Origin of the sequence: Cryptosporangium minutisporangium (assembly GCF_039536245.1) — a bacterium.
Classification (GTDB): Bacteria; Actinomycetota; Actinomycetes; order Mycobacteriales; family Cryptosporangiaceae; genus Cryptosporangium; species Cryptosporangium minutisporangium.
In genome coordinates this window covers 1-57,671 of the sequence record NZ_BAAAYN010000064.1, presented here as the reverse complement: position 1 = coordinate 57,671, position 57,671 = coordinate 1, and the positions used below count along the sequence as shown (strand labels likewise).

Genomic DNA, 57,671 nt, shown 5'->3' with positions numbered 1-57,671 from the left:
TGGTGATCACCGGCGGCGTCAACGTCTACCCGCGGGAGGTCGAGCGGGTGCTCGACCGGTGCCCGGGCGTGGAGGAGATCGCCGTCTTCGGTGTGGAAGACGAGCACTGGGGCCAGCGGTTGTGCGCGGCGGTGGTGGGCAGCGCGAGCGCGGATGAGCTCCAGGCTTTCGCCGCGGCCGAGTTGCCCCCGGCGCGGCGTCCCAAGGAGTACCACTCCGTACCCGAGATGCCCCGAACCGGAACCGGCAAGATCCGCCGCCTGGATCTCCCCACCGCCCTGGGCCTCCGCTGAGGTGTGTGCGTTCCGGCAGCCTCTGACCGGCCGGAACGCACACAACCTCAGGATCAGGCGTCGGCGGGCTTCGGGTCGGCGCTCTGGATTACCTCGAACTCGAGCAGCGAGGAACCCGACGCGACGGGGCGGGCGCGCTCGCCGGAGTGTGCCTCCATCGCCGGGCCCTTGACCCACGCCTGGAAGTGCTCCTCGCTCTCCCACCGGGTGTAGACGAAGTAGCGGGTCTCCCCCGCCACCGGGCGCAGCAGCTCGAACCCGAGGAATCCCGGCGAGCCCTCGACGGCACCGTGCCGGGCGGCGAACCGCTTCTCCAGCTCGGGGCCTGCACCCTCGGGAACCTCGATCGCGTTGATCTTCACGACAGCCATGAAGGCGAGCCTAACTGCACCGCCTCGTTCGCTACCTCGCTGACGTGCGCGCTGACCACACGCCAGCCGACCGGGAGCCGAACCCAGGTCTGCGACTGACGCCCGGTCGCCGCCCCGGACGGGTAGGTGAACAGCGTGGTCACGACCGCGTAGTCGGCGCCGAACGTGGTGATGCGTGTGTCGGCGAGCGTCCGCCCGGCCGGTACCGGCGGCTGCTCCGCTCGCCACGCGCGCACCTCGTCGGCACCGTTCTGCCGATCAGCGATGCCGAACCGCACCGTCTCCGCGGCGTCCCAGAACCAGCCGAGGATCGCGTCCCGATCGTCGCGCCGCAGCGCCTCCTCATAGGAGGCGAACGCCGCGCGGACCTCGGCGACGATCTCCGGTCGGTCGATCTGCATTCTTCCTCCTGAACGCGACGGCTCCGCCGCCCAGCGGGGCGGCGGAGCCGGTGGACCTCACTTCTCGGCGGTCGTGACCTTCTCGTCGGCGAGCTTCTCGTCGGCGGGCACCGTCCGGGGCGCGGGCATCACATCAGCGGCGGGGACGAGCGTTCCAGCCGGCTCCTCGCCCGGCTGGACGGCCGCCCCGCCACCGTGCAGGCGGTCGAGCGCGATCTCCTCGGCGTCCGGTACCCGGGGCGCCGGCCGGCTCGCCGCGAACGCCGCGCAGACCACCGCGACGAACAGGTAGCCGAGCGCCACCTGCCCGTTCATGTTCCAGCCGACCTCCGGCGCGTGGATCAGCCCGACGAACGAGAGCACCGCGCCGACCACGGCCACCACCGTGGCCCTGATGAACTTCTTGTCGATCAGGAAGACGACCAGCGCTCCGAGCACCATGCCGGCCAGCACCGCACCCTGCCCGAGCGTGGTCAGACCGCCGTAGACGACCCCGGCGTTCGCCAGCGCGTCCTCCCCGACGGCCGCCGCGGTCGTACCAGCTGCGGCGAGCGCGTTGTCCATCTGCCCCGTGGCCCAGGACGCGATGTTCGGGATCAGCGCCGCGACCACCGCCGCCGCATGCGCGCGTGGCGTCGCTTGGAAGGCTTGAGCACCGATCAGCAGACCGATGTAGAGCAGGATCGGAACGATCGCCGCGGTCGGCAGCACGGCGCCGAGCAGCGAGAACATACCCAGGAAACAGAGGATCGCGATGACGACGCCGGCCGCCAACGAGTAGCCGGCCCGGCCACCGGCCGCTTTCCACCCCGGGTGCCCGACGTAGACCGCCGGCGGGAACGGGGAGCCGAGCGCGGCGCCGATCACCGCACCGGCACCATCGGCCAGCAGGATGCTGCGCAGGTTGTAGTTGTCGCCGGCGGTGGCCGCGCTCTCGACGTTCGTCATGCCCTCGGTGAAGTTGTAGACGCCGAGCGGGATCGCCGTAGCCAGAAGTGGCCCGACCTCTCTCAGCCCGTCGAACAGCTCACCGAAGTGGAAGTTCGGGACCGCGAACGCGATGTCCTCGGCTGCGGCGCTCACGTCCGGGACGGACATCGCGCCGCCGATCCAGCCGATCGCGGTACCGAGCACCAGCGCCGCCAGCCCGATCGGGATGTTCCCCGGCAGCTTGAGGTCGGTGAACAGCCCGACGAGCAGCAGCGCGAACACGGGCAGCGCGATCCAGGCCTGGGCCCACATCTGCCCGGCCGGCCGCATCGAGATGAACGTGATCGAGATACCCGCGAGCGTGCCGAGCATCGCGGCCCGGGGCGTCCACCGCCGGATGTACGGACCGACGAACGCTCCGATCAGCACGATGACGCCGATGATGAAGGCCCAGGCCAGACCGGCTTGCCAGGCCTGGAGCGGGTCTTTCGTCTCCAGGTAGATCGGCAGCATGATCAGGAACACCACGATGAACATGTGCGGGACGCTCGGCCCGTACGGCATCGCGGTGACGTCGCTGCGGTTCTCCCGCGCCGCCAGCTTCCGCGCGAGGTAGGTGTAGTAGGCGTTGCCGACGACGAGCGCGATGCCCAGCGCCGGCAGGATCGAGCCGAAGACGTCGTCCTTCGGGATGTGCACGACGAACAGACACAGACCGGACAGCGTCAACACGTTGACCAGGACGTTGATGCCCAGGCCGAAGAACGCGTTGGTGTCGCCACGGACCCAGAGCGGAAGTGTGCTCGTTCCGGATCTGCCGGGCAGGCTCAGCTTGACCATCGGACTCCCCTTACGACGCGCTCTGGCTGAGGACTGAGGTGGTGGGTGACCCCTCGCCGGCCGACGCGGCCAGCGCGTCGAGCACTGTCGATGAGGGTGTGACCCAGCCGAAGATGCCGCCCTGGGCGGCGATCATCTCCAGCGCGATCCGGTGGAACTCCGGGAAGTACGAGCCGACGCAGTCGGAGAGCACCAGGCACTCGTACCCGCGGTCGTTGGCCTCGCGGACCGTGGTGTGCACGCACACCTCGGTGGTCACCCCGGCCACGACCAGGCTGGTGATCCCGGCGCGCTGCAACAGGTCACCGAACTCGGTGGCGTAGAACGCTCCCTTGCCGGGTTTGTCGACGACCGCCTCGCCCGGCAGCGGCCGGAGTTCGTCGACGATGTCCTGGCCCTCTTCGCCGACGACGAGGATGCGCCCCCTGGGCCCCTCGTCGCCGATCCGGAGCGTGGGGTTGCCGCGGTTCCGCTTGGCGTCCGGCAGGTCGGAGAGGTCGGGCCGGTGGCCTTCGCGAGTATGGACGATCGTCATCCCGGCGGCGCGGAACGCCGTCAGGGTCGCGGCGGTCGGCTCGATCGTCGACCGGAGCAGGCTGACGTCGTTGCCGAGCGTCTCCCCGAAGCCGCCGGGCTCCATGAAGTCGCGCTGCATGTCGATGACGACGAGCGCGGTCGTCGCCGGGTCGAACGTGAACGGGTACGGGCGGGCATCGACGGACAGGACTGTCATCGGCGTATCGCCTTCCGACGGGGTTGGCGTCCGGTCAGTGAGGTGCGGGAACGGGCTCGGGAGCTGCGGCGGCGACCGGGATCGAGGTGGCCGCGATGACGTCGCCGGACGTGCTGACGCAGCCGAAGACGCCGCCCTGCATCGTCACCATGTGCAGCGCCGCGGCGTGGTTGCCGGGATCGGTGGCGCCGGTGCAGTCGGAGAGGATCACGCACTCGTAGCCACGGTCGTTGGCCTCGCGCATCGTGGTGTGCACGCAGACGTCGGTGGTGATGCCGGTGAGGACGAGGTGCGTGATGCCGTGCGTCCGCAACACCAGATCGAGGTTCGTGGCGTAGAACGCACCCTTGCCCGGTTTGTCGATCACTACTTCACCCGCGACCGGCGCGACCTCCGGGACGATCTCCCAGCCCGGCTCGCCCTTGACGAGGATCCGCCCGCAGGGGCCCGGCGCGCCGATCTCCGCGCCTATCCGCGCCGACCGCCAGCGCTTGTTCGGCGGGAGGTCGGAGAGTTCCGCGTCGTGCCCCTCTCTGGTGTGGATGACCAGCATCCCTAGCGCCCGGGCGTGGGCGAGCAGCCGCGCGGTGGCGGGTAGGCCGGCCCGGGTCAGGGTGATGTCGTAGCCCATGGTCTCGACGTAGCCGCCGGGGCCGCAGAAGTCGGTCTGCCAGTCGATACAGATCAGCGCGGCGCGGTCGACCGGTACCGCGCCGTCGTACGGCCACGAGTAGGGCTCTGCGCGAACGGGCCCGATGCGGGCCGGCCCGGGTGTTCCCATGACTCTTCCTCTCCAGCGCGCGGTCCACCGCGGCGGTCGGGGCGATCGGCCTGCCCGGCAAGCGACCGAACGGCGGGCGCCCAGCGAGACCCACGGTCGGTTGTCGGCTCCGGCCGCCACGCGGGACCGTGGCGCAGCATCTGGGGCCGCTGCTCGTCGGATTGCATACAGTCGATTGTCGAGCGAACTTTTACCGACGACGCTCAGCTGTGTTACGTCTCGATGACAGAGATCCCTACCGGCCGCGCCACCTCGACCGCGTGGCGCCGCGCTCATTTACGCCAAATCCGTCTCCACGAGCGCCCTGAAGGCCAATTCGACGTAAATGAGCGCGAAGGCGCCGGAGCGCAGCCGGGCGCCAGCTAGCTGATGTACTGGCGGGCGCCGTGCGCGGCCAGCTCCGACAGCACGGTCTCCGGGTCGCGGCCGGCGACCGCGTCGTACAGACGTTGGTGCCGCAGGACGTTGTGGGTGCCGTGTCCGGTATCGGCCTCGCGCCGCAGGTTGATCGCCATGTAGAGCTGCGTCTTCACCAGCACCGACTCGTGCACCCACGCCAGCTGGCGATTGCTCGCCAGCGCCACCAGCGCGACGTGGAACCGCCGGTGCGCCTCCGCCATCGCGAACCGGTCACCGACTTCGTCGGCGGCTCGCATCGCGTCCAACTCGGCGTGCAGCGCGACGAGCCGCCGCGGATCGTCGATCGGGAACGCCTGCTCGACGGCGTACCGCTCCAGCAGATCCCGCACCCCGTAGAGCTGCTGCAGGTCGGCGTCGGTCAGCGTCGCCACCCGAGCCCCCCGGCGCGGGAAGTGGTCGACCAGGCCTTGCTGCGCGAGCAGCCGGAGCGCCTCCCGCAGGGGCGCGCGGCTGATCCCGAAGCGCCGAGTGAGTTGCTCCTCGACGAGCCTTTCGCCCGGTTCCGTACCGCCGCTCAGGATGTCCGCACGCAGCCTCGCGACCGCCAGGTCGACCAGGCTCGGGGTTTCCAGCGCGCCCGTGTCGGAGGGCGCGGCGACGTTCTCCACCCCGTTGAGTCTGCCAGCAGTGTCCCTGCACGCCGTGGAGCGGCCCGACGCGCGCGCCGGTGACGCCCTCCGGGTGACCCACCGAACGGCGGACTCCGCCCCGACCGGACAGACAAATCCGCGCCCCGCCCGGTCAACCTTCGGCCGACCGTCGAAACGACGGCACTGTTGGCGAGCGAACGTTCCGGACGTCGCCGCCACGATCGCCGGTTCGGGGCCGTGCCAGCAATCTGAAGCGAACTAGCCGACGACATTCGCGGAGGACCGGGCCATGAACATCTCTCTGGACACCAGCACCGACCGGCGCTGCCCCTGCGACCGGTTCGACGCGTCGGCGCGGCCCGCGCCGGGTGGGTGCGTCGGTCGTCCAGGGCCCGGCCAGGTAGACCTACCGGCGCCGGCCGCGCGCACCGCGCTCTGACCTCACCCTCGCAATGCGACAGTGCAGCTCAGCCGGTCCACGGGGACAGTGTCGGGGTTCTGACTCCACCCCCTGGACCGGCCACTTGTCCGGTTACGCCGACCTGGACCGCGTGATAACTTTCTCCGGATTCATGGTCCAGTCACAGGCGCCGGCTACCGCCGAACATCGACGCTCATCGTCACACCTCCGAGTGGAGGAACTCCTCATGCGTCTGCCTCGTCTCCGGCTGACCGCAGCGGTTCTTGCTGTTTGCGTCTCGGCCCTCACGCTCGGTATCGCCACCCCGGCCCAGGCCCACAAGCACCCGACGCCGGTCGAGCTGATCTCTCCGGCCGTGGTTCGGATCATGACCTACGGCAAGGTCAGCATCTCGCTGATCGAGCACAACTTCCAAGGGCCGTCCGGTAACGACATCTCGCTCGTGCAGCGCTCCTACCAGCCGATGCTGGGTACCGGCAGCGGCTTCGTGGTCAACCCGAGCGGCACGATCGTCACGTCACCCGCCGTGACCGGCGTCGACCTCAACCGGGCCGCGATCTTCGCGGTGAACAAGATCTTCAACGAGCGCTACGGCGACGGCGCCCCGATGCCGGCCGATCCGTACAGCAAGGCCAAGCCCTCGGCGAACACCGGCGACGTCGTCAGCAAGCGGCTGCAGCGCTGCTACCAGGGCAACACCACCGACGAGAGCGGCGGCTGCGTGATCTTCACGCAGGCCGTGGTCACCGTGCAGCCGTACGTCGCCGACCAGAAGCAGTTCGGCGACCTGCCTGCCCAGGTCGTGTACCCGACCGGCGGCCAGAAGTCCGACGTGGCGGTGCTGAAGATCGGCGCGAGCAGCATGCCGTCGGTGGTGCTCGGCACCTCGTCGGACAACGTGGAAGCGGTCAGCACCCTCGGCTTCATGAACACGCCGACGGACGAGAAGTCGCTCAAGCCGATCCAGGTGCACTTCACCAAGAAGGGCAGTGGCGTCGTCCGGCCCAACGACGACTACCTGGCCGAGCTCAAGCGCGGGCTGCCCGCCGGCCTGCTCGGCGGTCCGGTCGTCTCCGAGAAGGGGCAGGTCGTCGGCTTCCTCAGTCCGTCTGGCAACGACATCAAGCTGGTCGGGCCGGAGCAGGTCACCGAGGCGCTGGCCGCCGTGGACGTGAAGGCCGAGCGCGGCCCCACCGACCTCACGTACGAGAACGCCCTGCACAACTACAACAACGGCCTCTACAGCGCGGCGGTGCCGAACCTGACGCAGGTGCTCAAGCTCTACCCGGGCCACCTGCTGGCCACGGAGAAGCTCGCGATCGCCAAGCAGCGTCAGGGAACGTCGGCCGACAAGGGCACCGACGGCGCCACCGACACCTCCGGCTTCGGCAGCGACGAGCAGAGCTCCGGCGAGTCCGACGGCCCCGGCAACATCCTGCTCTGGGGCGGTCTCGGCGCGATCCTCGTGCTGGTACTGCTACTCGGTGCCGTGCTGCTGCGGGGACGCGGCGGCAAGGGTGGCTCCGGGGCCGGCGCACCGCCGATCGACCCCAACCTGATGCCCGGCTACGGCCAGCCAGGCGTCCAGGTGCCGCTGGGCGCGCCGTATCCCGGGGCCGTCGGGTCGCCGGCCAGCGCGCCGCCCGCCGGCTGGCCGACGTCGGCACCGCCCGGCTGGGTCGACCCGCGTGTCTCCGGTGGCGCCTACCCGGCTCAGAACCCCTACCCGGGGGTGCCGAGCTACAGCGAGACTCCGTACGGTGCGCCGTCGTCGGGCGTCCCCTACGCCGATCCGAACTCCGAGGCGCAGACCGTCCTCCGGCTGTCGCCGTCGACGCCCCCGCCCCTACCGGGGCAGCAGAGCGACCCGTCGGGCGCCACGGTCGTGGCCGGTGACTCGTCGAGCGGCGCACCCGGTGCCGAGGGCGCACCGGCCAGCGTGCTCGCCCGCCAGGGCGAGGGCACCGGCTCCACCGGTGACGCCGCCGGCAGCTGTGACCAATGTGGGCAGCCGCTCCAGCCGGGGCAGCAGTTCTGCGGTTACTGCGGGAACCGGGTGCACTGAGACGTGTCGAACCGAACCGGTGGTCAGCGATGAACGATCCAGTCGAGTCCGCGCGCCTGGACGGGCTTCGCGCTGCGGGCTACGAACTGCAGTCGCTGATCGGGCGCGGTGGGATGGCGTACGTCTACCGCGCGGAGGACACCCGGCTGGGCCGCATCGTCGCGGTGAAGGTGCTGGCGCCGGAACTCGCCCAGAACGACGAGTTCCGGCAGCGGTTCCTCCGCGAGTCGCGTCTGGCGGCCTCCCTCGATCACCCGAACATCATCCCGATCTACGAGGCCGGCGAGGCCGACGGTCACCTCTACCTCGCCATGCGTTACGTGGAGGGCGCCGACCTCAAGGTCGTGCTCAAGCGACGCGGGACGCTCACCGTCGACGAGACGATGGCACTCTTCGGTCAGGTGGGCGCTGCGCTGGACGCCGCCCACCAGGCCGGTCTCGTGCACCGCGACGTAAAGCCGGCCAACATCCTGGTCTCGGCCGCGACCACGCCGGTCGGGCGCGACCACGTGTACCTGAGCGACTTCGGCCTGACCAAGCGGGCGTCGTCGCTGACCGGCGTCACCGCCACCGGCATCGTCGTCGGGACGATGGACTACGTCGCGCCGGAGCAGATCGGCGGCAAGCCGGTCGACGCCCGCACCGACGTGTACGCGCTGGGCTGCGTCGTGTACCAGGCGCTGACCGGCAAGGTCCCGTTCATCCGGGACGACGACGCCGCGCTGCTCTGGGCGCACCTGATGGAGATGCCGACGCCGGTCAGCTCCGTGCGTCCGGAGATCCCGACCGCCGTCGACCAGGTGATCGCGACCGCGATGGCCAAGGGTCCGGAGGGCCGCTTCTCGTCCTGCGGCGAGTTCATCACCGCGCTGGGCGCGGCGTTCGGCGGCCAGCAGGTCACGCTGCCGGCCAGCGCGGCCGACGGCACCGGCGTCAGCCCCAGCAGCGCGCCGCCGTCCGGCCGTCCCACGGACACCCCGCCGACGCCGCACTCCCCGACGTCGGCGCCGCCTGGTCCGCAGCCGCCGGTCACCCAGGGAACGCAGGGGCCGGTCACCCAGGGTCCGCCGGTGCCGGGCTGGTCGGCGCCGCCGTCCACCGGTGCCACCGAGCAACCGCACGGCACACCGCTGCCGGCGGCCCAACACCAGCAGGCCGCCCAACATCAGCAGGGCGTCCAGCACCAGGGCGTCCAGCACCAGGGCGTCCAGCAGCCGGGTGTCCCGTACCCGGGCTCCCAGTACCCAGGTGCCCAGTACCCGGGGTCGGAGTACTCGCCGGCCAGCGCCCCACCGCACGGCACGTATCCGAACCAGTACTCGCCGACGCAGTTCCCGCCCAGCGGCTACCCCCAGTCGGCACCGCCGCAGCCACAGTCGGCACCGCCGAACCAGCAGATGCCGCACCCGTACTCGGCACCGCCGCACCCCGGGTCGGCCCCGCCGTTCCCGTACTCGTCACCACCCCACTCGGGCTCGGCTCCGCCGTACCCGTACTCCGCACCGCCCAGCCAGGCGACGCCGCCCACACCCGGTTCCGGGCGCGGGCGGAAACTGCTGATCGGAGGGCTCGCCGGAGCGCTGGTGGTGGTGATCGCGCTCGTGCTGCTCCTCGTCGTCAAGCCGTTCGAGGAGGGAACGAAACACTTCGACGCGACGACGACGCTGCCGGTGTCCTTCGACTACCCGGAGAGCTGGGACCGCGTCGGCACCGGCACGAACCTCACGTTCTCGCCGCACGCCGACGAGGCCTCCGCGCTGTTCACCTCGCCCGGCACGAGCGCGGGCTGGACCCAGCTCCGCAGTGCGCTGAGCGACGACCCGGACTCGGTGGTCGGCGTGTATTCGCTGCTGAGCACCACTCCGTTCGCGGACACCCCGGAGGAGCGCAAGAACTCGCTGATCAACCAGCTACCGACCGCGCCCACGCTGAGCGGACAGGAAGACACGGTCGTCGACGGCCGGGACGCGACCCGGCACGACGGCTGGCTACGCGCGGACGACGGCGACGGCGAACTTCGCATCCGCTGCTTCGTCGTGAACGATCCGGCAGGCGCCGAGAACGTGGTGCTCGTTTTCTTCGCATCCGAGGGCGCGTGGAGCAAGAACGAGGCCAAGTTCAAAGCTCTGCTCGACTCGGTGAAGTTCGGATCTTAAGGGGAGTCGCGGTCGATGGAGTGGTCCACGCTGTCCATGATCAGCGACAAAGAGCGGCGTGAGCTGCTGGCCGTCGCCCGACGCCGGAAGTTCCGCCGCAACGAGGTGCTCTTCCACGAGGGCGACCCGGCGAACTCGCTACACCTGATCGAGTCCGGCCACGTCAGCGTCCGGGTGACGACCGGGGCCGGGGACAGCGTGACGCTGGCCGTCCTCGGGCCCGGCGAGACCGTCGGCGAGCTGGCCCTGCTCGAGGCCGATCCGCACAAGGCGGTGCGGTCGGCGACGGTGACCGCGTTGGAGGGGTGCGAGACGCTGTCACTGCAGCGCGACCGCTTCGACGCGCTGCGTCAGCAGTACCCGCGAGTCGATCGGGTACTGGCCGAGCTGCTGGCGAACGAGGTCCGACGGCTCAACGGCCGGCTGCTGGAGTTCCTGTACCTACCGGCGGACAAACGTGTGCTCCGGCGCCTCGCGACGCTGGCCCGCGCGTACGACGACGGGCGCACCCGGCCGGTCGCGGTACCGCTGACCCAGGAGGTCATCGCCAGCCTCGCCGGTACCTCGCGCCCCACGACGAACCAGGCGTTACGCGCCGTGGAGGAGGCCGGCATCATCGCGATCGGACGTTCGAAGATCGAGATCCTCAACCCGGCGGCACTCGTCCGTAAGGCCCGGTGAGCGGCCCCTCGGGCCCGCAGGCCGACCACCAACCGACCGTTCGCTTCTCCGCGCGTGACACACCGGCCGCCGAGCCGGACACGAGAACCACTCAGGCCACGCGGTTCACGTCGCTGGGAGCCGATGCGCTCCACGGTGCCGACACCGCCCGTCGGCTGCGGTTCGGCCCACACCCAGCGCCCCGGTCCCTCGTCACCACGGACACGGCTCGTGAGCTTCCCCACGGAGTCAGGTCCCCGTCAGTCCGGGTAGGCCAGGAGGCGACGGACGCCTACGCTACCTCCGTGCCGACCGTGCTCAGGTGCTCGAACTGCGGCGAGGAGAACAACCCGCCGCAGGCTCGGTTCTGCTTTTCCTGCGGAAACGCGCTCACCTCCGACGACACCCGGGAACTACGCAAGACGATCACGGTTGTCTTCACCGACGTCGTCGGCTCCAGCGGGCTGGGCGAGCGCCTCGACCCCGAGGTGCTGCGCCGGATGATGACCCGTTACTACGAGCACGCGACAGCGATCCACGTGAAGCACGGCGGACGCGTCCAGAAGTTCATCGGCGACGCGGTGATGGCGGTGTTCGGGCTGCCGAACGCCCGCGAGGACGACGCGCTGCGTGCCGTCCGCGCCGCCGCGGAGCTGCACGCGTCGCTGGAGGACCTCAACCGGACGCTGGAGCGGGACTGGCAGGTCACGCTGAACCTGCGCACCGGCGTCAACACCGGTGAGGTGGTCATCGGCGCGGCGTTCCTCGGCCAAGACATCACGCTGGGCGACGTCGTCAACGTGGCGGCCCGGCTGGAGACCGCGGCCGACCCCGGCACCGTGCTGATCGGGGACGCGACCTACAAGCTGTCACGGGACGCCGTCAAGGCCGAGATGCTGCCGCCGATGACGGTCCGCGGCCGGGGCGTCCCGGTGGACGCCTGGCGGCTGCTCGCGGTCAAGCCGGGCGCCTCCGGCCACGCCCGCCGGCTGGACGCCCCGATCGTCGGGCGGACCCAGGAGCTGGCCCTCCTGGAGCAGCTGTTCGAGCGCACCGTGGCGGAACGCACCGTCCGGACCGTCACCGTGCTGGGCTCGGGCGGAGCCGGGAAGTCCCGGCTGCTGTACGAGCTGCTCAGCAAGGTCGGCGACCGGGCGACCGTGCTGCGTGGCCAGTGCCTGAGCTACGGCGACGGGTTGACCTACTGGCCGCTCGCCGAGGTGGTTCGCCAAGCGGCAGGCGTGGGTCCGGAGGAGGACATCGCCGCGGTACGCCGCAAACTCTCGACGCTGCTCCCGGGCGACGACCGGACGGTCACCGCGCTCGCCGGGCTGCTCGGCGAGCCGACCACCCCGGCAGATCCGGCGGCGCAGACCGTCCCGACCGGCAGCGTCGAGGAATTGCCGGAGGCGATGTACCGCTTCGCCTCCGCGCTCGCGGCCCGGCGTCCGCTGGTGCTGGTGCTGGACGACCTGCACTGGGCCGAGCCGGCGCTCCTCGACCTGATCCTCCGGCTCGCCGAGTGGCTACGGGACAGCCCGGTGCTGATCTGCTGCCTGTCCCGGCCGGAGTTGCTGGAGGCGCGTCCGGAGTGGAGCGGCGGCACCAACACGTGGACGCTGATGCTCGAACCGCTCGCCGCGGCCGAGTCGGCGGCGCTGCTGGACAACCTGCTCGACGGTGCCGTGGGCGCCGAGGAGGTCCGCGCCCGGATCGTCGAGGCGGCCGAGGGCAACCCGCTCTACATCGAAGAGCTGGTCGGCATGTTGCTCGACGACGGTCTGCTCGACCGGGTCGACGGGCGCTGGACGCTGACCGCCGAGATCAACCGGCTGGCGGTGCCGCCGAGCGTCGCCGCGCTGCTCGCCGCCCGCCTGGACGGCCTGTCGAAGGACGAGCGGAGCGTGCTGGAGCGCGCCAGCGTCGTCGGCGACGTCTTCTACCGCAACGGCGTCGCCGCACTCACCCCGCCGGAGCAGCGACGTGACGTCACCGGCGCGCTGCTGTCGCTGGTACGCAAGGAGTTGCTCCGCCCGGAAGGCTCCGTGCTGCACGGCGAGAGCGCACTGCGCTTCCGCCACCAGCTGATGCGGGACGCCGCCTACAACTCGCTGTCGAAGCGGGAACGCGCGCACCTGCACGAGGCCGCCGGACGGTGGATGGAGGAGACACTCGCCGGTCGGCTGCCCGAGTTGGAGGAGATCGTCGGCTACCACCTGGAGCAGGCCGCCCGGTACCGCACCGGTATCGGCCCGGCCGACCCCGAGACGCAGGAACTCTCCCGCCGCGCCGCCGAGCACCTCGGGCGGGCCGGGCGCCGGGCGTTCGCGCGGCGGGACATGCCGGCCGCGATCACGCTGCTCCGGCGGGCGACCGCACTGCTGCCCGCCGAGCACCCTGGCCGGGTCGGTCTGCTGCCCCAGTTCGCTGCCGCGCTGGTTGAGCGCGGCGAGTTCACCCGCGCGGCCGATCTGCTGACCGAGGCCGCGACGGCGGCCGACCGGACCGGCGACACGGAGCTCCGCGCGGAGGCCGAGAAGGTCCGGTCGGTGCTGCGGCTGCTCTCCGGGCCCTCGGCCGACGACCAGGCCGCCGCACCGGCGCGCACCGATGACCGCCAGCCGCTGCCCGACCTGACGACCACCGTCGAGCTGGGTGGCGCCGGTGGTGGATCGGTCGCGGCCAGCTGGACGCTGCTCCGCGACGTCCGGTGGCTGCCGCGTTCGGTGAACAACGCCGACCGCGCGCGGACCGACGCGGACGCCAGCGGCGCCGGGTCCGGTGCCGACGGACGGCGGCAGGCGATCGCGAAGGCGTTCGCGCTCGCCGCCGTGCTCGGGGACGCACCGGTGGAGCCGACGATCGCCCAGTACCGGGCCGAGCTGACCAAGGTCTCGACCAACCGCACCGCCGAGGTGCGGTTGCGCGGGGCGCTGGCCGGGTTGTCCGCGATGGCCGGTCGCTTCGACGACGCCCGCGAGCACCTGGTCGCCGCCCAGGCGATCACCGACCGGCTGGGCCTGCGGGTCCGTGCGGTCTCGCTCGCCTACCTCGGCGGCTACGTCGAGATGCTGGCCGGTGACCCGGCGGCCGCAGCCGCGAAGCTGCACGCCGGCGCCGAGGAGTGCGCGGAGATGGGCGAGCGGTACGTGCTGTCGAACCTGCTCGCGCTGCTCGCGCAGGCCCGGTACTCCCAGGGCGTGCTCGCCGAGTCGGCACAGCTGGCCAGTGACGCCGAGCGCGCCGCCCCGAGCGACGAGGTCGTCGCGCAGGCCACCGCGCGGGCCGCCCGCGGAAAGGCGCTGGCCCGGCTGGGCCGGGTGGAGCAGGCGGTGACCGCGGCCAGGTCGGCGGTGAACGCGGTCCGGGGCACCGGGCTGTCCACGGTGGAGGCGGACGCCCTGCTCGACCTGGCGGAGGTGCTGGAGCTCTTGGGAGATCCGATCGGTGCGCGGATGACGGCGTCCGAGGCGCTGGACCGGTACGAACGCAAGGGCAACGTGATCGCCGGAGCGCGGGCGCGCTCGGTCGTGCTGCGGCTGGGTGGGTGAGCGGATGGCGCAGCTCGTCGAGGTCCGCGAGAGCGGACTCGCGGCACGAACGGCGGTCATCGACGGTGTCGTGGAGGTGGGCCGGGACGCGTCCGGCATCCTGCTCTCCGACCCGGAGACGTCCCGTCGGCACGCCGCGCTCACCAGCGTCGAAGACTTCCTGACCGTCCGCGACCTCGGAAGTACGAACGGGACCACGGTCAACGGCGTCGCGATCCAGGCGGAGACGCTGCTGGAGCCGGGCGACGTCGTCGGGCTCGGCGACGTCCGGATCGCGGTGATCGGACCGCTGGACGAGGCGCCGACGGACACGGGTTTGCCCGGCGCGCCCGCCGAGGCGCCTCCCGGAGGTGGCGGCGCACCGGCGCTCGGAAGCGCACGGGTGGCCGGTCCGCAACCCGGCGCGGGAGCCGCCGGAGCGGCGAGCGCGCCGCGGGACGAGCCGGCGGACCGTGGAGCAGCCGCGCCCGCGGCCGGGCGTGCGCAGGTGCCCGCGCCGGTCCAGCCTGCGGTCGGTTCCGCCGCGGTCGGCTCGTTCTCCCCGAAGCCTCCGGCGCTGGGTTCGGCGCAGGTGCCGGTGGCCGGGCGTGCGGTGGTCACTCCTCCCCCGGACAGCTCCCCGCGCTACGACGGGGCGGCTGCCGAGGGGTCCGCGTTCCAGACCGGTCAGCCGCTGCTGCCGGTCCGGCCCGCGCTCGAGGAGATGGTCGCCAAGGAGACCGACGCCGCGGTCCTGCGGTACCGGCCGGGCAGTGCGGGTGAGGCGGCCGCGAACGGCTACGCCGCCGCGGTCAAGCGCGCCCGCAAGCGACTGGCCGGCCTCGGCTCCGAGCCCTGGGGCGTGAAGCCGCAGATCTGCCTGGTCGACCCGTTCCCGGACCCGGACGACCCGGGCATGATCCTGACGTCCGGCACGGTCGTCGACGCCGCCCGCGGTGAGATCTTCGTGGTCGTCACCGCTGAATCGCCGCCGGAGCCGCCGGAGCGCCCGCTCGCGCTGTTCTTCGGCGCCGCGCTGCCTGCCGCCCGCGACGTCGAGCTGCTGATCGAGGGCTACGGCCTGCATCTGTGCGGCGTGCCGTCGGCCGACGCCTACCTCGCCGACATCGATGAGGAGCACGGCCTGCCGCCGCTGGTCCGGGCCGAGGGCGAGCTGCGGACGCTGATGGCGCTGTCGTTCGTCCGGTTCCTGCTGGAGCGGGGCAGCGAGGCCGACCTCCTGAAGGTCTTCACCACGTCCCGCCCCGGCCAGACCGACCTGACCGTGCAGGAGGTCTACGGCACCGGGCTCGCCGGTCTGGAGGAGCAGTGGCTCCGCACGCTGGAGGGCGAGGAGGAGAAGGTCCGGATCACCGCGTTCCTGCGGCTGGCCGGGCGCTACATCCGGCCGTACCTCCGGCGCGAGATCGAGATCGGCTTCTACCTGCTGCTCGAGCTCGGCTTCGTCGCGGTGTTCCCGTTCGCGTTCTCCCGGCTGGTCAACGAGCTCACCCAGGGCACCGCCGACTTCGACACCGTCATCCGCATCGTCGGTCTGCTCGCCGCCACGTTCGCGGTGGGCCTGCTGGCCGAGTTGCGGCGCAACTACGTCTCGGCGTTCGTCAGCTCGTCGATCGTCCGCGAATTACGCACCCAGATGTTCAGCGGGCTGCAGTCGCTGTCGGCCCGCTGGTACTCGGCACGGAAACAGGGCGACATCCTGTCCCGGCTGCTGTCCGACGTCGGCCAACTGGAGCAGGGGCTGTCGAACACCGTCCGGGACGGCCTGTTCCAGACGCTGACGCTGATCGTGTCCGCCGGGGTCCTGCTCACCCTGAACTGGATCCTCGGGCTGATCGTGCTCACCGGCGCGCCGATCGTCGCGTTCATCTACCGGCGCTTGGACGGGCCGGCGCTCAAACGCAGCAAAGCGGTGCAGGAGAACGTCGGCGGGCTGGTCTCGGTAGCGGCCGAGAGCTACCAGGCGCACGCGGTGGTCCAGGCCTTCGGTCTGGAGAACGAGGAGCGGCGCCGGTTCAAGCGGCAGTCCGACCGGTTGTTCACCCGCCAACTGTCGCTCCAGCTCTTCAGCGGCCTGTTCGACCTCTCGGTGGACGCCGTGGTCACGACGTTGCGGCTGGTCACGCTCCTGGTCGGCAGCTACCTCGTGATCGAGGGAAACCTGTCCGTCGGTGCGTTCGTCGCGGCGATCACCCAGATCTCGACAGTGGTCGGCCCGGTGACCGCGCTGACCGGGATCGGGCAGCAGATCCAGACGTCGACCGGTGCGCTGCAGCGGGTCAACGAGATCCTCGGCGCGAAGCCGGACATCGACGACCACCCGCAGGCCACTCCGCTGCCGCCGCTGCGGCGGGAGATCCGCCTGGCGGACCTCTCGTTCTCCTACGACGGCGACCGGCCCACGCTGCGCGGCATCGACGTCACGATTCCGGCGGGCACGAAGGTCGCGTTCGTCGGCCCCACCGGCGCCGGGAAGTCTTCGACGCTGCAGCTGATGATGCGCTTCTACGACCCGGACCGAGGCGCGGTGCTCTTCGACGGCCGCGACATCCGGGGGGCCACGCTCGCCTCGCTGCGCGGTCAGCTCGGCGTCGTGTTCCAGGAGACGTTCCTGTTCGACGGGACGCTGCGCGACAACATCGGCCTGGGGCGGCTTGGCGCCTCACCGGAGGAGATCGAGAAGGCGGCGCGCGCCGCTCAGCTGCACGAATACATCACGACGCTGCCTCGGGGCTACGACACCCCCGTCGGCGAGCGCGGCGTGCGGCTGTCCGGCGGGCAGCGGCAGCGGCTCGCGCTGGCCAGGGCGCTGCTGCGCGATCCGGCGGTGCTCCTGCTCGACGAGGCGACGTCCGCGCTCGACCCCCGCACCGAGCGGCTGGTCGCCGAGACGCTGGAGTCGGTGAGCAGCGGCCGGACGTTGATCGCGGTGACGCACCGGTTGACGTCGATCGTCGACTACGACCAGATCTACGTGCTCGAGAGCGGTCAGGTCGTCGAGCAGGGCCGGCACGACGAGTTGGTCGCGCTGGGCGGCGTCTACGCCGACCTGTGGGCCGAGCAGAACGGTCTGCCGCGGCCGTCGGAGACCTCCGGCGACATCGCGGATCCGGCGGGCGCGCTGGCTCAGGTCCCGTTCTTCGCGGGTCTGGACGCCGCCGGGCTGCGCGTCGCGGCCGAGACGCTCCGGGAGATTCGGCTGGAGCGCGGGGACGCGCTGCCTGCGCGGAGCGGACAGCTCGCGGTCGTGGTGCGGGGGCAGGGCCGGGTGTTCGCCCCGGACCCGGCCGGCCGCTCGGTGCAGGTCGCCGAGCTCGGGCCGGGCCAGGTGTTCGGCTTGGGTGCGCTGCTCGGTGACGACACCGCTGCGGAGCTGCACGCCGATCGGCGGATGGAGCTGGGGATCCTCACCGAGCAGGCGCTCTACCACCTGGCGACGCAGCTCCCGCCGGTGGCGGCGGCCCTGAACGCGCGCCGAGCCCCGTCCGCGCCCCTGGGCGGCGAGCGCCTCTCCCAGGTGAGGATGCTGCCCCCAGAACTCCGCCGCCTACCCCCCGCGTCCTAAGGCTTTGCATGTACTACGGCGCTGGAGCCCGCTCAGGGCGGCGCTGGCAGTCGAGCGCGCCGACGCCGTGGCCTCAGGGTTTTCCGCCATAAGGAGGCGCGCTCGCCTGTCAGCGCCGTTCTGGGCGGGCCGTGCACTATCCGGGGACGGTGGCTAGGTAGTAGACGGCTGCCGCACGGATCCAGTGGCGGCCGGGCGAGCCGTAGGGGTCGAGGGTGTGTCGGGCCGGATCGGGCAGCGCCCGGTGACCGATGATCCACGCGTCGTGGCCGGTGGAGAGCCGCGCCCTGAGCGTGTTCATCATGTAGTCCTCGGGGTCCTGCCGCGTCAGCGGACCGACCTCCGCGAGATTCGCTTCCAGGGTCTTCTCGCACATCTTCTCGTCGAGCACGAAGAAGAGGTCGTTGATCGCCAAGCGCACCCGCATGAAACGTAAGAATACGGCATATAACCCCTTTTAGCCCCCGCCCAGTCCCGCTGACCTCGGCGCTGCCCCCAGGTGCCACTGGCCGCACGGCACTGGAATGATGCAGCGGGACCCGAGGAGAACGATGGCGCCGGAAAACCCTCCAGCTACCGGCCCGACGCCGGACGATCTGACCACCGAACCGACCGTTGCCGCCGCGCTGGCTCGTGCCGCCGCGGCCGCGAAGCGTGCCGACGGTGGCCAGCCGCCCAGCCGCCAGCGCGGTAAGAACCGCCACCGCGGTCGCACGTCCACGACGCCGACCGTGCCGCTGCTCGGAGGTTCCCCGGTGCCCCCGCCGTTCTCGCAGAATCCGGTGTCGGGCTCGTTACCCGTCCCCGACCCGGGCGCGCCGACGTCACCGCCGCTCCCACCACCCCCGGCGGTCTGGCCGCCGACGGCGGTGGCCTACCCCGCCACGGCAGCGCTGCCGCAGGCTCCCGCGCCGCCGCGCCGCGCCGGAATCCCCGACCCGCCGTCGGTGCCCCCGGCACCCACCCCGTCCTCGGCCGACGCCCCGACCGTCGCTGCTGTCCCGCCGCCCTTCACTGCAGCCCCGCCGCCCGGTGACGCCACGTCGCCCGCCGCCCCGTCGCCCGCTGCACCGTCGCCTGCTACCCCGTCGCCCGCTGCACCGTCGCCCGCTGCACCATCGCCTGCTGCACCGTCGCCCGCTGCACCGTCGCCCGGTGAAGCCCAGTCGCTCGCTGCGCCGGCGGCAGCCGCCGCGGCTCCGACCGCCGCGTTCGCCCGGCCGGACGTTTCCTCTCCCCGTCCAGGCGACGCTGCGGAGCCGGCCCCGGAGGCATCACCGGGGCCGGCTCCGGCCGAGACGATGGACTTCCCGGTCTTCGAGGGTGCCCCGCAGGTGGCCGGCCCGCAGAGCAAGTGGGCGCTGGCCGCCGGAGGTCGCACCAGCGGTCGCCACGCCGCCGCCCTCGACGACCGGACCGCGAAGCGCAACGCCCGCTCGAAGCTGGTTCTGCTCGGCGGCGCGCTGATGGCGGTGCTGATCCTCGGCTTCGTCCTGGCGCTGCCCGCCCTGACCGGTGGCTCCACGGACGAGGGCAGTGTGCAGCCGTCCCCAGCCGCCGCCACGCCGAGCGCCGCCCCCACGTCCGCGAGCCCTTCGCCGGTCCGGCCGAGCGCGTCCGCGGCCGCCGGCGAGTACCAGGAGCCGTACTACCCTCCGGCACCCGAGCCGACCGAGACCGCCGACCCGGACGAGGACGGCTGGGACGACGGCGACGACGACTGGCCGGAGGACACCGAAGGCTGGGACGAGGAGGACTGGTGGGAGTGGTGGGAGGAGAACCGCTAAGACTGCGGGGCCAGTGACTCGTCCCGCGCGGTGTGCTGCATTCGGTCCGGCGTCGCCAGCAGCTGGGTGAGCTGCCGCGCCGGCATCGGCTTCGCGAACAGGAATCCCTGCGCGTGGCCGCACCGCAGGTCACGCAGTCGGTCGGCCTGCGAGACGCCCTCGACCCCTTCGGCGACCGGACGGAGCCCGAGCGTCTCGGCCAGACCGAGGATGGCCCTGGTCACAGCCTCGTCGGTCGCGTTCCCGTCCAGGTCACGGACGAACGACCGGTCGATCTTGATCGCGTGGATCGGCAGCGTCCGCAGGTAGGTCAGCGACGAGTAACCGGTGCCGAAGTCGTCCAGCGCGATCCGCACACCGAGGTCGGACAGCTCGCGCAGGGTCCGCGCGGCCAACGCCAGGTCGGCGACGAGAGAGGTCTCGGTGACCTCCAGCATCAGCGCGCCGGCCGGTACGTCGGCCTCGGCGAGTGCGGCCGCCACCTCGTCGGCGAGGCCCGCGTCCACCAGATGCGCGGCGCAGACGTTGACGCTGACGACGAAGTCCTGCCGCATCTCGCGCCAGATCTTGACCTGGTGGCAGGCGGATCGCAGCACGAACCCGTCGAGCGCGGACAGCAGCCCGGCGGACTCGGCGGCCTCCAGGAACGCGCCCGGGCCGAGCAAGCCCCGGGTGGGGTGCCGCCACCGCACGAGCGCCTCGACCGCCGTGACCCGCTCGGACGCCAGCTCGACGATCGGTTGGTAATGCACTTCGAACTGGCCGGCGTCGAGCGCGGTGCGGAGCTCCTCCTCCAGTTGCAGCCGACCGAGCGAGGAGCTGGACAACTCCTGGTCGGCGACGCGGTACCGGTTCTTACCGGTCTCCTTCGCCTCGTACAGCGCCAGGTCGGCGTCGCGGAGGAGCAGTTCGGCGGTCGACCGGTCGTCGGCCAGCGCGATGCCGACGCTCGCCCGTACCGCGACCGGGTTGCCGTCGCCGACCGAGACCGGCTGGCTGACCCGCTCCAGGATCACGGTGGCCACCGCCACGGCGTCCGCTTCGCCGGCCGCGCCGGGTAGCAGCACCGCGAACTCGTCGCCGCCTAGGCGGGCAACCGTGTCCGTGGCGCGCACCGCACCCCGCAACCGTCCGGCGACCGCGACCAGCAGCTGATCACCGGCGGCGTGACCACGCGTGTCGTTGACCGCCTTGAAGCCGTCGAGGTCCACCAGCAGCAGCGCCGGCCGCGGCCGGTCGGACGCGAGCGCCTCGGCCAGCCGGTCGCTGAACAGCGTCCGGTTCGCCAGTCCGGTGAGCGGGTCGTGGTACGCCTGGTGGGCGAGCCGAGCGCGCTGCGCCCCCAACTCGTTGCTGAGCGACGTCGTCATCCGCAGTGACAGGAACTGGCGCGCGAGGATCGCGATCACGACTCCCATGCCGTGCCAGACCACCACGGTGTCCATCCGGCCGTACTGGAGCTGTTCCCGCATCGCGAACGAGGCCATGACGACGAGCGGCAGGTACGGCAGTGCCTGCGCCGCGAACGTGGTCGGCCCGCGGTCGCGGCCGCCGCCCATGGGCATCGGCAGCCCGGCGGACATCGCGACGGTGAGCGCACCGAGCTGGGCCACGACGTGACCCCACGTCCATTCGTCGCCGCGGAGCGCGGTCGCCGTCTCGAACACCAGCGACGTCGCGACCAGACCGCCGCCGACGGTGAGCCCGGTGAGCGCGGAACGGCCGGTCAGCTCGCCGTTGACGAGCAGCAGGACCGCGATCGAGACGACCATCACGAGGACCAGGCAGAGCACCGTCACGCTCACCGCGCCGTAGCCCACCTGCCGAGCGGTGGCGTACCACTCCTGCCCCATGAGCAGCCAGATCACGCCGGAGAGCGAGATCGCGATGATCGCCCCGTCGCAGAATAGACGCACCTTGCCGAGCAGGGTCGGTGGAGCCATCGGGAGGACCAGCAGGGCCGCGACCGCGCAGATCGACGGCGGGACCGAACACGCCGCGAGCACGCCGATCTGCAGCTCCGAGGAGGCGCCGAGCCTGGCGACGGCGGTGTGCACCACCAGCCCGACCAGCCAGAGACCCATCGCGGTTGCCCCGAGCAGGCGGCCGGTTCGGCGACGGCCCACCGCACGGCGCCCGGCTCGGAGGTAGCGGACCAACCCCAGGAGGATCAGACCGTCCAGAATGAGATCGTCGATCAGGCCGAACGAGGACCCGAGGGCTCGGGCGACAATCGCGTAAGCGACGACGGCGATCGCTGCCGCTACCCACCCACGCCGCATGCGTCCCCCCGGATGCGAACCTCTCCGCTCCCATCGGCCGCCACCGCCGCCGACTGAGCAGAAGGAGCGACGGCTCGGCCGAGAAGAGGTCAGGCCACCGAGTCGGCGCGATGGGGGCCGGGGAGGAGGAGCGCGAACTCGTCCGCGGATACCGCAGCGCCGAACGTCGCCAGGCCCGCACCGCACTCCCGAAGGCGCGCGCGGGAGCCGACGCCGGTCACCACCGGGCGCATCCCGAGCGCCTCCACCAGGGCGAAGACCGCGCGGATCAGCACCGGGTCGCCAGCGAGCGAACGGTGCAGTAGCGCCGTCCGCAGCGGCAGTGTCCGCAGGGAGTGGAGCTCGGTGGGCCCTGCGCCGATGTCGGCTACCGCGAGGTTGACGCCCAGCCCGGCCAGCGCCCGCAACGGTGGCTCGACCCCTGCGGCGTCGGCCACCAGCGCCGCCGAGGGAACCGCGAGTTCCAGGACGTCCGGCCGGATGCCACCGGCGACCAGGCACCGGGTCACCGCGCCGAGCAGCGCGGCGTCGGCGACGCTGGCGGCGCAGATCGGCACCGTGACGGTCAGGTCCGGCGCACTGTCCGCCCACGCGGCGGCGTCCGCGCACGCGGACTCGAGCACTCGGCGGTCGAGCGCGGTGAGCAGTCCGACGGCGATCGCGGCGTCCTCGAACTCCGCCCGGTCGAGCAGCCCACGCTCGCGGTGGTGCCACCGCAGAACGGCCTCGGCTCCGACGATCCGCTCCGACGCCGACTCGACGACCGGCCGGTAGAGCACCTCGAACTCGTCCTGGCGCACACCGGAGCGCAACTCCTCCTCCAGGCGGTACCGGTCGAGCGACCGCTGCGCGAGTTCGCTGTCGGCGACTCGGTAGCGGTTCTTTCCCTCCTGTTTCGCGCGGTAGAGGGCGAGGTCGGCGTCGCGGAGCACGGCGTCCGCGGACGAGCCGGGCTGTGCGGTGGCCACTCCGACGCTGACGCGCAGCCCGACCGTGGCCTCGCCGAGCGTCACCGGCCGCGCGACCCGGCCGAGGATCGTCTCGGCGACCTCCCGCGGATCCGTCGACGTGTCGGTGCCGGGGACCAGGACCGCGAACTCGTCGCCGCCCATCCTGGCGACGGTGTCCGCGCTGCCGACCGACGCCCGCAGCCGCCGCGCCACCGTGACCAGCAACTGGTCACCGGCGGCGTGCCCGCGCGAGTCGTTCACCGCCTTGAACCCGTCCAGGTCGACCAGCAGCACCGACGGTGCCCGCCCCGCCGCCAGCGCCGCGTCGAGACGCTCGGCGAACAGCGTTCGATTCGCCAGCCCGGTCAGGGGGTCGTGGAACGCCTGGTAGGCCAGTTGCGCCCGCTGGCGGGTCAGCTCCGCGGCCAGCCGGGCGTTCCGCTGCAGCGAGAGGAACTGCCGGGTCAGCACCGCGACCGCGAGCGTGAACAGCATTCCGGTCAGCACCGGGTTGATCTCGCGCACCAGCGCCTGGTGCACCGCGGCGATCAGGGCCAGCGCCAGCAGCACCAGGTACGGCAGCGCCTGTGCCAGCGTCGTCGGGTAGTCCCAGGACGCGCGGCGGACGAACGTCGGCATCGGCAACAGCGCCGCCCGGCCGATCAGCGCGGTCCCCAGGAACAGGGCTCCACCGGCGACGGCCTCCGGCGCCGGGTCACCGGCGAGCGCCGCAAAACCCGCGGCCAGCGCACCGCACGCCATCACCGCGATGCCACCGGCGAACGAGCCCAGCGACGTCGGCCCGTTGTGGCTGCGGCCGAGCATGATCGGCAGTGCCGCCGACAGCAGCACGAGCAACGACCCGGAGAGCGTGATCAGCGCCAGCGCACCGGGTGCGTCCAGGTCGACCGCGGGGTCCACTCCGAACAGTGCGGCCCAGGCGAGGCTGGCCAGCGACAGGCCGACCGCCGCCCCGTCGATGAGCATCCTCGCCGTCGACGAGCGGGTCAGTCGGAGCCCCGGAACCATCAGGAGCGTGACCACCGCACACGCCAGCGCCAGCTGAGCGAAGAACGCGAGCGTGCCCATCCGGACACCCAGCGACGCCCCGACCGCCAGGCCGACTTCGTTACCGGTGAGCGCCAACGCCCAGAAGACCAAGGCGACGACGCTCAGCATCCGCCAACGCCGCTGGGCGCCGGTCAGCTCACGGGCCCGTCGCGCGAAATGTCGGGTGGCCCATGCTGTCACCAGGAGTAACCCGATGCTCTCGACGTGCACCGCGCCGGTGGGCAGCAACACGAGCGCGACCTGAAAGGCCACGCTGAGGACGACCACCCCGGTGAGCCAGCCGCGACGCATCGCTCTCCCCGTCCTCCGTGCCGACCGGGTGGCAGTCCGGTCGAGAACGTCTGACGACAGTTGAATCGCGACTCTATGGCCGATGAGCCTCGGGAAACACCCCGTTCACGTTCGTATGCCCCAGCCACCCCGCGCGGCCTCGGGTTTGTTCGATCACTGTGACGTATCTCGCAGCTACGCTCCGAGGTTGGTGAGCGCCGAGTCGGCGCGGGGGCGGCTAGGCCGCGTTTCAAAGGTTCAGGCCGCCGTGGGCGCGGTCCAGGCGGCGGTCCGGCAAGGCGGAGGTTCGTCCGGATGCCGTTTTTGTCTCCGGACGGGCCGACAACGCCGCCAGTCGTCGTCTGGGCCTCGGCCACGGCGGGTTGCTGGCCTTTGAAACACGGCCTAGCTCCGCTACGAGGTCGGCGGTTCGTCCTTGCCGGCCTCTTCCAGCGCGTCGGCTTCTTCCTTCGTCTTGTGCACGGCACCCTCGGCGTGCTCCGGCGGCCCGTAGACCGTGTAGAGCACCAGCGGGTTCGGCCCGGTGTTGACGAAGTTGTGCTTGCGGCCGGCGGGAACGACGACGAGGTCACCCTGGGCGACCTTCCGGGTCTGGCCGGAGACGCACGCCTCTCCCACGCCGCTCACGAACGTGAGGATCTGATCGGTGTCCGGGTGGACCTCCTCGCCGATCTCCCCGCCCGGCGGAATGGTCATGATGACGAGTTGGCTGTGTTCGCCGGTCCACAGCACCCGGCGGAAGTCGGGGCTCTTTTCGGCGACGGTGGCGATCGTGAAGTGCTCCATGCGCCAACTGCTTCCCACGGAACGCGGGTACTACACGAAGAGCGGTCCACCCGGTGGAACGGCAGGCGTGACTCCTGCCCCACCTGGGCGTACTTCTGACGAAGAGTGCGTCCGAATACCGGAAACACCTCTGGACACCTTTCCCGCGTGTCCGGTGGCATGCGCCTACGACTCACCGCTCGACCGTCGAAGGAGATGGACACCATGGGTCTGCTGGACAGTGCGGTCTGGGAAGGCAAGATCTACCTCGACGGGTGGATGGCCGGTGACGCGGACCCGGCGCCCTCCGTGGAGCCGGCGACCGGCAAGGAGCTCGCCCTGGTCGGCCGTGCGTCGCCTGCCGACGTCCGGCGGGCTGCCGCTTCGGCCGTCGAGGCCCAGAAGACCTGGGCCGCGCTGCCGTACGTCGAGCGGGCCGCCGTCCTGCGACGGGCCGGTGACCTCTTCACTGCGCACGCCGAGGAGATCCACGGCTGGCTGATCCGCGAGGGGGGTGCGATCCCCGGACGGGCCGCGTTCGAGACCGACACCGCCGCGCAGGAGTGTTACGAGGCGGCTGCGCTGGCCTCGGCACCGTACGGCGAGATCCTCCGCTCGGCGCTGCCCCGGTTCAGCATGGCCCGACAGCTGCCGGTGGGCGTCGTCGGTGTGATCGCGCCGTTCAACGTCCCGATCATCCTGGCGATCCGGGCGATCGCTCCGGCGCTGGCACTCGGCAACGCGGTCGTGTTCAAGCCGGACCCGCGAACGGCGGTCTGTGGCGGCGTCACGATCGTGCGGGTGCTCGAGGAGGCCGGGCTGCCGTCCGGGTTGCTGTCCTACCTGCCGGGCGGTGTGGACGTCGGCGAGGCGGTGATCACCGACCCGGCGACGCGAGTGATCGCGTTCACCGGGTCGACGAAGGCCGGGCGCCGGATCGGCGAGCTCGCCGGGAAGCATCTCAAGCGCGCCCACCTGGAGCTGGGCGGCAACTCGGCGATGATCGTGCTGGACGACGTCGACCCGGCCGAGGTGGTCTCCGCAGCGGCGTGGGGATCGTTCTTCAACCAGGGCCAGATCTGCATGACGACCGGGCGGCACCTGGTCGCGGCCGGCGTCGCCGACGACTACATCGCCGCGCTCGCCGAACGGGCGAACAACCTGCCGGTCGGCGACCCGGCCACCGCGCAGGTCGCACTCGGCCCGGTGATCGACGCCCAGCAGCGCGACAACATCCACGCGCGAGTGACCGCGAGCGTCGAGCAAGGGGCGCGGCTCGCGGCCGGGGGCACGTACGAGGGGCTGTTCTACCGGCCGACCGTGCTCGCCGACGTCCCGACGACGGCGCCGGCCTGGGCCGAAGAGGTGTTCGGGCCGGTGGCACCGGTGCACCGGTTCTCGACCGTCGAGGAGGCGTTGGCGCTGGCCGCGGACACGCCGTACGGGCTGTCGCTGGGAATCATGACGAAGGACGTCGCCCGGGCGCTGGAGATCGCGGAGCAGCTGCCGAGCGGATTGGTGCACATCAACGACCAGACGGTGAACGACGAGGCGGTCATCCCGTTCGGCGGTGTCGGCGAGTCCGGCACGGGCTCCCGCCACGGCGGCGCCCGCGCCAACCTGGAGGCGTTCACCGAAACCCAGTGGATCACCCTCCGCTCGACCCCGGCCCAGTACCCCTTCTGACCGAGGCGGTGTGCGCTTGGGCGAGCCATAGGTGGCCTAAGTGCACACCGCTTCGGCGGATCGCCCCCTACTGGACAGTAGGGATGTGGCAGGGTGGCCCGGTGACTACTGAGCGGCGACTACTGGCCGGTTGGGGCTCCACCGCCCCGACCGCAGCGGACGTGATGTCTCCCGCGTCTCTCGACGAGGTGGTCAAGGCAGTCGGCGACGCCCCGGCCAGGGGCGTCCTCCCCCGAGGCCTGGGCCGCAGCTACGGCGACGCGGCTCAGAATGCCGGCGGCCTCGTCGTCGACCTCACCGGCTGTACCCGGGTGCGCCGGTTCGACGTCGAGGCCGGTGTCATCGACGTCGAGGCCGGACTGAGCCTGCACACGCTGATGCGTCAGGTGCTGCCGTTCGGGTGGTTCGTCCCGGTCACCCCCGGCACCCGGTACGTGACCGTCGGCGGCGCGATCGGCGCCGACATCCACGGGAAGAACCACCACGTGGAGGGCACGTTCGCCCAGCACGTACGGAGTATCGACCTGCTGCTCGCCTCGGGCGAGGTCCGCACCGTGACGCCCGACGACGACCCGGACGTGTTCTGGGCGACCGCGGGCGGCATGGGCCTGACCGGGATCGTGCTCGCCGCCACGATCCAGCTGCTGCCGGTCGAGACCAGCTTGATGTCGGTGGACACCGAGCGAGCCGCCAATCTCGACGCGTTGCTCGACCGCCTCGCGACCACCGACGACCGGTACCGCTACTCGGTCGCCTGGATCGACCTGCTGGCCCGTGGCGCCCGGATGGGTCGCTCGGTGATCACCCGCGGGGACCACGCGCGGCTCGACCAGCTCCCACGCCGGAAGCGCGTGGAGCCGTTCGCGTTCAGCCCGCACCCGCTGGCGTCGATGCCGGCCGGCATCGTCCCGCCAGGGCTGCTGAACAAAGCGACGGTCGCCGCGTTCAACGAGCTCTGGTACCGCAAAGCCCCGGCCGACAAGCGCGGCCAGCTGCAGAGCATCGCCGCGTTCTTCCACCCGCTCGACCTGGTCGACCGCTGGAACCGGATCTACGGCCGCCCCGGCCTGGTGCAGTACCAGTTCACGGTCCCGTACGGCGCGGAGGACGTCGTCCGGACCGCCGTCGACCGGCTGAGCGCCGCCGGCTCCCCCGCGTTCCTCGCCGTGCTCAAGCGGTTCGGAGCCGGGAACCCGGGCCCGCTCTCGTTCCCCAGTCCCGGCTGGACGCTCGCGCTCGACCTGCCGACGAACATGTCCGGCTTGGCGCGGCTGCTGGACGACCTGGACGAGCTGGTCGTCGGTGCCGGGGGCCGGATCTACCTGGCGAAGGACTCACGGCTGCGGCCGGAACTGCTACCCGCGATGTACCCCCGGCTGGACGAGTGGCGAGACGTCCGCTCCCGGCTCGACCCGGCGGGTACTTTCGCGTCCGATCTGTCGAGGAGGCTGGACCTGTGATCAACGCCCTGGGCTCGCCGCAGTCCCTGCTGCTGCTCGGTGGTACCTCGGAGATCGGGTTGGCGCTCGCGCACAAGCTGATCGCCGACCGCTGCCGCCGAGTCGTGCTGGCCGGCCGCCCGTCGCACCGGCTGGACGAGGCCGCCGACGAACTGCGGGCCGCCGGTGCGCAGGTCGACGTCGTCCCGTTCGATGCCGAGGACGCCGACTCCCACCCGACCGTGGTGGAGAAGGCGTTCGTCGAGGACATCGACCTCGCCGTCGTCGCGTTCGGCGTCCTGGGAGACCAGTCCGAGGCGGAGCGCAGTGGAACCCACGCGGTCAAGATCGCGGCGACGAACTACGTCGGCGCGCTGTCGGTGACCGTGCCGGTCTCGCAGGCCATGCAGCGGCAGGGGCACGGCGCGATCGTCGTGCTCTCCAGCGTCGCCGGCGAGCGCCCCCGGAAGGCGAACTTCGTTTACGGCTCCTCCAAAGCGGGGCTGGATGCGTTCGCGACCGGGTTGGGCGACGCCTTGCAGGGCACCGGCGTCCACGTGCTGGTCGTCCGCCCGGGCTTCGTCCGGACGAAGATGACCGCGCACCTGGAGCCAGCTCCACTCTCGACCACTCCGGAGCAGGTCGCGGACGCGATCGTCCAGGGCCTGCGCCGTCGCAAGGAGACGATCTGGGTGCCCGGAGCGATGCGGTTCGTGATGAGCGCACTGCGTCACGTCCCGCGTCCGCTCTTCCGGAAGCTCCCGGTCTGACGCCCGGCTCCGGCGCGTGCGCCGAACACGACGGGTAATGGCGACGGAGCCCTGAGAAATCAGGCAGAACAACCAAGGCGCACCACGCAATTCGCTTACCATCACGGAACGGCAACGTGGCCCACACGCTGCCCGTACTTCCGGTGTATCCGCTGGGTTCCGGATTCCGACCGCGGTCGGCGGCGAAGGAGTACGAGTGAGGGAGACGGCCACGGCCGCGGGTGCCGAGGGCGGCACGCCGGCCGATCCGGAAGTCACCAGATCGAGCGACGCCGCTGCCGTGACGGAAACGTCCCGTCCCCCCGGCGCCGTCGCACTGGCGCCCGCCGACGCGGACGCTGCGGCCGACGCGGTGGAAGTGACGGAGACCGACGCACCCGGCCCGCCGACGAGCGGGCTACGGCTCGGACGCCGGAGTTGGGCGTTCGCGCAGTCGCTCCGCCCGCGACAGTGGATCAAGAACGTCCTGGTGTTCGCCGCGCCGCTCGCGGCCGGACGGCTCTGGGACCTGTCGGTTCTCGTCGACACGATGGTCGCGCTCGCGGCGTTCGTGGCCGCGTCCGCCGGCGGTTACCTGATCAACGACGCGCGCGACATCGAGCGCGACCGCGCCCACCCGAGCAAGCGCCGTCGGCCGATCGCCCGGGGTGACGTGCCGCTCTCGCTCGCGTACGTGGCCGGCGTCGTGTTGCTGCTGAGCGCGGTCAGCGTCCCGGCGCTCCTGGGCTACGGCGAGCTGGCGATCTGCGTCGGCGTCTACGTGGTCTGCACGACGCTCTACAGCAACTGGCTGAAGCACGAGCCGGTCGTCGACCTGGCGCTGGTCGCCGCGGGGTTCCTGCTGCGATCGATGGCCGGGGGTCTGGCCGCGGACATCCCGCTGTCGCGGTGGTTCCTGATCGTGGCCGCGTTCGGAAGCCTGTTCATGGTGGCCGGCAAGCGGTACTCGGAGATCGTGACGCTCGGCGACGACCAGGGCACGCGTCCGTCGCTGCGTGAGTACTCGGCCAGTTACCTGCGGTTCGTCTGGAGCACCTCGGCGGGCGTGGTGATCGCCGCGTACTGCCTGTGGGCGTTCGAGGTCGCGGACGACCGGGCCGGCGAGACGACGGCGCCGTGGACGTCGCTGTCGATCGCCCCCCTGGTGTTGGGGTTGTTGAAGTACGCCCGGGACATCGACCGCGGGCACACCGGTGAGCCGGAGGAGATCGTGTTACGGGACAAGGTGCTGCTGGCACTCGGTGGAGCGTGGTTGGTGCTGTTCGGGCTGGGTGTGCTGCATGTCTGAGCCGAACTCCGACGTCCCGGGCCAGCGCCGGCCGAGCGACGACTGGGCCGGTCCACGCGAGGAACCGAGCTGGGCGGCGTCCGAGCGCGCCCGCTACGCGCAGGGCCCGCCGATCAGCGAGCCGGCGCCGGAGCCGTGGTGGGAGACGCCGGTCGCGGCCGATGACGTCTCGGCCGGGTCGGCGCCCGAACCGGTCGGTGCGGGCTCCGCCGAGGCGCCCACGCCGCGCCCGTCGTCACGCCCCGCGGCCTCCAGCCCTGCGAAACCCAGCGCTGCAGCGCCCAGCCCCGCGGTATCCGGTCCTTCGGTCACCGGGCCCTCGTCACCCGGCCCCTCGTCACCCGGCCCCTCGTCACCCGGCCCCTCGTCACCCGGCCCCTCGTCACCCGGCCCCTCGTCACCCGGCCCCTCGTCACCCGGCCCCTCGTCACCCGGCCCCTCGTCACCCGGCCCCTCGTCACCCGGCCCTTCGTCGCCCGACCGGGAGTTCCTCCCGCCCGAGGTGCCCCGGCCGCGCGACGCCGGCCCGCGGCCCCCGCGGCCGGAGCCCGCTCCGCGATCCGAGCCCACGCCGCCCCCGACGCCGCCACGAGCGACCTCCGGTGCGCCGGCGACGTCGTCGGCCGCCGAGCCGCCCGCACACGCGGGCGAGGTCAACGGGCTCTCTCCGCTGTCGGTCCGTCCGCCGGGCCCGGCGAAGCCACCCGCGTCCACTGCAGCCCCCACCCGGCAACCGGCCGCGCGGTCCGCGCCTCCCAATGCCTCGCAGCCAACCCCGCCTCCGGCGGCGCGGACCACTCCGGCCCGGGACACGGCTCCCGACACCCGGGCGGCGGCTGCGGCCGACGCCTCGGCGGCACGGACGACCGCGAAGCCGGCCGCTGGCGCCACCCCGTCGGCCACGTCAGCGAGGGCTACCACGATGACCGCGACGGCACCGGCGCCCGCCACCCGAGAGGACGCCGGAACTCCCGCGGACACCCCCGGTCCGTCGGGGAGATTCGTCGACGTCGCCGCGATCACGCTCATCGTCACCGAGCTGCTGATCCGCGCCTGGGCTGCCTGGGGCGGTTACTTCAGCCTCGACGACTTCACGTTCGCCCGGCTGGCCGCCGAGAAGGGCCTCGGCGCCGACCTCCTGATGACGCCGTACAACTCGCACTTCATGCCCGGCGCCTACCTGATGGTCTGGGCCGAGACGACGATCTCCCCGCTGGACTACCGGCTCGCGGCCAGCGTCGACCTGGCGTTGATGGCGGTCAGCTTCATCCTGACGTGGATGCTGATCCGGCGCCTGGCCGGTCCCCGTCTGGTCGCGCTGATCCCGCTGGCGATCGTGCTGATCTCCCCGATCACGCTGCCCGCGACGCTCTGGTGGGCGGTCTCGATCAACCAGCTCGCGATGCTGATCGCGATCCCCGGCGCACTGCTCGCCCAGCTCGCGTACCTCCGCACGGGCAAGGCCCGCTACGCCGCGATCGCGGTGCTCACCGCCGCGCTGGCGCTGCCGTTCTACGAGAAGGCCGCGCTCGTCGTCCCCCTGGTGTTCGTCTTCACGATCATCCTGCAGCCGCACTCGGACCTGCCGGACCGCTTCAAGGCGGCGCTGTTCCGCTACAAGCGGCAGTGGCTGGCGTTCGTTGTCCTCGGCGTGATCTACGCCGGGGTGTACCTGACCCGGCCGCTCGACCGCCGCGGCGACTCGGCGGTCGACCTCGGTGGGCTGCTCGGCAACGCCGCGACGAACTCGGTGCCCGCCGGTCTGCTCGGCGGCCCCTGGTCGTGGAAGGCGATCGGCGCGGTGGACGCCAGCGCGAACCCGCCGATCGCCCTGCGGATCATCTCGGTCGTGATCATCCTCGCGGTGGTCGCGGTGACCGTGTACCGGCGCCCGCTGGCCTGGCAGGCGTGGGTGTTCTTCGGCGGCACGCTGCTGTTCGACGTCCTGGTTCTCGCGGTCGGGCGGCTCCAGCTCGGCTCCGGCGCCGCGATGGAGTACCGCTACTTCACCGATCTGGTGCCGATCGCCGCGGTCGCGCTGACGCTCGCGCTGCTCGGCCCACCAGCATGGGCAGCCAGCTGGCCACAACGGTCGGGTATCGAGTGGCCGCCCGTGGTGGGCGGCACCAAGCTGGCCTTCCCGAACGCGAATGCGCTGGTCCTGCCGCTGGTGGTTGCACTGTTCGTGAGCAGCCTGGTCTCGATCGTGAAGTACAGCAACCGCTGGCACGCCAACCCGGCCAAGGACTACGTGGCGAACGCCGAGCAGTCCATCCGGGCGATGGGGCGCCCGATCGACCTCTACAACGGCGCGGTGCCGGAGAAGGTCGCGTGGGGCGTGCTCAACCCCACCAACTTCCCGTCCCGGCTGATGGCGCCGCTCAACCTCCCGATCAACCCCGACCCCGACGTCAGCGACGATCTGTACGTCCTCGATCCGAGCGGCCAGCTCTCGCGCGCCCGGGTCACGTCGGCGCGCGCCCCCGCGGGCACCACGAAGAACTGCGGCTACCGGGTGAGCGGGAAGCGGTTCCCGATCTTCCTGGACAAGGAATTGTTCAACTGGTGGTGGTACGCGGAGCTGCAGTACACCGCGAAGCAGACCACCACCGCGGTGTTCAATTCGGCGAACACCCGCGGCAAGAAGATCACGTTCGAACAGGGGACGCACACGCTCTGGGTCAAGGTGCAAGGCCCCGCCGCGTGGGTCACGTTCGACAACGTGCCGAAGAGCGCGGGCCTGTGCCTCAGCTCCGTGACCGTGGGCGTCGCGGATCCGGGCGAGCCCGCCACTCCCTGAGCCTCCGGGCGAGCGGACCGCGGATCAGGCCCGTCCTGATCCGCGGTTCGTCCAGCGGGGCGATCAGGCGGTGGCTTGGGCGTCCGCCGGCTGCCGCGCGGCGAGCTCCGACCGGTAGTAGTCGACCTTGCTGCGGATGTGCGCCTGCTGGGCCCGGAGGCGAGCGATCTGCTCCTCGACCGCGCGGTCGTGCTCTTCCAGCACGGCGATCCGCTCGGCGAGCGTCTCGTCGCCGTCGCGGGCGAGCCGGGCGTAGCGTTGCATCTGGGCGATCGGCATGCCGGTATCGCGCAGGCACCGCAAGATGCCCAGCCAGGCGACGTCGTCCTCGGTGAAGATCCGCTGACCGCCCGGCGTCCGGGCGAGCTCGTCGAGCAGGCCGATCTTGTCGTAATAGCGCAGGGTGTCGAGGCTGAACCCGGTCATCTCGGCGACCTGGCTCGGGGAGTAGCGCTGCATTCCTCCAGCCTGCCCCGCGCGGCCCGGGCGCGCTCGTCAATTCGCGCCTTGACCTGGAGTGCACTCCAGCGGGAACGGTAGGAGCCACGGACGGGGCCGCACGATCCCCGCCGGAAAGGAACGACGATGAGCGCGCAGACCGCGCACGACAACACGCCCCAGCTGGTGCTCGGTGCGATGAACTTCGGCACCAAGCAGGACGAGGCCACGTCGTTCGATCTTCTCGACCGCTTCGTCGACGCAGGTGGCGAGTGGATCGATACCGCGAACTGTTACGCGTTCTGGCTGGACCCGAGCCAGGTCGGCGGCCAGTCCGAGGAGCTGCTCGGTCGCTGGTTCGCCCGCCGGCCCGGCGTCCGGGACCGAATCAAGCTCAGCACGAAGATGCGACAGCAACCGACCGTGCCCGGCCGATGGCCGGAGTCGGCCGAGGGCCTGTCTGCACCGGCCATCCGCTCGGCGATCGAGCACAGCCTGCGCCGGCTCCGGACCGATCGCGTCGACCTCTACTGGGCGCACGCGGACGACCGGACCGTGCCGCAGGAGGAGAGCGTCGAGGCGTTCGGGGAGCTCGTGAAGAACGGCCTGGTCGCGCGGCTCGGCGCGTCCAACCACGCGGCCTGGCGGGTCGAGCGGGCGCGGCAGATCGCGGCGAACCGTGGCCTGGCGGGCTACACCGCGCTGCAGCTCCGGTACACCTATCTCCAGGCCCGGCCGAACGCCGTGGTGCCGGACGCCGGGCACCAGCTGGCCAACGACGGCGACCTGGACTACGTCCGCACCGACCCGGAGCTGACGCTCTGGGCGTACACCTCGCAGCTCAGCGGCGCGTACGCGCGGAACGACCGGCCGGTTCCGGAGATCTACCGGCACCCCGGCACGGACCGTCGGCTGGCGGCGCTCGCCGAGGCGGCAGCCGAGACCGGGGCGACGCCGAACCAGCTGGTTCTCGCGTGGCTGCTGGCCGGCGGTGTCTCGCCGATCATCGGGGTCAGCACCCCGGCGCAGCTCGACGAGGCGATGGGCGCGCGGTCGGTCGGGCTCACGTCCGAGCAGTGGAGCCGGATGGACGCGGTGAACTGACGGCCCTACCCGCTCGTGCCCGAGGCCAGCGCACCGTTCGCCGCCGGGTTCGCGTCCGCGGCCGTCCCGACGGGGGTCGTCGTGCCCTCCAGCGGCAGCTGCACCTGGAAGCTCGCGCCCTGACCGGGAGCGGTCTCGACCCGCACCCTGCCGCCGTGCGCCGCCACCAGCGCCGCGACGATCGAGAGCCCGAGCCCGGACCCTCCGTGCGCACGGCCGCGCGCCGGATCCGTCCGGTAGAACCGTTCGAACACCCGCTCGGCCTGGTCCGGGGCGAGGCCGGGGCCGGAGTCGACCACGGCCACGACGGCGTGGGTGCCCTCGACTCCGAGCCGGACCTCCACCGGCGTGCCGGGCGGAGTGTGGATGGTGGCGTTGGACAGCAGGTTGTCCAGCACCTGGCGGAGCCGCGGACCGTCCCCGACCACGGTCAGCGGCACGTCGCTGTCGACCCGCAGCGAGATGGGATGCGTGGACGTGACGATCCGCGCCCCCTCCACCGCGTCGACGGCGAGCGGCAGCAGGTCGACCGGCCGGAGCTCGATCGGACGCTGCTGGTCCAGGCGTGCCAGCAGCATCAGGTCGTCGACGAGCAGCCCCATCCGGAGCGCCTCGGCTTCGATCTTCTCCATCACCCGATCGACGGCGACCCGGTCGTCGGGGACCGCGCCCTGCCGGTACAGCTCGGCGAACCCGCGGATCGAGGTCAGCGGCGTGCGGAGTTCGTGACTCGCGTCCGCGACGAAGCGGCGCATGCGCTCCTCGGACGCCCGGGCACTCGCCTCGGACGCCTCCCGCGCGGCGAACGCCGTCTCGATCTGTTCGAGCATCGAGTTCAGCGCCTTCGCCAGGCGTCCGACCTCGGTGCGTTCAGCCCCTGGTCGGACGCGCTGGCCCATGTCGCCGTCGGCGATGGCGGCGGCGATCGTCTCCACCTCGCGGAGCCGGCGGAGACTCGACCGCACCATCGCCCAGCCGAGGCCGGCCAGGGCGAACAGCGTCACCGCTCCGGTACCGGCGTCGATCATGATCAGCCGCGTGACGGTGTCGTCGATCTCGTCGAAGCTGATCGCGAGGACGAGCGTGCCCCCGTCCTCCCCGTCGTCGTCGGACAGGTGGCGGACCAGGACGCGCCAGTGGTGGCCGGCGCCGGTGGGCTCGGCGGTGAAGATGTTCTCGTCGAGCCGCTCGACGGTCGCGGCGTCCAAGGTGGGCAGCTCGGGCGGGGTCTGGTTGCTCCCGCTGGGCCGGCTCAGCCGGACGACCGGCTCGTCGTCGGGCGGCTGGTAGCGGAGGAAGATGCTGGTCTCGTCCTCGTCCCTGTCGTTGTTCACGCCCCCGCTCGACGGGTCCGGCGGGTTGTGGCTGTACCGGCCGGCGATGCCCCGGATCTGGTGGTCGAGGCGGTCGATGAGGTACCCGCGCAGCGCGACCGTTCCCGTGATGCCGGTGACGACCAGCGCGATCGAGAGCAGGGTGACCAGCGCCGCGACCAACTTGACGCCGAGCGGCAGCAGGTCGGGTGCCGCCTTCGCAGCGGCCAGCACGCCCTGGACCCTGCCCCGGCCCCGGCTGGTAGCACCCGAGGGCCGTGGCTCACGCCCGGGAGTGCCGGACTCGACGTCGTCGTCGGCGTCCATGGTCAACTCCGTGGCACTCGCAGCGCGTATCCGACACCGCGGATCGTATGGATCAACCGCGGCTGGGTGGTGTCGACTTTCTTGCGTAGGTACGAAACGTACGACTCGACGATGTTCGAGTCGCGCCCGAAGTCGTAATGCCAGACGTGATCGAGGATCGTCGCCTTCGACAGGGCCTTGCCGGGGTTGTCGAGGAAGTACTGGAGGAGACGGAACTCGGTCGGCGACAGCGTCACCTGCTTGCCGGCCTTCCAGACCTCATGGGTCTCCCGGTCGACCTCGATGTCCGCGAACGTCGACCGCGCCGACGTGTCACCGCTCGCCCGCTCGAGGACGGCCACCGGCGCCTCCGCCGTCCGCCGGAGCACCGCGCGGACCCGCGCCAGGACCTCGCCGAGGCTGAACGGCTTGGTGACGTAGTCGTCGGCGCCGAGCGTCAGGCCGCTGATCTTGTCGTCCGTGCCGTCGCGGGCGGTCAGGAACAGAACAGGGATCTTCGCGCCCGTGCCGCGGAGGAGGCGCAGGACCTCGAACCCGTCCATGTCCGGCAGCATCACGTCCAGAACGATCAGATCCGGCGTGAACTCGCTGGTAGCCGCCACGGCCTCCCGTCCGGTGGTCGCGGTCACGACCTCGAAGCCGGCGTAGCTGAGGCTGGTGTCGAGCAACTCGACGATGTTCGGTTCGTCGTCGACGACCAGCAACCGGGCTTCGGGTGCCGCAGCCTGGCGTTCGGCCATGGCGCTCCTCGGGCGGGCGGACGAACTGGCGGGCGCTGGCGGTACGACCGTTCGGGTGGCCAGCCAGTTCATCATTCCACCCTGCCCGGGGTGCGGCTACGAAGCGTGCCTGCCGGGCGCGCTGCGGTCAGCTCAGTTCTCCCGGGTGACGATGCTGATCATCGCGAACAGGCTCCCGGCGAACGCCGTCACCAGAAACACGAAGAGCGACATCCGGACGTCCTGGGCGAACTGGTAGAACGAGCCCGAGAGGACGAGCGCTACCAGCAGAATGCCGGCACCACGAATGGCGGTGGAATATTTGGTCACGCCGTTAACGGTGGCACCTGTTTTGCCTGTTCGTACCACTGGTGAGCGATCCGGAGCGAATCGGGAGGAGCCTCCTAGGCAGCGGTAACAAAACGACCGCCGATCCGGATCGAACTCTGAGGAAAAGCCGTAACACAATTATCGTTCACTCAGCTTTTCAGCTGATCCCAATCTTTCTCCGAACGTTTTCCCCGGTGCGTCTCGAGCCGCCGTGCCGACCGGGGGCCGACGCCGGACGCCGCACCCGAAGGCGACCGAAACCGGCGTGTGAGGATGGGCTCATGAAGTTGCGCGTATTCACTGAACCTCAGCAAGGCGCCGACTACGACACGCTGCTCGCGGTCGCCAAAGCGGCCGAAGACCTCGGGTACGAGGCGTTCTTCCGCTCCGACCACTACGTCGCGATGGGCGACAGCGACGGTCTGCCGGGCCCCACCGACACCTGGATCACCCTCGGCGCGCTCGCCCGCGAGACGTCCCGCATCCGGTTGGGCACGCTCGTGACGTCCGCGACGTTCCGGTACCCGGGGCCGCTGGCGGTCGCGGTGGCGCAGGTCGACCGGATGAGTGGTGGTCGGGTCGAGTTCGGCCTCGGTTCCGGCTGGTTCGAGCAGGAGCACACCGCGTACGGGATCCCGTTCCCGGCGCTGGGCGAGCGGTTCGACCGGTTCACCGAGCAGCTGGAGATCATCACCGGGCTGTGGGAGACGCCGGTCGGCGAGACGTTCTCCTACAGCGGTAAGCACTACCAGCTCGTCGACTCGCCGGCGCTGCCCAAGCCGGCGCAGAGCCCGCGGCCCCCGATCGTCATCGGTGGTCAGGGCAAGAAGCGGACGCCGAATCTGACCGCCCGGTTCGCGGACGAGTTCAACGTGCCGTTCTCGTCGGTCGAGGCCACCGGCGCACAGTTCGACGTCGTCCGGGCGGCCTGCCAGGACGTCGGGCGGGACCCGAAGGACCTGGTGTTCTCGGCGGCGCAGGTCATCTGCTGCGGACGCGACGAGGCGGAGATCGCCCGCCGCGCCGCGGCGATCGGCCGGGACGTCGACGAGCTGCGGGAGAACGGCGCGTGCGGCACCCCGGACCAGGTCGCGGCCAAGCTCCGGCAGTACGCCGACCTCGGCGCCGGGCGGGCGTACCTGCAGTTCCTCGACCTGTCCGACCTCGACCACCTCGCGCTGGTCGCGAACGAGGTCGCGCCGCAGCTCGCCTGACGCGCGGGGCGGGGGCGGGGGGCGGGAAAGTTGGCCGGTTATCGACCTATCCACACCTGCGGATAGGTCGATAACCGGCCACAATTCTGGGTCGGCGGGCTCAGGCGAGCTTTTCCCAGAGACCGAGCCTCTCCCAGAGGAAGGCGAACGACAGTGCCCGCATGAACGCGCGCTGCTCGTTGTTGCTCGCGCCGCCGTGGCCGCCCTCGATGTTCTCGTAGTAGTCGACTGGGTAGCCGAGTTCCTCCACCCGGGCGACGAACTTGCGGGCGTGCCCCGGGTGGACGCGGTCGTCACGGGTGGACGTCGTGACCAGCAACGGCGGGTACAAACGTCCGGCGGCCAGCTGGTGGTACGGGGAGAACGTGCGGATGAACTCCCACTGCGCGGGGTCGTCCGGGTCGCCGTACTCCGCCATCCAGGACGCCCCGGCCAGCAGTTGGTGGTAGCGCCGCATGTCCAGCAGCGGCACTTGGATCACGATCGCCCCGAACAACTCGGGGTAGCGCGTGAACATGTTGCCGGTCAGCAGGCCGCCGTTGCTGCCGCCGCTCACACCGAGCCGTTCCGGCGTCGTGATGCCCCGCGTGACGAGGTCCGCGGCGACCGCGGCGAAGTCCTCGTACGCGCGGTGCCGGTTCTCTTTCAACGCGGCCTGGTGCCAGCGCGGCCCGTACTCGCCGCCGCCGCGGATGTTCGCGACCGCGTACGTGCCGCCCCGCGCCAACCACGCTCGTCCGAGGCCGCCGTCGTACCCCGGCAGCAGCGGGATCTCGAAGCCGCCGTAGCCGTTGAGCAACGTCGGCCTGGCTCCGGAGCTCTCCGGGCTGACCACGAAGTACGGGATCCGCGTTCCGTCCCCCGACGTGGCGAAGTACTGGTTCACCGACATCCCGGTCGGGTCGAACCGGGCCGGCGAGCGCTTGAGCACCTCGGCGGGTTCGTCCACCCCGGCGACCAGCCGGTGCAGTTCCGGCGCCGTGAGGTAACCGTCGACCGCGAGCAGGTACTCGTCGCCGTGGTACCGGTCGGTGGAGAGCACCCGGACGCTGCACCACTCCGGCACCGGCGCGGACGGGCTGCGCGTCCAGCCGGACGGCCCGGGCCGCAGTACCTCCAGCCGCGGTTGGACGTCGACCAGCGAGCTGACCAGCAGGGCGTGTTCGGTCCAGTGGTAGGAGACCAGCGCCGACCGCTCGTCCGGGGCGAACAGCACCTCGAAGTCGCGATCACCGGAGCGGAACCGGTCGAACTCGATCGCGAGCAGCGCGCCCGCCGGGTGCGCCTCCCACTGGGTGCGCAGCTCGACTGTCAGGTAGCCGGCGTGGACGCTGATCTCCGCGTCGTCCGGGACGTCGAGCGGCACCGGGACGTCGTCTACCAGCAGGTACCGCTTCCGGTGGTAGAAGTCGACGCTGCGGGTGAGGAAGTCCAGTCCGGACAGCTGGTCGCGCCAGGCGTGCACCGAGACGTCCGCCTGCTCGCCCTCGAACACCGTGACCGCGTCGTCCAGCGGGGTGCCGCGCCGCCACCGCTTGACCACCCGCGGGTACCCGGAGTCGGTCAGCGAGCCGGGCCCGAAGTCGGTACCGACGTAGAGGGTGTCCCGGTCGACCCAGCCGGTGCTGCTCTTGGCCTCCGGCAGCGTGAACCCGTCCGGAAGGAACTCCCTGGTTGCCGGGTCGAACTCACGGGTGACGTCCGCGTCCGAACCGCCGACCGAGAGCGAGATCAGGCACCGGTCGTACTCGGGGGCGAGGAACGTGGCGCCGTGCCAGACCCAGTTCTGCCCCTCGGCCTCGGCCAACGCGTCGACGTCGAGAATGACGTCCCAGTCGGGTTTGTCGTTGCGGTACTGCTCCAGGGACGTTCGGCGCCACAGCCCGCGGGGGTTGGCGGCGTCCTGCCAGAAGTTGTAGAGGTAGTCACCGCGGCGGACGACGTAGGGGATCCGGGTCTCGGCGTCGAGGACCTCGCGGATCTCGTCCCGGATCTCGGCGAAGCGGGGCGTCTCGGCGTAGGCGGCGAGCGTCCCGGTGTTGTGCTCGCGAGCCCACTCGAGCGGGCCGTCCCCGGTGACGTCCTCCAGCCAGCGGTACGGATCGTCACCATCCGGCGACGTGGCTCTCTCGGCCTCGGTGTCCTGCGGGGTGTCGGTGGAATCCACGATGCCAGTCTGCTCCCCCTGCGAAAGAGGGAAGGGACGCCACGATCGTTGATCGGAGTTACTTTCCTGTCGTTCTGCGTGATCGTTACCGCTGAGTAATGGCACAATCGGCCGGGTGGGTCGGCACAGTGCAGAGCAGCACGATCAGTTACCGGTCGAAGAGGGCGCCCTAGTGGTGCCCGCCCAGCGTGCGGCAGGCGATGACGCCATGCCGGACGCCGCCTTCGAGTCAACGCCCTTCGAATCAGAAGTCCTCCCTTCAGCAACCGTCGATCCGGTCCCGCCCGGGCCCGTCGAGGACGCATCGGTCACCGGTGCGCCGGCGGACGACAGCGTGGCGCCGGACGTCGCCGAACCGCCCGTAGCCGAGCCGGCGGACACCGAGCCGGCGGTAGCCGACGCGGCGGTCGCCGAGCCGCCGGTCGCCGAGGCGGCTGTGACGGGGCCGCTGGACACCGCCCGGAGCTCGGTCGCCGAGGGGCAGCTCTTCAGCCGCCCCAAGACCAGCGGTGTCCACGCAGGTCACCGATACAGCCCCGCGCTGGACGGCATCCGTGCGATCTCGGTGATCGCGATCCTGCTGTACCACGGCGGCGTCGCACTGCCCGGCGGCTTCCTCGGCGTCGACGTCTTCTTCGTGCTGTCCGGTTACCTGATCACATCGCTGCTGCTGATGGAGCACGACCGCACCGGCGGCCTGCACCTGAAGAACTTCTGGATCCGCCGGGCGCGACGCCTGCTCCCGGCGCTGGTGCTGATGGTCGCGGCCGTGCTCGTGCTGTTCCCGATGCTCGGCGTCGAGTGGCCACCGAGCACCCGGGGCGACGCCCTCGCCGTCCTGCTCTACGTCTCGAACTGGTGGTTCGTCCTGCGCGGTGAGTCCTACGCGCAGGCGTTCGAAGACCCGTCGCCGTTCCAGCACACCTGGTCGCTCGCGATCGAGGAACAGTGGTACGTGCTGCTGCCGCTCGTCCTCGTGGTGATGTTCCGGTCGAAGGCCGGACGCCGTGCGCTCGGCTGGCTGCTCGCGGTCGCGGCGCTCGGCTCGGCCGCTCTGATGGCGGCCGTCCAGTCCACGTCGGACGGATCACGCGCCTACTACGGCACCGACACGCGCCTCCAAGGGCTCCTGGTCGGTGCCGCACTCGCCTGCCTGGTCGCGTCGCCGATCGGGCGCAAGTTGGTGAACAAAGCGATTGTCGGGGTGCTCGGCTGGGTCGCGCTGGCCGGCCTGGCCGTTGCGTTCATGGTGGCCGCGCAGGCCGATCCGCAGATGTACCAGGGCGGCTTCCTGGTGTTGTCGGTGGTGGCGGCGCTGGTGGTGGCCTCGGTGGTCGGTACCAGCCGGGTGTCGCCGAACGCCCTGTTGAGCTGGCAGCCGCTGGTCGTCATCGGCGTGCTCTCCTACGGGCTCTACCTGTGGCACTGGCCGATCTACCTGGTGCTGAGCCCGGAGCGCACCGGCATCGACGGCATCCCGCTGCTGATCGTCCGCATCGCGCTCACCGCGCTGGTGTCGATCGCGAGTTTCATCATCGTCGAGCGTCCGCTGCGCATCGGGTCGCCACCGAACTCGCTGGCGTCGCCGCAGGTGGCGGGGCCGATCGCGGCGGCTGCGCTGGTCGCGGCGCTGGTCGGCGTCGCGGTGCCCGGCGTCGCCGGCATCAAGGAGAAGTCGGCGGACTCGGTGGACTCGCTGGCAGCCGTCGCGGCCGACCAGACCCAGGGCGGCAGCGGGGCCAACAAGATCCTCTTGGTCGGTGACTCGAACGCGTTGAGTCTGTTCGCGGCCGTGCGGGAAGACCCCGGGGCGGACGTGAGCTTGAGCATCGCCACCCGGTTCGGCTGCGGTGTGGTGCCGTACACCGCGTCGGTGGAGGGCAAGCCACTCTCGCCCGAGCAACCGCTGTGCACCGACTGGTCCGCGACCCGCGAGATGGAGATCGAGGCGGCGGCACCATCGGTGGGCGTCCTGTTCTCCGGGTCGTGGGAGCAGTACGACCGGTGGATCGGCGGACGGACCGTGCCATACACCTCGCCCCAGTGGCAGGAGGCGACGACGGCCGACTACGTGCAGGTTCTCCGCGAGATCCTGAAGTACTCGCCGCGGGCCGCCGTCGTGCTGAACCACTGCCACGAGGTGCCCGACACCGGGCTCCCGGCCGCGACGATGTTCGCTGCCGGCCGGTACCCGCCGGTGCTCAACGATGCCAAGCGCGTCGCGGCGACGAACGCGGCCGCGATGAAGGCGGCGGCGACGCTGGGAGGCAAGGTGACGGTGATCGACCCGAACCCGTTCCTCTGCCGGACCGGCTACTCGAACGAGCTGAACGGCGTGACGCTCCGGACGGACGGCCTCCACCTCACTACCGCGGGCGGCAAGCTCGTCTGGAACTGGCTCAGGCCGCAGCTGATCACAGTGCGCTGACCGAGCCCTTCCGACCATCCGCGGCCCGCCACCGAACGGTGGCGGGCCGCGCGACGCTGTCAGGCCGTGCTGGACGGGGCGGGCAAGTGGGCAGCGAGGAAGGCACTGACCGCGGCGTCCACGGCAACGGCCTGCGGCGTCTGCGGCGCCGCCTCGAGACCGGGCTCCAGTGCCAGCGGGTGCGCCAGCCCGGGGATCGAAGCGAGAGCGACGCCGGCCGGGTCGGTGTACCGCTCGCGGAGCGCCTCGTACAGGTCGGCGGAGTCGCGCCGGAAGTCGTCGTGGTCCTCCTCGCCGCTGACGATCAGCACCGCCGGCTGCGGCTGGCGAGCCGCGATCTCCTCGGCGCGACCGACGAAGTCGAGCCGCTCGGCGAGCCGACGCGACTCGTCCGACCAGGTGTACTCGATGCCGAACGCCTGGCTGACCAGATCCACCAGCGTGGGCGCGCGCACGGCGGCGTTGATCGCCGCGAGCGCCGCGACCGGATGCTTGGACTCGGTGAGCGCCAGCAGTGCGGCTCCGCCGCCGGCTGACCCGCCCACGAACGAGATCGGCGCGTCGAACAGCGCGGTCGGGGGCAACTGCTCCCGGAGCGCGTCGAGCACGGCAGGCAGCTCGGCAACGGCGCCGGTGATCACGGCGCCGTGGCACTTGAGCAGCGTGTCGTCGCGCACCAACGCCATGATCTCGTCCATGCCACCGGCCGGCATCCGGGTGCTCATCATCGGCAGGCCGAGGTACACCCGCCAGGCCGGGACGCCGTTCAGCGGAAGCGCGGCCGCCATCGCCACCTCGGTGCGCGGCGAGTCCATCAGGTGCCACACGACGACCAACGGGGCCGGGCCGCCGGAGGCGGGCGGCAGTGCCACGAACGGCACCCCTGCGGCGACTCCACTAATTGGCTCCATCAGCATGCTCCTCGGCTCGGCTACGTGACGAGGACGACCCTACTGACCAGGTCCGACACTTCTCACGGCCTGCGCTCTCAGCGAATCCGCTCCCCGCGAACACCGTGGGCGGCCCGCCGAGGGGCGAGCCTGACGGCCGGGCAGTTGTACTTGCTTGAACCTGGAGCCCGCCGAGGACGAGGCTGGCGTCCCGCGCAAGGCCGCCTCGACCTTTGTGTGGTCTCAAGGCCTTGCGCGCGGCCGTCAGGCTCGCCCCTCGGCGGGCCGTGCACTACTTGATGGCGCCGCGGGTTACGCCGGAGATGACCCAGCGCTGCGCGAACAGATAAACGATCAGCAACGGAGCCATCGCCATCAAATAGCTGGCGAACGCCGCCGGATAATTCGTCTGGAACTGGGTCTGGAAGACGTACTGCACCAACGGCAGCGTCGCCGAACCCGGATCCGAGAGGATCACCAGCGGCAGCAGGAAGTCGTTCCACGCCCACAGGCAGGTCAGGATTCCCACCGTCGCGTTCATCGGGGCGAGCAGCGGGAAGATGATCCGCCAGAACACACCCCACGTACTCGCGCCGTCGGTCACCGCCGCCTCTTCCAACTCACGCGGGATCGAGTTGATGTACGCGGTGAAGATGAAGATGTTGAACGCGAGCCCGTAGACGACGTAGAGCAGAATCAGCCCACTGTGGTTGTCCAGGTGCAGGATCGCGGTCAGCTTCGCCACCGGCAGCATGATGATCGGGAACGGTACGAACAGCGCGGAGACGAAGTAGTAGAACAGGATCCGGAACAGCCGCCGATGCATGTTCCGCGCGATCGCGTACGCGACCATGGAGTTAGTGAACAGGGTGAGCACGACCGCGCCCACGGTGATGATCGCGCTGTTCAGCGCCGCGTTCGGGAAGTTCGTCAGCCGCCAGGCGTCGGCGAAGTTCGACCAGCGCACGCGGTCGGGCAACCCGAAGCCGGTACCGCCGAGTTGATCGGTGGTCTTCAGCGACGTCACGATCGCGAAGTACAGCGGGATCATGATCGTCAGGGCGAGCACCACCAGCAGCGCGGTGAGCCACCAGTTGACCTTGTACGGCTCCTCCGAACGCCGCCACCGGAAGCGGCGACGTCCCTCGTCCGGGACTGGAACGGGACCCGCCTGAGTGGAGGGTCCGAGCACGGATGCCGACATCAGACCGACACCTCCCGCCGCTGCAGGACTCGCAACTGCGTGATCGACAGCACCACGATGATGACGAAGAAGAGCACCGAGTTCGCGCTCTGGTAGCCGTACTCGCCGCCTTGGAAGCCGCCCTTGTAGATCAGCACCGACACCGACTCGGTATCGGTGCCCGGCCCACCATTGGTGAGCGCGATGATGTGGTCGAAGATCTGCAGGAACGTCTTGAGCGAGAGCACCATGTTGATCGTGAAGAACCCGGCGATCATCGGGAACGTGACGCTCCGGAATTGCCGCCAGGGAGATGCCCCGTCGATCGCCGAGGCCTCGTAGAGCTCCTGCGGAACGGTCTGCAGGCCGGCGATGTAGATGATGATGTTGAACGCCGCCGCCTGCCAGACCGCGAGGATGACGATCCCGATCCAAGCGGTTTTCGCATCGGTGAGCAGCGAGGTCGACAGTGAGTCGATGCCGAGGCTGGTCGCCAGCGCCGGCAGCGAATTGTTGAACAGGTAGCTGAAGATGTAGCCGACGACGAGGATCGCCAGGACGTTCGGGATGAAGTAGACCCCGCGCAGCGTCGTCTTGAATTTGATCTTGCTGTTGAGGCCGAGCGCGATCGCCAGCGCGATCACGTTCACCAGGATCGTCGCGACCGCGGCGATGAGCAGCGTGAACCAGTAGGCGTGCAGCACCCGGCCGTCGGTGAACAACGCGATGTAGTTACGGAACCCGACGAACTCGGCCGGTCCGTACCCGGGGGAATCGGTGAAGCTGTAGTAGATGCCCTGGAGCACCGGGATCGTGTGGAAGACGAAGAACAACAGGAACGCGGGCAGCACCATCACGTAGAAGGCGCGCGGGATCCGGGTCCGGTCGGGGCGCGCCGGGCGAGGCGCTGCTTCGGGGGCGGAGTCCGGCCGGGTGGGGGTGTCGACGGCCATCAGCTCGTCACCGCCCCGAGGCCCCAGGTACGCCGTTTCGCGACCTTGTCCCAGGCATCGTCGAGGTCGCGGAGGAAGCTGTCGACGTCGCCGTCGAGCAGGAACTCCTGCAGCAGCGGCCCGAGCGGGATCGCCAAGATGAACTGGTGGTCGGTGAAGCCGACGATCCGGCCGGCGTTGACGTAGGGCTGGACGTCGGCCAGCGCCGGGTCGGTGTTCGTGAGGCCCTTGCGGGTGGGAACGGCGACCTGGGCCTTGCAGTAATCGCTCATGACCTTCTCCCCCATGAGGAAATCGATGAAGCGCTGCGATTCCTCCGGGTGCTCACCGTTGCGCGACGCCGTCAGCACGACGTCGACGCCGGAGACGAGCGTCGTCCTCGACGGATCGTCGGTAGCCGGCAGCGGGATACTGCCGACCTCGAACTTCGGCTTGCTCGCCCGGATCTGCGGGACCGCGTAACTGCCGAGCAGCAGCATCGCGGAGTCGCCCGCGGCGAAGGCTGCGGTGCCGTCCTCGTAACCCTTGGAGAGCGGGTCCGGCTGGGTGTACCGGAACAGCTGGGCGAGCTTCTCCATCGCCTCGCGCCAGCCGGTCTGGAAGTCGGTCTCTCCGGCGAACCGGTCCTCGAAAAAGGTGTCGCCCTGGGTCTGGGCGGTCAGCGGCGCGAGCGGTGACTGCGCGGTCCAGTAGTCCGCGAGCATGCCGTAGAACGGGGTGATCCCGGCGGCCTTGAACTTCTCCGCAGCGGCGATCAACTGGTCGAACGTCCGCGGAACCGCGACCTCGTGCTGGGCGAACAGTTGCTTGTTGTAGAGCAGTCCGCTGGCGTTCGCCGCGAACGGGACACCGTTGACCTCGCCGCGAGAACCCTGACCCAGGTTCCGGATGACCTCCAGATAGGCCGGGTTGACGTCGTCCACGATGGGTTCGTCGCGGAAGTCGCGGAAGATCTTGGCGGTCGCCCATTCGCCGAACGGACCGTTCGCGTTCAGCGACATCACGTCCGGTACGTCGTTCTTGACCAGACGGGTCCGGAGCGCGGTCTCCGGCTCCGCGGGATTGTCGACGACGATCCGCACGTCCGGGTTCGCGGCCTCGAACTGCCGCGCGAGGTCTTGGAAGTAGGCCTGAGCTTCGGGCTTGAACTGGAAGAACGTGATCGTCGTCCGGGAATCCCCGCCGGAACAGGCGGTCAACGTCGCTGCGACGAGGAGCAGGCCCAGCAGGAACGGGCCGGTCCGGAGGCGCAAATGGTCGACAGACACGGGCATCACCGACCGTTTCTGTCCCCGTCGGAGACGGGGGCTCAACACCGTCGTAAGAGGGAGGAGAGAAAGGGGCTGAAAGAGGTACGACGCCCCTACCCCTGCCACGACGGGTCGAAACCGCCTCATGAATCGGTGAGAACTGCGGCTTATCGCAGCGCCGATTACCCCGTTTTCTCACCAATTCCTTGGCGCCCGGTGGCGGACTCGCGGGTCAGCCGGGCGCGCGCCGCGAGTTCGGTGACTACGACGATCGCGATCGACTCGACGGCCAGCAGTCCGATCAGGACCAGCAGCTGGGTGGCGCCGGCCTCGACCGCGCTCCCACCGCCGAGCAGCACCCCGACGAACGCGCCCGGCAACGTGACCAGGCCGACCGTACGGGTCTGGTCGAGCGCAGGCACCAGCGCCTGACCCGCCGACGGACGGCAGATCTCCAGGGCGGCGTCCCGATCGGGGAAGCCGAGCGACAGCGCTGCCTCGACCTCGCCGTGGCGGGTTTCCAACTCGTCGAGCGCCCGGCGTCCCGCGAGCGACGTCGCGGTCATCGCGCCGCCGATGAGGATCCCCGCGATCGGGACGATCGCGATGCCTTGCACCGGGACGAGGCCGCCCGCGATCAGCCCGAGAACGATGGGGAGGCTGCCGGATGCGATCGGCAGCGCCGCCCAGAGTGCGGCAGTGACGCGCTCGGGACGGGTCGGTGCCCGGGTGATCCGCTGTCCGGAGGTCCAGGCGGCGATGCCGACCATCACGACGACGAACAGCGCGGTGAACCAGAGCGACGAGACGATCGCGGCGATGAGCAGCGAGACGGCACCGAGTTGGACGGTGGCGCGTACCGCCGCGACCGGGATCGAGCGCCACGGGCCGAGTTGTCCGATACCCGCGACCACCGCGGCGATCAGCGTCAGGACTACCAGCGCGACCGCGAGCCGCGGTCCCACCTCGAGCATCGTCGACGACATCCGCTCAGCATGCCCGGCGCCTCAGCCGGCCACTCGCCGACCTGCCGTGCCTCGGCCGTGCAGCGGCCGGAGCGCCTGCGGTCGCGGGGTGACCGGCGGCGGGGGTCCCACCCGGACGACGGACGCGGACCGCGCTATCGGCCGGTCCGCGGCCCGGCATGGGCAGTGCCGGGCCGCGGACGGCCACCCGTCACCGCACCGGACCGCGCGGGTCGGACGCGGGCCGAGCGGCACCCCGGCCGGCGGGGTCGGTACCGGCCGGGCGGGACTGGACCCTGGTCGCGCGTGGGGGGACGCACGACCAGGAGTTCTCGAGGAGCTCTAACGCCCGCTGGTGATCTTCGGGCGCTCCTTCGTCCCGGACATCACCGAGACGCCGGCGGCAGCGAGCGTGATCTGCGAGGCCAGCTCGATCCAGTCGACGCCGGGCGTCTCCGCGACGCCGAGCACGCTGGCCACGGCGGTACCGAGCAGCGCCGCGACGACACCGACCACGAACGTCATGAGCAGGCCGAGCCGCTGACGGCCAGGCAGCACCGCCCGACCGAGCGCGCCGATGATCGCACCGACTACTAAGGCAGAAATGATTCCGTCGATCTCCACGGCACTCTCCGATGGACGGGGATTCGTACTTCCAAGGGTCGCCCCGCGTCCGCCGGGCGCCTATCGGGGAAGCACCGGAGATCAGCCCTGAGAGATTCCCTGGTCAGGCGACGAAAGTGACCTCCGGGAACCGTGGTGAGCGCCGGTCGAGCAGGTGCCGGTCGGTCCCCCGCAGGTGCAGGTCGAAGAACGCGCCCACGTACGCCCGCTCCACCGCGACGACACGGCGCCCGTCGAGCGTTCCGAACGCCTCGGTGAGGACGGACGGCGCCACCCCGGGTAGCCGCGCCAGCGTCGCCCGGGCCAGGACGATGTCGTGGAAGCTCAGGTGCTCGGTGCCGGCCACTCGGATCTCCCGGTGCCATCCGCGCAGGTTGTCCGCGAACGTGCCCCACGCCGGGGTCGTCGCACGCGTCGTGCTCGACGAGGCGACCAGCAGGAACGGTTCGTCCAGACCGGCGGTGACCACGGAGCCGTACGGGTTGCCGTCCATGTTGACGCCGGCCGTGACTCGCTCGTCCTCGTACGCGACCTGGGCTGCGGTGGCTCCACCGAGCGAGTGCCCGACCATGCCGACGTCGGTCAGCCGCATCCAGCCGGTGTTGCGACGCTCCAACTCGTCCAGTACGAACCGGGCGTCGGCGACCCGGGTGGAGACCATCTTGGCGACCAGCGCGTCCTGCTGATCGGGGTGCTTCTCCAGCAGCGCGGTGATCGTGTTGGGCACCACCCGCCCACCGGGGAACTCGACCGCGATGGCGTCGTGCGGATGATCGATCGTCACCACCACGTACCCGCGGCTGGCCAGGTCCTCGACCAGCGCGGCGCTGGAGTTGCGCTCCGCGCCGTAGCCCGGCGAGAACAACACCACCGGGTGACCGCCCGGCCGCTCAACGACCGGCGCTCCCACTGCGCCGTGCGTACGCACTGCGGCCAGGCCGGGGACGTCACCCGGCGCGCCGGTCAGGGTTTGGACGACGTCCCGGCCGACGGGTCCGGCTTCAGCGGGCGTGACCCAGGGGGCGCGGGGGCGGCCCGCAGTGCTCCGGGTGGGGTACCAGACGTTCACCATCAGCTCGCGGTGTCGCCGCCCGTCCTCCCAGGGATCGGTGCGTGCGGTGTCGATCAGGTGGAGCGGAACGGTGCCGACGGCGTACCGACCGGTCGGCGCCGGCAGCGTCAGCAGAGCGGGCGCGGCCGGCCGGGCCTTCGTGGGTACCGCCGCAACAAGCGGCACCGCCGTAGCGGGGGGCGCCACCGCGGCGGCGGTACCGGCCAGCACGGTCGCGGCTGCGGCGACTGCCAACGCCGCGCGAGGGGCAGTGAGGCGCATCGTTCTCCTTCGCGTCGACCCGGACCGCGACGTGCGGCGGCCGGGCGGGGGCGGCGCGGTCGGCCGTCCGGAGACCGGGCGGAACGCGCCGGCACCCGGCCGACCCGGGCCGAAGACGCCCGGACCGGAGTGGTCGGGGCCTTCTCGACGCTAGGTTCCTGGGCAGGTCCGCCGCGTCTGCCGACGGTCCGGATCCGGGTCTGCCGCACGGCAGAGGCGGTCTGACTCTGCGGCGGAACCGATCTGTCTCTGCGGCAGAGCCGGACGCGCTCAGCGACCGGGACGAACCAGGCCCGCCTCGTAGGCGGCCACGACCGCCTGCACTCGATCGCGAGCACCGAGCTTCGCGAGGATGCGCCCCACGTGCGTCTTCACCGTGCCGGTGGAGACGATGAGCTGCTCGCCGATCTCCGCGTTGGAGCGGCCGCGCGCCATCGCGACCAGCACGTCCCGCTCCCGGTCGGTGAGCGACGCGACGGCTCGCACCGCGGCCGGATCCGAGGCCGGCGCCAGCGTGTCGAGCAGCCGCCGGGTCGTGGAGGGCGCGATCACCGCGTCACCGGCGTGGACGGTCCGCAGCGCCGCCAGCATGTCCTCCGGCGCCCCGTCCTTGAGCAGGAACCCGCTGGCGCCGGCCCGGATCGCGGCCAGCGCGTGCTCGTCGACGTCGAACGTGGTCAGCACGACCACCTTCGGCGGATCCGGTTGGGCGGTGATCCGCCGCGTCGCCTCGATCCCGTCCATCACCGGCATCCGGACGTCCATCACGACGACGTCCGGCCGCAGCCGGGCCGCCTCCGCGACCGCCGCTCGTCCGTCGCCCACCTCGCCGACCACGGTCAGGTCCGGCTGGGAGTCGACGACCAGGCGGAACCCGGCGCGTACCAGCAGCTGGTCGTCGACGAGGAGGACGGTGATCACGCCGGAACCGGAATGCACGCATACACCTCGTGCCCACCGCCCGGTCTCGGCCCCGTCCGCACCGTGCCACCGTACGTCGCCGCGCGTTCCCGCATCCCCACCACACCGTGCCCGCTCGTGCCCGTAGCGCCGACGGGTCCGCGTCCGTCGTCCGCAATACGTAGGTGCAGTTCGGAGCCGTTCCAGCAGACTTCGACCGAGGCGCGGGCCGCAGGCCCGGCGTGCTTGATGACGTTGGTCAGGCTCTCCTGGACGATCCGGTAGACGACCAGGCCGAGGCCGGTGCTCACCGCAGTCGGAGGCGGGTCGAGCCGGAGCGCGACGTCGAGCCCACCCGCGCGGGCCTGGTCGACCAGCGCGGGAACGTCGAAGAGCCCCGGCTGCGGGGAGAGTGGATCCGGGCCGTCCCGCAGCAGGCCGAGCAGCCGGCGCGTCTCCCCCATCGCCCGTCGACCGGTCTCGCCGATCGTGGCCAGGGCGGCCTGGGCCGCGTCCGGTGAGCCCGCGTATCGTCCGCCGTCGGCCTGCGAGATCACGACCGCCAGCGAGTGCGCGACGACGTCGTGCATCTCGCGGGCGATCCGGGTGCGCTCCGCCGACACCGCGAGCAGCGCTTTCTGGTCGCGCTCCACCTCGAGCAACCGGGCCCGCTCGGTGAGCGCGGCCACCCGCTCCTCGCGAACCCGGCGCAGGGACCCCAGCGCCCATCCGGCCAGCACGAACCCGGCCATCGCCGCCGCGAACAACGCGTGGCTGCCGGCCGACGCTTCGGCGACCGGCGGCCAGGTGAGCGAACCGAGCGCGGCTCCGGCCAGACCGGCGGCGAGCATCGTGCGCGCGGCCCAGCGCGGACCGTAGGCGGCCGTCGCGTGCACCGCGAGCGGGACCGCCAGGTCGGCGATGAGCAAGCCCCGCTCCGGGAGGACCAGCCACTGCGCGAACGCGACCGCGGTGACCAGGGCCGCGCACCACACCGGCCGGGCACGGCGGAGCAGCACGCCACAGGCCAGCAAGCCGGAGAAGATCACGGGGAGCCGCCGGTCGGGCTGTAGCAGCAGGTCCAGCGACCAGAGCAGCACCGCGAGCCCCGCGTCGGCCACCACCGGACGTCGGCGCAGCCACGACTCGACCCGTTCGCTCACCATCGTGGTCAGCGTAGGACGCGACGGTTGACGCCCTCGTCTGCCGCGAGGCCGATCCGGAGTACGCCGGAAGGCATACAGTCCTGGCATGGCCGACCTCACGGACGTCGCCCGGCTCGTCGCCGGGGACCACGGACTCAGCGTCGTCTCCACCACCCGCGAGAACGGAACCGTCCAGTCCTCGGTGGTGAACGCCGGAGTGCTGAGCGACCCGGTGACCGGCGAGCCCGTCGTCGGGTACGTCGCCCGCGGCGGCACCCGCAAGCTGGCGAACCTCCGGGCTCGGCCGCACACGACCCTCGTCCTACGGGTCGGCTGGGAGTGGGTCGCGGTCGAAGGGCGTACCCGGCTGATCGGCCCGGACGACCCGGTCGGCGGCGTCGACGACGAGCGCCTACGGCTGCTGCTCCGGGAGATCTTCACCGCCGCCGGCGGGGTGCACGAGGACTTCGACGAGTACGACCGGGTGATGCGGGAGGAGCGCCGCACCGCGGTCCTGATCTCGCCGGACCGGGTGTACTCGAACTGAATCAGGTGCACCCCACCGTCGCCCGCGTGGGCGCGGCGCCCTCCGCGCTCCTGCGGAACGATGTCGGATCACGTGATCGGACATCGTTCCGGGAGGTCTGCGCAGCTCAGCGGTAGTTCGTGAACTGCAGCGCGATGCCGAAGTCCTGGCCCTTGAGCAGGGCGATGACCGCCTGCAGGTCGTCCCGCTTCTTGCCGCTGACGCGCAACTGGTCGCCCTGGATCTGCGCCTGGACGCCCTTCAGGCCCTCGTCCCGGATCGCCTTCGCGATCTTCTTCGCCTTCTCGCTCTCGATGCCCTGGACGATCGTCCCGCTCACCTTGTACGACTTGCCGGACTGCTGCGGCTCGCCGACGTCGAACGCCTTGAGGCTGATGCCGCGCTTGACGAGCTTGTCCTTGAACACCTCGAGCGCCGCGAGCAGGCGTTCCTCGGTGTCGGCCTGCAGCGTGACCGCTTCCTCACCCGCCCAGCTGATCGTCGCGTTGGTGCCGCGGAAGTCGAATCGCTGGCTGAGTTCCTTGGCGGCTTGGTTGAGAGCGTTGTCGACCTCCTGCCGGTCGACCTTGCTGACGACGTCGAACGACGAGTCCGCCACGGTGTACTGCTCCTCCCGGTCGTGTCGGGTACCTGATTGGTGCCCGGGCTAGGTCATTGGCTATCCTGCCTCTTGGCAGTGCAGCACGTGCAAGACCCTAGGCGGGTTGCCCGAGTGGCCAAAGGGAGCGGACTGTAAATCCGTCGGCTTAGCCTACGAAGGTTCGAATCCTTCACCCGCCACACGCAGGCAAAACGGCCCCTGGCCAGCGGAAACGCTGACCAGGGGCCGTTTCGTGTCCGTCGGCTTCGGCGGATGTGGGGCACCCTGGGTGTCCCGTTGTGTCTAGCTGTGTTCCACGGTCTATAAGTGCGGCCGGACGCACGGCGGACAACATCCGAGGCGGTTTCGGCGCCGTTGGGGCCGATCCGCGAGGCGCGGATGCGCCGCACGTCCGCCCGGCAACTTTCGGATTCGGCCCGGGTCCGCTGCCGGTCCAGCGCATAGCGCGACCCCAGCTGGGCAGCCCACCCGCACGTGGCGAGTGCGCCGTGCTGCGGGCGAGAGTCCGGGGCGGATGCCGTGCAGCCGTAGACCGATCATCAGGGGCCGTGCGTCGGCACTCGGTGTCGTGGGGGCGTTGCCGGCAGCCGGAGGGTGAGCTCGGCATGGGGCAAGTCGAGATACCGGGCGTGGGTCTGGAGGCACTGCAGGACCTGCCAGCGGGGCGCGGCAGGCACCGTGCCGACCGGAAACAGGTGGTTGAAGACGTAGCCGCGGGTGCCCTCGCCACGCAGCGCGGTCGTGTCGAGGCAGCGGCAGGTGTGGGGGTCGGGTGGCGGCAGAGCCAGACGTTGTCGTTCGTAGCGCACCCATCGACGCCGGCCACGAGCCGCCGCGAAGGCGATCGCCACCACCGTGATGGTCTCAAGCGGCTCAACCCAATGCGGTAGTCGCGGTAGCTGGGCCACCAGAGCGATCCCGGCCATCAGCGTGAGGATGAAGGTGAACACGTCGATCGGGCGGTAGGTGCGGCTCTTGAGGGCCTGCAGTGGGTCGGCCGTCGCACGGACGATTTGGGAGGTCCGCAGGTCCATGCCTGGTAGCGGGCGGATCCGGACCCATGCCCCGAGCGCGACGCTGACGAGCACGACGGGCAGACCGTTGCCGATCGTGATCGCGATCGCGGCTCCGACGGCGAACAGGACCAGGTGCGGCGCGTACCGGCGCCAGCGATGCGGCGCGTTGTTGCGGTAGGCGATGCGCCACCGCTGCCGAGCGGCGCGGTCTGCGTCGGTGACCGGTTGGGTGGGATCGAGCTCGCGGTGCATGAACCGGCCGATCGTGACCAATGCACGGACACTCGCCCTGTCGCCAGCGGCGATGAGCTCGTCAAGGGTGGCGGCGAGCGGATCGGGTTCGTCGATACACCGGATCAGTTCGGCGCGATCGATGACGTGGACGGCGGCGGCGTAGTTGCCGTCGCCGACTAGGCCGACGGCAACCACGCGTGCGGCGTCCACGTCGCCGGGGAGCTGTTCTTGGAGCAGCTTGGCATAGTGCGTTCCGGTGTCAGGTTGTCCGGCGGCGTCAGCGGCTCGCAACATCAGCAGGAGCAGCAGCGGACTCGGCCACAGGTTCTGGGCGGCCGTGACCAAATCGGGGAACCGGGTGGCATCGCCGCCGATCACTGCGTCGACTTGGTCGACGAAACCGGTCCAGGCTTCGTCTTCGTCATCGGCGGCATGATCCGTCAACAGCGCGTGCGCTTCGGCCGGACGGCCAGCGGACAGCAGGAGTGACGCGTGGTCGACCGCGGAGGGGTCCTCGACGTTGGGGTAGTACGTCGCCGCGTCGTTCCAGCGGCCGTTCCGGAGCAATGTCGCCACGACGTCGGAAGGCTCCACGTCGGCAGCCTGCTCGCCGACGGGTGCGTCGATCCGAGTCACTTCATTCGAATCGGCAACCGGGCGGCGGCGCTGAGCCGAATCACGGTCCTGCCATTCCGCTCGGTCCGCCCCAAAACCCCGCCGCGTTCCTCCCTCCAGGTGCCCGTCACCGACATCGAGCACACCCTGTCCGCCCGCGACCAGCGGCTTCTCCAACGGGTCGACCCACCACGGCTGACAGCTCTCCCAGCGATGTCGCCCACGGTGCCGCGCAACCCGCGTTGGCAAGAGCGGCGCTTCCACGTGGCGCCCGGAGCGGAGGGGTCGTCCGCGTCGGATTGGACGGCATCTCGCGAATCCCGTACGCGAAGTTGACGGCTTGAATCGTTCGCGCGCTAGCCGATAAGGAGCGCACGACCGCCGAAGGGAGGGGACTACGCATGACCGGGGAGCCTTCGATCCAGCCCGCACCGGGCGGACCAATCGCGATGGCACGGACGGCGCTCCTGTCCGGCTGCGGCGGCCTGTTGCTCGGACTTCTCGTCAGCGGCGGCTGGTACCTCGGAATCTCCTTCCTCCCCTGGGAGTAGCAGCGGTCCTCGTCGCAGCCCTCGGACTCGGCGGCGTCATCCTCGGGCCGGTGGCGCTACGCGACTGCGAACGGAATCGCGTCCAGGTTCCCGGGCCTCTCGCCGGGCTGGTATCGGGGCGTTCTCGCTGCCCCTCGCAGTACTAGCGGGCGTGCTGGCGTACCACAGCACCACCGTCGGCATCGCCGTAGTCAGCTAAACGGCGGGTAGCGCAAGCCTCCAAGCAACCGCGCACCGAGTCCTCGGGATCCCACCGGTGATCCGCGGCGCCTACCAGGGAGTACTCGATGACCGATAGTGAAGCTCCGCTGGACCCCGAGCAGCGATACCCGATCCACCGCGTCCTCCCTGAACTCTTCCGGCACCACACGTTCTCGGGACTGGACGTACTCGTGTCCACCGAGCCGGAGTACCCCGTCGTCGCTTACTCACGGCTCGACGAGTCCCCCGACATCGTCCCCATGGACCGCCGCGGGCAGTGGACTCCAACCCGGACGAGCGGCACCCACACCGGGAGCATCCGATGACCGACAGTGAAGCCCCGCTCGACCCCGAGGAGCGATACCCGATCCATCGCGTCCTACCTGACATCCAGATCCACCCCTTGCTCGAGGGCGAGGTAGCCGAGGAGGTATTCGTCCTGATCGAGACGCGGGACGCCGACGGTGATACGTCGTGGTGTTATCGGACCAGCAAGGCCCCGAACCGAGAAGAACTACTCGGCGCCCTCCCCGTGCAGGCCGCGTTGCTTCGGCGTGAGCTTCTCGCCGACTGGATCGACGACGAGGAAGACCAGACCGACTGCGAGCGCCCCGCGCCGCATTGAGCTGGCCTCTCGGGCCCTGCCGGGTCGCAAATTCGCAGGTCACGCATACTTTCCGGGTGGAATCGCTGATCACGCTCGGCGTCGTAGTGCTTGCCGGCGCGCTGTTCTTCGTCATGCGCGCGGTGGGCGCCGCGCGCCGACGCTCGGGCGTTCATGCTGGCCGCACTGCGCGCTGCACGGCACGCCTCGGGTTCGGACACGGCACAGCGCGCCGCGGCCGGTTGTTCGTCTCCGCTGGGCGCGCGGGTTGGGCCCGGTGGCGGCCCCAAAGCTGGGTGGAGCTAACCGGCGGCCGCGTGATGGCAGCTGCCTCGGCAGACTCGGATGACGTCGCACTGCGGCTCGCGCTGCCCGATGGACGCAGCCCGCAACTGGTCTTGCACGAGCAGGACGCTGCCCTGCTGACCCAAGTGCTCACCGCTGGCCGGGGCCCCGACGACGCACCCGAGCGAATGGTCGGGCGACGCTGGCCGTTCGTGGCGTATGCGCTGGTCGCCCTCTGGGTCGGGGGGTGGACAGTGCTGATCGTCGGCGGTCACACCGCGCAGGCGACCGTCACCGCCAACGACGAAGGCACGTGCGACGTCGTGTGGAAGGACCCCGACGGCAGCGGTCACGGCGCCGAAATCGACTGCGACGACGAGAAGCCCGGCGACACCCGCACGGTCTGGGTACTCACACCACCGCTACGGGGCGAGGCCGTCGACGTCACCTGGACCATCGGCGGCGTCAGCCTGTTCGCCGCGATAGGGCTGTTGCCCGCGCTCGTCGGTTCAGCGCTGGACCTCCGCGACCGATGGCTCCTCCGATCAGCGCCGCCACCCGCGATGACCGGCCAGGCGGGCTTGGAACCTGTGCCCGATCGTCTGGTACCAACGGAGGACGCCCTGCGTCCGGGACTAGCCGAGACGCCTGGCGACTACCTCGCGCGGCTGTCTCCATACGCCGCCCGACAGCCTCGACCGCACGCTTGGCTCGATCCGAAGACGCCCCAGGGTGCAGGCGTGCGACCTCCTCCGCGCGGGATCGCGGGATCGTTCTGCGGACCCGGCTTCGTCGTACTGGTCACCCGGGTCTTGCCCCTTGATCCTG

At 71.0% G+C, this 57,671-nt stretch carries 47 protein-coding genes, 1 tRNA gene and 1 pseudogene (1 of these 49 running past the window's edge); 22 read left to right on the top strand and 27 right to left on the bottom strand.

Annotation, left to right across the window (positions count from 1 at the left end; translation table 11 throughout):
* Positions 1-293, top strand: the 3' portion of a protein-coding gene (locus ABEB28_RS38575) for a class I adenylate-forming enzyme family protein (protein ID WP_345733257.1). The gene continues 1,063 nt to the left of window position 1, outside the view; 293 of the gene's 1,356 nt are visible here — the last part of the coding sequence; its start codon lies beyond the left edge, outside the window; its stop codon occupies positions 291-293.
* Between the two features lie 53 nt (positions 294-346).
* Here ABEB28_RS38575 and ABEB28_RS38570 read toward each other — a convergent pair whose 3' ends face one another.
* From ABEB28_RS38570 to ABEB28_RS38545, 6 genes are all read right to left on the bottom strand, one after another.
* Positions 347-664: an antibiotic biosynthesis monooxygenase family protein gene (locus tag ABEB28_RS38570; protein ID WP_345733256.1), complete on the bottom strand. Its 318-nt coding sequence runs from the start codon at positions 662-664 to the stop codon at positions 347-349.
* Positions 652-1,065, bottom strand: a complete 414-nt coding sequence (gene hpxZ / locus ABEB28_RS38565) for an oxalurate catabolism protein HpxZ (protein WP_345733255.1) — start codon at positions 1,063-1,065, stop codon at positions 652-654. The genes ABEB28_RS38570 and hpxZ overlap by 13 nt, the downstream gene beginning before the upstream one ends.
* A 57-nt stretch (positions 1,066-1,122) precedes the next feature.
* Positions 1,123-2,835: a regulator gene (locus ABEB28_RS38560; RefSeq protein WP_345733254.1), complete on the bottom strand. Its 1,713-nt coding sequence runs from the start codon at positions 2,833-2,835 to the stop codon at positions 1,123-1,125.
* Positions 2,836-2,845: 10 nt separating this feature from the next.
* A complete protein-coding gene (locus ABEB28_RS38555; RefSeq protein ID WP_345733253.1) occupies positions 2,846-3,568 on the bottom strand; it encodes a cysteine hydrolase family protein in 723 nt (240 codons plus the stop codon).
* Between the two features lie 34 nt (positions 3,569-3,602).
* A complete protein-coding gene (gene biuH, locus ABEB28_RS38550; protein ID WP_345733252.1) occupies positions 3,603-4,349 on the bottom strand; it encodes a biuret amidohydrolase in 747 nt (248 codons plus the stop codon).
* A gap of 362 nt (positions 4,350-4,711) precedes the next feature.
* A complete protein-coding gene (locus ABEB28_RS38545; RefSeq protein WP_345733251.1) occupies positions 4,712-5,377 on the bottom strand; it encodes a GntR family transcriptional regulator in 666 nt (221 codons plus the stop codon).
* A gap of 271 nt (positions 5,378-5,648) precedes the next feature.
* Here ABEB28_RS38545 and ABEB28_RS38540 point away from each other — a divergent pair, with 271 nt between their 5' ends.
* The 6 genes from ABEB28_RS38540 to ABEB28_RS38515 all read left to right on the top strand — a co-directional run bounded on the left by ABEB28_RS38540 (position 5,649) and on the right by ABEB28_RS38515 (position 17,777).
* On the top strand, positions 5,649-5,798 hold the full coding sequence (locus ABEB28_RS38540) for a hypothetical protein (protein ID WP_345733250.1): 150 nt from the start codon (positions 5,649-5,651) through the stop codon (positions 5,796-5,798).
* Positions 5,799-6,006: 208 nt separating this feature from the next.
* Positions 6,007-7,845, top strand: coding sequence for a hypothetical protein (locus ABEB28_RS38535; RefSeq protein WP_345733249.1), 1,839 nt, complete (start codon positions 6,007-6,009; stop codon positions 7,843-7,845).
* Between the two features lie 29 nt (positions 7,846-7,874).
* Positions 7,875-10,001, top strand: a complete 2,127-nt coding sequence (locus ABEB28_RS38530) for a serine/threonine-protein kinase (protein WP_345733248.1) — start codon at positions 7,875-7,877, stop codon at positions 9,999-10,001.
* A gap of 15 nt (positions 10,002-10,016) precedes the next feature.
* Positions 10,017-10,682 carry a Crp/Fnr family transcriptional regulator gene (locus ABEB28_RS38525; protein ID WP_345733247.1) on the top strand — a complete coding sequence of 222 codons (666 nt, stop codon included), beginning with the start codon at positions 10,017-10,019 and terminating at the stop codon, positions 10,680-10,682.
* Positions 10,683-10,966: 284 nt separating this feature from the next.
* Positions 10,967-14,212, top strand: a complete 3,246-nt coding sequence (locus ABEB28_RS38520; protein WP_345733246.1) for an AAA family ATPase — start codon at positions 10,967-10,969, stop codon at positions 14,210-14,212.
* A gap of 4 nt (positions 14,213-14,216) precedes the next feature.
* The gene (locus tag ABEB28_RS38515) at positions 14,217-17,777 is read left to right on the top strand and encodes an ABC transporter transmembrane domain-containing protein (protein ID WP_345733245.1); all 3,561 of its coding nucleotides are present in this window, start codon (positions 14,217-14,219) and stop codon (positions 17,775-17,777) included.
* A gap of 136 nt (positions 17,778-17,913) precedes the next feature.
* Here ABEB28_RS38515 and ABEB28_RS38510 read toward each other — a convergent pair whose 3' ends face one another.
* The gene (locus ABEB28_RS38510) at positions 17,914-18,204 is read right to left on the bottom strand and encodes a hypothetical protein (protein ID WP_345733244.1); all 291 of its coding nucleotides are present in this window, start codon (positions 18,202-18,204) and stop codon (positions 17,914-17,916) included.
* A gap of 124 nt (positions 18,205-18,328) precedes the next feature.
* Here ABEB28_RS38510 and ABEB28_RS38505 point away from each other — a divergent pair, with 124 nt between their 5' ends.
* Positions 18,329-19,564: a hypothetical protein gene (locus ABEB28_RS38505; RefSeq protein WP_345733243.1), complete on the top strand. Its 1,236-nt coding sequence runs from the start codon at positions 18,329-18,331 to the stop codon at positions 19,562-19,564.
* On the opposite strand, the gene ABEB28_RS38500 is transcribed toward ABEB28_RS38505, so the two are convergent.
* From ABEB28_RS38500 to ABEB28_RS38490, 3 genes are all read right to left on the bottom strand, one after another.
* Positions 19,561-21,846, bottom strand: a complete 2,286-nt coding sequence (locus tag ABEB28_RS38500) for a putative bifunctional diguanylate cyclase/phosphodiesterase (protein WP_345733242.1) — start codon at positions 21,844-21,846, stop codon at positions 19,561-19,563. The two genes, ABEB28_RS38505 and ABEB28_RS38500, sit on opposite strands and share 4 nt — an antisense overlap.
* Before the next feature lie 89 nt (positions 21,847-21,935).
* Positions 21,936-24,158 carry a diguanylate cyclase domain-containing protein gene (locus tag ABEB28_RS38495; RefSeq protein WP_345733241.1) on the bottom strand — a complete coding sequence of 741 codons (2,223 nt, stop codon included), beginning with the start codon at positions 24,156-24,158 and terminating at the stop codon, positions 21,936-21,938.
* A gap of 393 nt (positions 24,159-24,551) precedes the next feature.
* Positions 24,552-24,944 (bottom strand): cupin domain-containing protein, encoded by a 393-nt coding sequence (locus ABEB28_RS38490; protein ID WP_345733240.1) that lies wholly within the window; start codon positions 24,942-24,944, stop codon positions 24,552-24,554.
* A 204-nt stretch (positions 24,945-25,148) separates the two neighbouring features.
* On the opposite strand from ABEB28_RS38490, the gene ABEB28_RS38485 reads away from it, so the two are divergent.
* From ABEB28_RS38485 to ABEB28_RS38470, 4 genes are all read left to right on the top strand, one after another.
* A complete protein-coding gene (locus ABEB28_RS38485) occupies positions 25,149-26,609 on the top strand; it encodes a benzaldehyde dehydrogenase (RefSeq protein WP_345733301.1) in 1,461 nt (486 codons plus the stop codon).
* 83 nt (positions 26,610-26,692) lie between these two features.
* Positions 26,693-28,069 (top strand): decaprenylphosphoryl-beta-D-ribose oxidase, encoded by a 1,377-nt coding sequence (gene dprE1 / locus ABEB28_RS38480; RefSeq protein ID WP_376980347.1) that lies wholly within the window; start codon positions 26,693-26,695, stop codon positions 28,067-28,069.
* Positions 28,066-28,818 (top strand): decaprenylphospho-beta-D-erythro-pentofuranosid-2-ulose 2-reductase, encoded by a 753-nt coding sequence (gene dprE2, locus ABEB28_RS38475; protein ID WP_345733239.1) that lies wholly within the window; start codon positions 28,066-28,068, stop codon positions 28,816-28,818. The genes dprE1 and dprE2 overlap by 4 nt, the downstream gene beginning before the upstream one ends.
* 196 nt (positions 28,819-29,014) lie before the next feature.
* Entirely contained in the window at positions 29,015-30,106 is a 1,092-nt protein-coding gene (locus tag ABEB28_RS38470) for a decaprenyl-phosphate phosphoribosyltransferase (protein ID WP_345733238.1), read from the top strand.
* A gap of 93 nt (positions 30,107-30,199) precedes the next feature.
* Here ABEB28_RS38470 and ABEB28_RS38465 read toward each other — a convergent pair whose 3' ends face one another.
* Positions 30,200-31,009: a hypothetical protein gene (locus ABEB28_RS38465; RefSeq protein ID WP_345733237.1), complete on the bottom strand. Its 810-nt coding sequence runs from the start codon at positions 31,007-31,009 to the stop codon at positions 30,200-30,202.
* A gap of 19 nt (positions 31,010-31,028) precedes the next feature.
* Here ABEB28_RS38465 and ABEB28_RS38460 point away from each other — a divergent pair, with 19 nt between their 5' ends.
* Positions 31,029-32,906 (top strand): hypothetical protein, encoded by a 1,878-nt coding sequence (locus ABEB28_RS38460; protein ID WP_345733236.1) that lies wholly within the window; start codon positions 31,029-31,031, stop codon positions 32,904-32,906.
* Positions 32,907-32,969: 63 nt separating this feature from the next.
* Here the strand turns inward: ABEB28_RS38460 and ABEB28_RS38455 are convergent, their stop codons facing one another.
* Positions 32,970-33,365, bottom strand: a complete 396-nt coding sequence (locus ABEB28_RS38455; RefSeq protein WP_345733235.1) for a MerR family transcriptional regulator — start codon at positions 33,363-33,365, stop codon at positions 32,970-32,972.
* A gap of 126 nt (positions 33,366-33,491) precedes the next feature.
* Here ABEB28_RS38455 and ABEB28_RS38450 point away from each other — a divergent pair, with 126 nt between their 5' ends.
* Positions 33,492-34,448, top strand: a complete 957-nt coding sequence (locus ABEB28_RS38450) for an aldo/keto reductase (protein WP_345733234.1) — start codon at positions 33,492-33,494, stop codon at positions 34,446-34,448.
* Between the two features lie 5 nt (positions 34,449-34,453).
* Here the strand turns inward: ABEB28_RS38450 and ABEB28_RS38445 are convergent, their stop codons facing one another.
* From ABEB28_RS38445 to ABEB28_RS38435, 3 genes are all read right to left on the bottom strand, one after another.
* Positions 34,454-36,088 (bottom strand): sensor histidine kinase, encoded by a 1,635-nt coding sequence (locus ABEB28_RS38445; RefSeq protein ID WP_345733233.1) that lies wholly within the window; start codon positions 36,086-36,088, stop codon positions 34,454-34,456.
* Positions 36,089-36,090: 2 nt separating this feature from the next.
* On the bottom strand, positions 36,091-36,828 hold the full coding sequence (locus ABEB28_RS38440; protein WP_345733232.1) for a response regulator transcription factor: 738 nt from the start codon (positions 36,826-36,828) through the stop codon (positions 36,091-36,093).
* A 132-nt stretch (positions 36,829-36,960) separates the two neighbouring features.
* On the bottom strand, positions 36,961-37,137 hold the full coding sequence (locus ABEB28_RS38435; RefSeq protein WP_345733231.1) for a hypothetical protein: 177 nt from the start codon (positions 37,135-37,137) through the stop codon (positions 36,961-36,963).
* A 281-nt stretch (positions 37,138-37,418) separates the two neighbouring features.
* Here ABEB28_RS38435 and ABEB28_RS38430 point away from each other — a divergent pair, with 281 nt between their 5' ends.
* Positions 37,419-38,351: an LLM class F420-dependent oxidoreductase gene (locus ABEB28_RS38430; protein WP_345733230.1), complete on the top strand. Its 933-nt coding sequence runs from the start codon at positions 37,419-37,421 to the stop codon at positions 38,349-38,351.
* Between the two features lie 100 nt (positions 38,352-38,451).
* On the opposite strand, the gene ABEB28_RS38425 is transcribed toward ABEB28_RS38430, so the two are convergent.
* Entirely contained in the window at positions 38,452-40,518 is a 2,067-nt protein-coding gene (locus ABEB28_RS38425) for a prolyl oligopeptidase family serine peptidase (protein WP_345733229.1), read from the bottom strand.
* Between the two features lie 334 nt (positions 40,519-40,852).
* Here ABEB28_RS38425 and ABEB28_RS38420 point away from each other — a divergent pair, with 334 nt between their 5' ends.
* Positions 40,853-42,946 carry an acyltransferase family protein gene (locus tag ABEB28_RS38420; protein ID WP_345733228.1) on the top strand — a complete coding sequence of 698 codons (2,094 nt, stop codon included), beginning with the start codon at positions 40,853-40,855 and terminating at the stop codon, positions 42,944-42,946.
* A 59-nt stretch (positions 42,947-43,005) separates the two neighbouring features.
* Here ABEB28_RS38420 and ABEB28_RS38415 read toward each other — a convergent pair whose 3' ends face one another.
* The 9 genes from ABEB28_RS38415 to ABEB28_RS38375 all read right to left on the bottom strand — a co-directional run bounded on the left by ABEB28_RS38415 (position 43,006) and on the right by ABEB28_RS38375 (position 52,210).
* Positions 43,006-43,857, bottom strand: coding sequence for an alpha/beta hydrolase (locus ABEB28_RS38415; protein WP_345733227.1), 852 nt, complete (start codon positions 43,855-43,857; stop codon positions 43,006-43,008).
* 271 nt (positions 43,858-44,128) lie between these two features.
* Positions 44,129-45,040, bottom strand: a complete 912-nt coding sequence (locus tag ABEB28_RS38410; protein ID WP_376980345.1) for a carbohydrate ABC transporter permease — start codon at positions 45,038-45,040, stop codon at positions 44,129-44,131.
* Entirely contained in the window at positions 45,040-45,972 is a 933-nt protein-coding gene (locus tag ABEB28_RS38405; RefSeq protein ID WP_345733226.1) for a carbohydrate ABC transporter permease, read from the bottom strand. Before ABEB28_RS38405 ends, ABEB28_RS38410 begins: the two co-directional genes overlap by 1 nt.
* A complete protein-coding gene (locus ABEB28_RS38400) occupies positions 45,972-47,240 on the bottom strand; it encodes an ABC transporter substrate-binding protein (RefSeq protein ID WP_345733225.1) in 1,269 nt (422 codons plus the stop codon). Before ABEB28_RS38400 ends, ABEB28_RS38405 begins: the two co-directional genes overlap by 1 nt.
* A gap of 164 nt (positions 47,241-47,404) precedes the next feature.
* The gene (locus ABEB28_RS38395; protein ID WP_345733224.1) at positions 47,405-48,208 is read right to left on the bottom strand and encodes an ABC transporter permease; all 804 of its coding nucleotides are present in this window, start codon (positions 48,206-48,208) and stop codon (positions 47,405-47,407) included.
* 321 nt (positions 48,209-48,529) lie between these two features.
* A complete protein-coding gene (locus tag ABEB28_RS38390) occupies positions 48,530-48,811 on the bottom strand; it encodes a GlsB/YeaQ/YmgE family stress response membrane protein (RefSeq protein ID WP_345733223.1) in 282 nt (93 codons plus the stop codon).
* Between the two features lie 103 nt (positions 48,812-48,914).
* A complete protein-coding gene (locus ABEB28_RS38385) occupies positions 48,915-50,144 on the bottom strand; it encodes an alpha/beta hydrolase family protein (protein WP_345733222.1) in 1,230 nt (409 codons plus the stop codon).
* A 270-nt stretch (positions 50,145-50,414) separates the two neighbouring features.
* Complete coding sequence (locus ABEB28_RS38380) at positions 50,415-51,065, bottom strand: response regulator (RefSeq protein WP_345733221.1); 651 nt, start codon at positions 51,063-51,065, stop codon at positions 50,415-50,417.
* Positions 51,062-52,210, bottom strand: a complete 1,149-nt coding sequence (locus tag ABEB28_RS38375; protein ID WP_345733220.1) for a sensor histidine kinase — start codon at positions 52,208-52,210, stop codon at positions 51,062-51,064. The genes ABEB28_RS38380 and ABEB28_RS38375 overlap by 4 nt, the downstream gene beginning before the upstream one ends.
* An 85-nt stretch (positions 52,211-52,295) precedes the next feature.
* Between ABEB28_RS38375 and ABEB28_RS38370 the strand changes: the two genes are divergently transcribed.
* Positions 52,296-52,736, top strand: a complete 441-nt coding sequence (locus ABEB28_RS38370) for a pyridoxamine 5'-phosphate oxidase family protein (protein WP_345733219.1) — start codon at positions 52,296-52,298, stop codon at positions 52,734-52,736.
* A 106-nt stretch (positions 52,737-52,842) separates the two neighbouring features.
* Here the strand turns inward: ABEB28_RS38370 and ABEB28_RS38365 are convergent, their stop codons facing one another.
* Positions 52,843-53,334: a YajQ family cyclic di-GMP-binding protein gene (locus ABEB28_RS38365; RefSeq protein ID WP_345733218.1), complete on the bottom strand. Its 492-nt coding sequence runs from the start codon at positions 53,332-53,334 to the stop codon at positions 52,843-52,845.
* Positions 53,335-53,434: 100 nt separating this feature from the next.
* Here ABEB28_RS38365 and ABEB28_RS38360 point away from each other — a divergent pair.
* Positions 53,435-53,516: transfer RNA gene (locus tag ABEB28_RS38360), tRNA-Tyr, on the top strand.
* Positions 53,517-53,876: 360 nt separating this feature from the next.
* On the opposite strand, the gene ABEB28_RS38355 is transcribed toward ABEB28_RS38360, so the two are convergent.
* Positions 53,877-55,181: a hypothetical protein gene (locus ABEB28_RS38355; protein WP_345733217.1), complete on the bottom strand. Its 1,305-nt coding sequence runs from the start codon at positions 55,179-55,181 to the stop codon at positions 53,877-53,879.
* A gap of 422 nt (positions 55,182-55,603) precedes the next feature.
* Between ABEB28_RS38355 and ABEB28_RS38350 the strand changes: the two genes are divergently transcribed.
* The 4 genes and pseudogenes from ABEB28_RS38350 to ABEB28_RS38335 form a co-directional block, all read left to right on the top strand.
* On the top strand, positions 55,604-55,753 hold the full coding sequence (locus tag ABEB28_RS38350) for a hypothetical protein (protein ID WP_345733216.1): 150 nt from the start codon (positions 55,604-55,606) through the stop codon (positions 55,751-55,753).
* Between the two features lie 287 nt (positions 55,754-56,040).
* Positions 56,041-56,280, top strand: coding sequence for a hypothetical protein (locus ABEB28_RS38345; protein WP_345733215.1), 240 nt, complete (start codon positions 56,041-56,043; stop codon positions 56,278-56,280).
* A complete protein-coding gene (locus tag ABEB28_RS38340; protein ID WP_345733214.1) occupies positions 56,277-56,579 on the top strand; it encodes a hypothetical protein in 303 nt (100 codons plus the stop codon). Before ABEB28_RS38345 ends, ABEB28_RS38340 begins: the two co-directional genes overlap by 4 nt.
* A 56-nt stretch (positions 56,580-56,635) precedes the next feature.
* A pseudogene (locus tag ABEB28_RS38335) lies at positions 56,636-57,671 on the top strand (hypothetical protein); the annotation flags it as partial.

Coding starts and splice junctions, on each gene's coding strand:
- ABEB28_RS38510 (WP_345733244.1), bottom strand. CDS start 18,204: ATGCGGGTGCGCTTGGCGATCAACGACCTCTTCTTCGTGCTCGACGAG.
- ABEB28_RS38525 (WP_345733247.1), top strand. CDS start 10,017: ATGGAGTGGTCCACGCTGTCCATGATCAGCGACAAAGAGCGGCGTGAG.
- ABEB28_RS38410 (WP_376980345.1), bottom strand. CDS start 45,040: ATGTCGGCATCCGTGCTCGGACCCTCCACTCAGGCGGGTCCCGTTCCA.
- dprE1 (WP_376980347.1), top strand. CDS start 26,693: ATGTGGCAGGGTGGCCCGGTGACTACTGAGCGGCGACTACTGGCCGGT.
- ABEB28_RS38500 (WP_345733242.1), bottom strand. CDS start 21,846: ATGCGGCGTGGGTGGGTAGCGGCAGCGATCGCCGTCGTCGCTTACGCG.
- ABEB28_RS38490 (WP_345733240.1), bottom strand. CDS start 24,944: ATGGAGCACTTCACGATCGCCACCGTCGCCGAAAAGAGCCCCGACTTC.
- ABEB28_RS38540 (WP_345733250.1), top strand. CDS start 5,649: ATGAACATCTCTCTGGACACCAGCACCGACCGGCGCTGCCCCTGCGAC.
- ABEB28_RS38535 (WP_345733249.1), top strand. CDS start 6,007: ATGCGTCTGCCTCGTCTCCGGCTGACCGCAGCGGTTCTTGCTGTTTGC.
- ABEB28_RS38460 (WP_345733236.1), top strand. CDS start 31,029: ATGACCGCGACGGCACCGGCGCCCGCCACCCGAGAGGACGCCGGAACT.
- ABEB28_RS38455 (WP_345733235.1), bottom strand. CDS start 33,365: ATGCAGCGCTACTCCCCGAGCCAGGTCGCCGAGATGACCGGGTTCAGC.
- ABEB28_RS38350 (WP_345733216.1), top strand. CDS start 55,604: ATGACCGGGGAGCCTTCGATCCAGCCCGCACCGGGCGGACCAATCGCG.
- ABEB28_RS38450 (WP_345733234.1), top strand. CDS start 33,492: ATGAGCGCGCAGACCGCGCACGACAACACGCCCCAGCTGGTGCTCGGT.
- biuH (WP_345733252.1), bottom strand. CDS start 4,349: ATGGGAACACCCGGGCCGGCCCGCATCGGGCCCGTTCGCGCAGAGCCC.
- ABEB28_RS38515 (WP_345733245.1), top strand. CDS start 14,217: ATGGCGCAGCTCGTCGAGGTCCGCGAGAGCGGACTCGCGGCACGAACG.
- ABEB28_RS38530 (WP_345733248.1), top strand. CDS start 7,875: ATGAACGATCCAGTCGAGTCCGCGCGCCTGGACGGGCTTCGCGCTGCG.
- ABEB28_RS38555 (WP_345733253.1), bottom strand. CDS start 3,568: ATGACAGTCCTGTCCGTCGATGCCCGCCCGTACCCGTTCACGTTCGAC.
- ABEB28_RS38495 (WP_345733241.1), bottom strand. CDS start 24,158: ATGCGTCGCGGCTGGCTCACCGGGGTGGTCGTCCTCAGCGTGGCCTTT.
- ABEB28_RS38485 (WP_345733301.1), top strand. CDS start 25,149: ATGGGTCTGCTGGACAGTGCGGTCTGGGAAGGCAAGATCTACCTCGAC.
- ABEB28_RS38405 (WP_345733226.1), bottom strand. CDS start 45,972: ATGGCCGTCGACACCCCCACCCGGCCGGACTCCGCCCCCGAAGCAGCG.
- ABEB28_RS38370 (WP_345733219.1), top strand. CDS start 52,296: ATGGCCGACCTCACGGACGTCGCCCGGCTCGTCGCCGGGGACCACGGA.
- ABEB28_RS38570 (WP_345733256.1), bottom strand. CDS start 664: ATGGCTGTCGTGAAGATCAACGCGATCGAGGTTCCCGAGGGTGCAGGC.
- ABEB28_RS38430 (WP_345733230.1), top strand. CDS start 37,419: ATGAAGTTGCGCGTATTCACTGAACCTCAGCAAGGCGCCGACTACGAC.
- ABEB28_RS38345 (WP_345733215.1), top strand. CDS start 56,041: ATGACCGATAGTGAAGCTCCGCTGGACCCCGAGCAGCGATACCCGATC.
- ABEB28_RS38375 (WP_345733220.1), bottom strand. CDS start 52,210: ATGGTGAGCGAACGGGTCGAGTCGTGGCTGCGCCGACGTCCGGTGGTG.
- ABEB28_RS38395 (WP_345733224.1), bottom strand. CDS start 48,208: ATGTCGTCGACGATGCTCGAGGTGGGACCGCGGCTCGCGGTCGCGCTG.
- hpxZ (WP_345733255.1), bottom strand. CDS start 1,065: ATGCAGATCGACCGACCGGAGATCGTCGCCGAGGTCCGCGCGGCGTTC.
- ABEB28_RS38440 (WP_345733232.1), bottom strand. CDS start 36,828: ATGGCCGAACGCCAGGCTGCGGCACCCGAAGCCCGGTTGCTGGTCGTC.
- ABEB28_RS38445 (WP_345733233.1), bottom strand. CDS start 36,088: ATGGACGCCGACGACGACGTCGAGTCCGGCACTCCCGGGCGTGAGCCA.
- ABEB28_RS38505 (WP_345733243.1), top strand. CDS start 18,329: ATGGCGCCGGAAAACCCTCCAGCTACCGGCCCGACGCCGGACGATCTG.
- ABEB28_RS38385 (WP_345733222.1), bottom strand. CDS start 50,144: ATGCGCCTCACTGCCCCTCGCGCGGCGTTGGCAGTCGCCGCAGCCGCG.
- ABEB28_RS38560 (WP_345733254.1), bottom strand. CDS start 2,835: ATGGTCAAGCTGAGCCTGCCCGGCAGATCCGGAACGAGCACACTTCCG.
- ABEB28_RS38415 (WP_345733227.1), bottom strand. CDS start 43,857: ATGGAGCCAATTAGTGGAGTCGCCGCAGGGGTGCCGTTCGTGGCACTG.
- ABEB28_RS38340 (WP_345733214.1), top strand. CDS start 56,277: ATGACCGACAGTGAAGCCCCGCTCGACCCCGAGGAGCGATACCCGATC.